Below are 56,854 nucleotides of genomic sequence, written 5' to 3'. Positions count from 1 at the left end.
ATGGAGCCCTCGGGTTCTTTCTCGTTCATTCCCGCGAGACCGTCGAAGCCGGGCCTCTCCGTGCTGCCGGCAATCGACAAGGAACTGCAGGAAGAAGGCCACTTGCCAGGCTGGTCGGCATGTCGTCATTGCGGCAACACGATTGAAAAGGAACACACAGACAATTTGCGATGCGAGAACTGCGGCTCGACTGAATGGACATGTGCAGTCAGGGAAGTGGAGGTTTGATGCAGCTCGTTCAGCGAATCCTGATCGGCGACGGACCCTGGGCGTTCTTATTGGAAGTGGTGGTCCGCGCGGCGCTTGTCTATGTGCTGCTGCTAGTGGCAATGCGCATGATGGGCAAGCGTGTTGCCGCACAGTTGAGCATTACTGAACTCGCGGTGATTCTCATGCTGGGCGCCGCGATTGGCGTTCCTATTCAGGTGTCGTCGCAAGGCATTTTGCCGGCGGCTATCGTGCTATTTACCGTCGTCGCGCTTCAGCGCATGAGTTCGAGAGCCGGCCTGCGGTGGCGCAAATTTCAGGTAGCGCAGGAAGGCGACGTGACCATGCTCGTAAAAGACGGCAGAATTCTTCTCGACGAACTCAAGACCAGCGAGGTGTCCCGCGAAATGCTCGCGTCGGAACTTCGTGCTGCAAACGTCGCGCATCTGGGACAGTTGCGCCGCGTTTATCTGGAGTCGTCCGGTTCTATTAGCCTCGTGTGGAGAAAGCACGAACGCCCCGGCTTGACGGTTCGACCAGACATGGAGTGCTCGCTTCTCGATGCGATCGGCGCCGACGGCTACTTCGCATGCTGGAGTTGCGGCGCGACCGTCGATACCGAGAACCGGCCGACCGAACCGTGCTCCGCGTGTCGTTCGATGCGATGGGAATCGGCGGTGCAATTGCCGCAGAAGCCGAAAGTCGAAGAGAAGACGGAATGAAACCTTTGAAAAGAACTACAAAGCCACTATAAAAACAGCCACCAAGCGACTCATGACTCGTCGCGAATCTCGCCAGGTCCCTTGCCGGTCCAGCGCTTTAATGCTCTGCGGAAGTTGGCCGTGTCGCTAAAGCCGACCAGCATGGCGACATCGTCGGTGCTGAGCTTGGTCGTTTTAAGGTACTCGGTGGCGAGCGAGCAGCGGACGTCATCGACAATTGCGACGAACGACGTGCCTTCCGATTCGAGTCGGCGCCTCAACGTTCGGCTCGTCATTTTGAGTGCTTCGGCCACGGTTTCCATGCTCGGAAAAACGCCGGGCTTGCGCATTAAAAGCTGATACACCTCACCCGATGCACCCGATGATGTTTTCGCTTGCCCGATCAATCTGTCGCACGTCTCCTGCAAAAGCGCAGCCGAATGCCGATGTGCCAGGTGCGGCTTAACTTCGAGTATGGCGCTGTCGTAGATCAACTGGCATTCGTCGGCGTCGAACTCGCACGGGCAACCTAGGTACTCGCGGTATATCGCGGCATGCTCGGGCGCGGGATAAGAGAAGCGCGCAAGTACCGGCGGGCAGCTTCTTCCCGCAACGTCCTGAAGATGCGTGACGTGCTGCGTGTACTGCTGTTCGAGAAGAAACTGCTGGACGTCGTGCGGCAAATTCGAAGAAAAGGCGTCGGGAAAAGTCCACACAGAAGTATCGGGGTTTTCGGTCCACTCGATCGTGATAGTCGGCGTGGCGAGCCGATGGTATTTGACGCCTAGCCGGAAGTAGTCGCGCAACGAAAGGCACGACATCAGCGCATAGCCGTACATGCCATAGGCGGCGAGATGAAGACGTGCTCCCGTTTTGAAAGGAGTACTTGGGTCGGATGAAAGACTGACGGCGTTTCTGCATACCATCGCGTATTGCCGCACCGAGGTCATGACCGACGCGTCGTAGATCTGGTCGGGCTCGACGCCGCTTCCCTTGAGGCTCTGTTCGGGGGCAATGCCTTGCTCCGCGAGTACTTCCACCAGCGCCGCGATCTTGTACGGCGCGTAGATGCGCTCGTTCAACAGCGGGAATTTCGCCGACACCGTGCCTCCCGTGGATGTCCTCGTGGGACATCAGCTTGTCCGAAATTGACCTTACATACTGAATCGTATCTCACTACTATCAATGGGACAAGAGACGGGTCCGCATTGCAGTTGTGCGACTCGCAAACCTGTTGGAGACAAGCATGCAAATCCACCATCCCCGTGATCTCGCGCCTATGGCGCTCGTGGCAATCGGCCTGACGTGCGTCATTGCGTCAGCGGCCTCATTCGCCCCGGCTTCCGAGCACTCTGCATCAGCCGCAACACGATAGGTATTGAAATGGGAAATTCGACCAGTAAAGTCATCATTACGTGCGCAGTGACAGGCTCGGCGCATGTACCGTCGATGTCGGAATATCTGCCGCTCACGCCCGATGACATCAAGACTCAAGCACTCGAGGCCGCCGAGGCCGGCGCGGCGATTCTTCATCTGCATGCACGCAATCCGCAAGACGGACGGCCAACGCCTGCGCCCGAAGTGTTCCGCCAGTTCGTGCCCGCGATTGCCGCGCAGACCGACGCGGTCATCAACATCTCCACTGGCGGCAGCACGCGCATGACGCTCGACGAGCGTTTGGCCTACGCACGCGTCGCCAGACCCGAGATGTGCTCGCTGAACATGGGCTCGATGAACTTCTCGCTGCATCCGGTCGCGGCCCGAATCTCTTCCTGGCGATTCGATTGGGAGAAGGAATACGTCGAAGGCATGGAGGACATGATCTTCCGGAACACGTTCCGCGATATCAAGAACATCCTCACCGAGTTTCATGACTACGGCACGCGTTTCGAATTCGAATGCTACGACGTCGGGCATTTGTATAACCTCGCGTACTTCATCGACATCGGACTAGTCAAGCCGCCGTTTTTTATTCAGTCCGTGTTCGGCATTCTCGGCGGCATCGGTCCTGATCCAGAGAACCTTGCATTGATGCGTTCCACCGCCGACCGTCTATTCGGACGTGAGAACTATCAATTCTCCGTTCTTGGCGCCGGCCGTCATCAAATGTCGCTCGTGACGATGGGCGCGATCATGGGCGGCAATGTTCGCGTCGGTCTCGAAGACAGCGTCTACCTGTCGCGTGGCGTGAAAGCGCGATCGAATGCCGAGCAGGTCCGCAAGATTCGCAGAATCCTCGAAGAGCTTTCTTTCGAAATCGCGACACCGGCCGATGCCCGCGCGATGCTCGGATTGAAAGGGCGCGAAAGCGTCTCGCTTTAAGCATTGAGCATTGAGCATTGAGCATTAAGCAGATGGCATTGCGCGCAAAAGGCTCGCAAGCCGAAGTACTTTTTATCCTGCAGCGCCGGTTGGCAATCGCCCGGCGCGCAACACAAGAAAAAACAGGCAGGACAATTTCCGGAGACATCATGACTGCAGCTACTATTGACCCCCGCCTCGGCGACACGCACTGGCGAGCGACTCGCAAGGCGATGGCGAGGCTCCTTCCGTTAATGTGCGCGATCTACTTCATGTCGTTTATCGACCGCACGAATGTTGCGCTGGCCAAGAGCGCACTCGCGGCCGATCTCGGCATTAGTGCGGCGGCCTACGGGCTGGGCGCCGGCATCTTCTTTATCGGTTATGCGCTTCTCGAAGTGCCCAGTAATCTGGCGGCGCACCGCGTCGGTCCGCGGGCCTGGATTGCGCGTATTGCCGTCACCTGGGGAGCGTTATCCACGGCGATGATGTTTGTGCAAGGCGAACTGTCCTTCTACGTTCTGCGGGTATTGCTTGGGGTCGCGGAAGCAGGGCTTTTTCCGGCCTTGATGTACATGGTGACGCTGTGGTTCGCGCCTAAGGACCGGGCGGTCGCCGTGGGCTGGATTTATACCGCTCCTTCCATTGCGCTCATTATCGGCAATCCGCTCGGTGCGGGGCTGATGCAACTGGGCGGAATCGGCGGTCTGCACGGATGGCAGTGGATGTTTCTGCTGGAAGGTCTGCCCACCATCGTGGTCGGCATCATCCTCTTTTTCAAGCTGCCGAACCGGCCCACCGAGGTGAAGTGGCTCACTCCAGAGGAAGCACAGGCGCTCGAGGATAACGCGGTCATCGACACGCACGGTCACGCCGAACTCACGTCAGCGCACTGGATCGCCGCACTGAAACGTCCGACCACGGTACTCATTGCACTGATTTACTTTCTGAATCAGGTAGCGTTCGTGGGCCTGTACTTTTTCACTCCGTCGATTGTCGGACAGATGCATGTTAAGTCGCCGCTTCTCGTCGGCTTACTGTCGAGTAGTGTCGGCATTGGCTTTCTGCTTGGCGTGCTCACGCTGCCGCGCATTCACCGCCGGATAAGCAATGACTGCGGCTTCCTGGGTGTGCTGACTGCGGGCGTGGTTATCACCGCGTGCGCATTTATCGCGACGAAAAATCAGGCGGCACAAATCACGCTGCTTGGCATCACCGGCTTTTTCGCAGGCGGCATTCTGCCTTCGTATTGGGCCGTGGCGATGAAGCGATTGCAAGGCGTGCAGGCTGCGGCCGGACTTGCTTTCATCAATACGATCGGCTTGTTGGGTGGCTTTGTCGGACCTTATCTTTTCGGGCTGGCCGAGACGATAACCGGCAGAAGCGACTCGGGCTTTAACGTCGTGGTCGTCGCATCGGTGCTCGGCCTGTGTCTCGTGCCGCTCCTTGCGAAAGCCATCCGGGCTGCGGATCGTCCGATCCCGGCGACGGCCAAGGGCGCGCAACTCAACACATCCAAAAGCTGAATGCCGGCATCGCTATGAAAGCGTATAAGCCCGGAAACGGCTTTATTCCCCATTCGATTTCATTTTGTTGGTGCGACACATGAATACTTTCGAGCTTCTCAAACCGAGGCCCGGTCTGCGCGTACTTATTTCCGGCGCAGCCGCGGGAATTGGAGCAGCCATTGCCGATGCATTTGTTCAAGCAGACGCACAGGTCTATATCTGCGACGTCGATGCGTCGGCGGTTGAAAAGGCCAAAGAGAGGAACCCAAAGCTCTACACCGGCGTCGCGGATGTGGCAAATCGCGAGCAGGTCGACCAGGTTATCGACGACGCGCGCGCGAGGCTCGGCGGACTCGATGTTCTTATCAACAATGCGGGCATCGCGGGTCCGACGGGCGACGTCGAATCCATTCAACCGCACGACTGGGAACGAACCATTTCAACGAATCTCAACAGCCAGTACTACTTCCTGCATAAGGCCGTACCGCTGCTGAAAGAGACATCGGATTGCCCGGCGATCATTGCAATGTCGTCGGTGGCGGGGCGGCTCGGGTACGCGTTTCGCACGCCATACGCCGCGACGAAATGGGCGATTGTCGGACTGGTGAAGTCGCTGGCAATCGAGCTTGGGCCCGAGAACATTCGCGTGAATGCCATTCTGCCCGGCGTCGTGCAAGGCGAGCGAATGGACAGGGTGATCGCGGCGCGAGCCGAGTCGACGGGCGTGTCGTTCGACGAAATGAAAGAGCAGTACCTGAAAAAGATTTCGCTGCGCCGGATGGTGACCGTCGACGACATTGCCGCGATGGCGCTATTCCTCGCATCGCCGGCGGGCTACAACATCACCGGGCAAGCCATCAGCGTGGATGGCAACGTCGAATATCTTTGACGGCATACCGACATCAAAACAACTCACTACCCAGGGACGCAGATCCAATGAGACTCAACGGCAAGGTTGCAATCGTCACAGGCGCGGGCCAGGGAATCGGCGCGGCGACGGCACTCAAATTCGCACGCGAAGGCGCGAGCGTCGCGGTATGCGACGTGAATGCCGATGCGGTGAAATCGGTGGTCGGCGCGTGCCGTGAGGCGGGCGCGCAAGCGGTGGGCTTCACCGTCAACGTGGCCGATCGTGAGGCCGTTCAGGATATGGCGGCCGGCGTGCAGAAGCGCTTTAAACGCATCGACGTGCTGGTGAATAACGCGGGCATTACGCGTGATGCACGCTTGCAAAACATGACGGTCGAGCAATTCGAAGACGTCATGGATGTCAACCTGCGCGGCGTCTTTCACGCCACTCAAGCCGTGCTCGACTGCATGATCGGCCAGCAGGCCGGCGTGATTCTCAACGCGAGTTCGGTCGTCGGAATCTACGGCAATTACGGGCAGACGAACTACGCGGCGTCCAAGTTCGGTGTTATCGGATTCACGAAGACATGGAGCCGTGAACTCGGCCCTAAAGGCATCCGCGTGAATGCTGTCGCGCCGGGCTTTATCGACACGCCGATTCTGGCGACCGTACCCGGCGAAGTACTCGAGAAGATGAGAAACCAGGTGCCGTTGCGGCGCCTGGGCAAGCCCGAAGAAATCGCCAACATCTACGCCTTTCTCGCGAGCGACGAAGCGAGTTATATCAATGGCGCTGTTATCGAAGCGTCTGGCGGCATGACGCTGTAGCGGCACAACGTGCAAGCAGCGCGCGGCATTCGCGTTGCGGAAAACGTCGGTCATAACGGAGACATCATGATTCGAGTTCACCTTCGCAATTGGAAAGTCGCGCGCGCCGTCGCGCTCCCTGCCGCGCTCGTTGCCGCGCTTTTGATTACATCGGCGATTCCCGCATCCGGCATAGCTGCGACTCTGCCCGCCGGCCACGTGGCCGCTTGCGAGCGGCTGCAAGGCTTTATCGTGCCGGCTTCGGAAATAGGCTTGCCGACCTCGGGAGCGGCCGTCACCGCCGTAAAGCCAGTCGCAGCGAGCGGAAGCGGAGCAACCGCGCTTCCGGAATACTGCGAGGTCACCGGCAAGATCTCGCCACTCGACCGATCCGCGCCCGACATTCAATTCAAGGTCGCGTTGCCCGCACAATGGAACGACAAAGTCGTCATGTTGGGCGGCGGTGGTTTTGACGGGACCATTCCGAATGTGGCCGGCAACGTGCCCAATGGCCCGGTCGACCAACCCGTACCGCTTGGCCGCGGCTATGCAACGTTCGCAAGCGACTCGGGTCATCAGGCGAACGCGCTCGCCTCGCAGGACGGACGTTTTGGCCTGAACGACGAAGCGGTTAGAAATTTCGGCGGCGACGCATTAAAGAAAACGCACGACGCAGCGCTCGCGATCATCAAGGCCCGCTATGCGCATTTGCCACGCAAGGCTTACTTCGCAGGCGGTTCGACGGGTGGACGTGAAGCCGTCACGGCGATCCAGCGCTGGCCCTCGGATTGGGACGGTGCAATCGCATGGTATCCGGCATGGGACGACGCAGCGGCGCTACTCGGCGGTCAACGCATGAACCGCGCGCTGGCGAAACCGGGCGCTTATCTTTCCGTCGGCAAACGGCAGGCACTGTACGACGCGGCGATTGAGGCATGCGACGCGCTCGACGGCGTGGCAGACGGCCTGATCAGCGATCAGCAGCAATGCAACGCGCGATTCGATCCGTCTATTGCCACGCTCAACGGTGCTCCGTTGCGCTGCGCGAAAGGCGTGGACACCGGCGACAATTGCCTGTCGGACGCACAAATCGAAGCGTTGAAAACAATCAATACGTCCACCCACTTTCGCTTCCGGCTCGCGAGCGGCGAGACTCAATATCCTGGCTACAACGTATGGGGCGCCGACCTCGGCATCGTCACGCGCAGTTCTCCGGTCGAGCCTGTGGTCACGTTCCTCGCATTCGGCACATCACAGCCGGCCAATCCGATGCCTTTGACGGCACCGTATATCAGCGTGCTGACCGATCAGTGGATCAAGTACTCGGTCACGCGCGACCCGAACTCCAATTCGCTATCGCTCGATCCGGAGCAGCCGGGCGTATGGGCGAACCGTATCAGCGAGCTCAGTTCGCAGCTTGACGCAAGCACCGACATTGCTGCGTTCAAGGAACGTGGCGGGAAGCTGCTGCTCGTTCATGGATTATCCGATGTACTGGTCAGCACGCGTGCAACGGAGCAATATTATCGGCGGCTGCAAGCGCAATTCGGCGTTCGCCAGGTCGAGTCGTTCGTGCGCTTCTATGAGATCCCGGCGATGGGTCACGCGGCAAGCAGTACGTTTAACGCCACCTGGGATTCGCTGTCGGCGCTTCAGCAATGGGTCGAAAGAGGCAAGGCTCCGGTCGCGCAGGTGACTACCGACACCGCCGGCGTTCCCGGTCGCACGCGGCCGCTATGCGATTATCCGAAATGGCCGCGTTATCAGGGCGGCGACGTGAATCAGGCTGCTTCTTTCGAGTGTGTTGTGCAGTGAGCGAACGAACCGTGCAGGGGCCGCGGTGCGTGTGCACGCGGTCGACGGATTCGGAGTCGGCACAAAACGCAGGCATCAAGGCACAAAACGCTGAGAGTTCCTGTTAGTTAAGAGCACAATTTATGGCCTATGCTGCATTGGCCACGCCCTGAAAACAGAGGCAAAGGCCCCGGCAGAGTGGCATGCCATTCCGCTTGTATAAAAGAGGGGAAAGTATGTCACGCGATATGTTCTCCATGCGCCCGCCGCGCGCCTCGGGCAACCTGCCCGCCGTCCCTGTCTCTATCTCACTGTCTGTCTTCGCGTTGTTCATCGGCATGTCGTGCGCGGCCCCGGTGCTTGCGCAAGGCACCTTGCCGCAAGGCGGAGCCTATGTGAGCGGCAGCGGTTCGATTGCCAGCGCCGGCAATACGCTGACCGTCACGCAACCGGGTTCGACGCGAGGCGTCGTCAACTGGAACAGCTTTTCGATCGGCGGCAACAACACGGTCGTCTTCAACAACGGTTCCGGTGCGACGCTAAACCGTGTGACGGGCGGCTCGCCGTCGTCGATTCTCGGCAAGCTCAACGCGACCGGCAGCGTCTATCTGATCAATCCGCAAGGCGTCGTGATCGGGCCGCAAGGCGTGGTCACGACAGGCGGCCGCTTCGTTGCTTCGACACTCGACACCGACAACGCGTCGTTCATGAGCGGCGGAGCGCTGACGTTCTCCGGGCAGTCGGATCAGCGCGTGGTCAACCTCGGCCACATCGGCTCGACGAACGGCGATGTGCTGCTCATCGCCGCGAAGGAAGTCGACAACTACGGCACGATCAGCGCGCCGCAAGGCACGGCTGAAATCGCTGTGGGCAGCAAGGTGCTGCTGCAGGACTCGTCGAGCGGGCAGCAGATGTTCGTGCAGACCGCAAGCGGCGGCGCTATCGTCAACACCGGCGCAATCGAAGCCGCGCAGGTGAACCTGCAAGCCGTGGACGGCAACATCTACGCGCTCGCCGGCCGCAGCGATGCGGTGCGCGCAACCGGCACCGCGACGCGCGACGGACATGTGTGGCTGGTGGCGGGCACCGCGGGCCAGGTGATTCTCGCGGGCAACGTCGGCGCGCAGCGCGCCGATGGAACCGGCGGCATCGTCGATACCACGACGGGACTGCTGACCTTCTGGGGCGATCTCACGAAAGTCACCGCAGGGCAATGGAACGTTACGCTGCCCGCATATACGTTCGATGACGGCGCGTCGCGCGCCTTTGCCCGCAGCCTCAGCGCGGGCAGCTCCATCAACATGACGACGACAGGCGCGGCGGGCCAGAGCGGCGATATCGACGTCGCGCAGAGCATTCAATGGACCGGCGGCGCATCGCTCGCGCTCAACGCGGCGCATAGTGTTTCGGTCGCCTCGGGCGCGACGCTCGGCAACCAGGGCGGCGGCGCGCTGACGCTGCGCGCGGACGCGGGCGGCATCGACAACGGCGGCAGCGTCGCCAATAACGGCACGATCGACTGGTCTTCGAGTACCGGCACCGTCAGCGCGCTTTACGACATGAACGGCAGCTATACGCCCGGCGTCGTGCTGAGCAATAGCGCGTGGAGCGCACCCGCGTACAGCGGCCTGCTCACGCAGGTCACCGGCTATAAGCTCGTGAATTCGGCGCAGGATCTGCAGAACATAGCCAACGACATGGCCGGCAACTACGCGCTAGGCAAGGACATCGACGCAAACGGCTATGCGTTCAAGACGTTGGGCTTTACCGACCATACGTCGTTTTCCGGGCAGTTCGACGGCATGTGGCACACGGTGTTGAACATCTCGCCCGACTCCGATGCGGTGTTCAGCGATATCGCCGCAAACGCCGTCGTGCGCGACGTGAACATCAACGCGAACTCGCATATCTACGCGCCGTCGTTCAGGTCCATCGGCATTCTGGCCGGCAGTAACCACGGCCTGATCGTCAATACGTTCACCTCCGGCAGAATCTCGGCGCCGACCAATGGTGCAGGCGCGTCGATCGGCGGACTGGTCGGCGATAACTTGGGAACCATCGCGCGTTCGGGCAGCAGTGCCGATGTCGTCGCCGATTCGGGTGGCGGCGGCCTCGTGTTCAACAACACAGGAACCATCACGCAGTCGTATGCGACCGGCAATGTGTCGGCCAACGAGTCGCGCGGCTCGTCCGGGGGACTCGTGAATATCAACAGCGGCACGGTCACGGAGTCGTTCGCAACCGGCAAGGTCTCCGCGTACAGCTTGCGCCAGGTAGGCGGCGTCTGCGCGTATTGCTCGGGGCTTGGCAGCAACGTCTACTGGAATGCGGAGACGACGGGCGTGGCGACGAGCGGCGGCAATCTGCCGCCGTCGAACGGATTGACGACCGCGCAGATGAGCGATCCCGCGAGCTTCGCCGGTTGGGACTTCAGCAGCAACGGAGCGTGGACGATGCCTGCGGGCGCAACGCATCCTGTGCTGCGCTGGCAGGTCGAACAACACTAACGAACGGTGCGCTAGAACCGATACAACACCGAAGCCATGCCGTTCAGATCGAGACGCCGCTCGGTGATCGGACTGCCGGCGGCGGACTTTTGCAGACGCCCGATCACAGCCGCGACGTTCGCCGACCAGTGCGCGTCGAATTTATAGAGCGCGTTGACGTTGAAGTGCACGTCGCGCAAGCCCGAATGCGTCGCATATTGAGGCAGGCCCGACGCGGCGCTCTCCTGCGCATTCACGCCGAAGAAGGTCTGCGTGTATGTCGCGTTCGCCCATGTCACGCCAGGCCCTGCGGACAGCAGCAATTTGCCGAGCGGCGCGGATACGAAGAGATCCGCCATCGCGGTCAGGCCTTGCCCGGTTCCGGCGATGTCCCTGTAGACCGCCGCCGAGCCCGTGAAAGCCCACCACGTATAGTCCGCAAAAAGCCGCAGCTTCGGTCCCACGTGCACATCGGGCAAGCCTTTGAGCCGCGCATCGTCGGAACTCTTTCGCGACTGGAAATCGAAACTCAGCGACGCCCCGGCATGATAGTTCTCGCCCGCGAGCGCATTGACGCCCAGCACGTCCGGACCTTGGGAGAACACACGGTCCTTCCATGAAATGTCCTGAACGGGAAACGGCAACACCTGGATCTGCGATGAGCCTGGGTACTTTGGAAACACATACAAGCCCGGCCCGACCGATATTTTCCAGTCGCTTGCTGCTTGCGGTTCGTCGGCGTGAGCCGCGCCGGCACAAGCTGCCACTGCAAAGCCGCACGCTGCCGCCTTGAGCACGAATGTGCGCTTCATGCTTTCCTCGCCACAGTCGCCAGTTGCCGCAGGCGGCGTGCGAGCGCGCGAGAAACCACGGGCGCCGGGTTATGGCTCGACACGGTGGCGGCCACGCTTTCGCGCAGGAAGAGGGCGCATTCGCGCGCCACGACTTCGCGTTCGTTGTCGGACGTGATCATGTGATAGGAGTCGTCGAGCCAGATGGTTCGCAAGAATGACGCGCCGATGGTGGTCCCGACGAATCGCGCGTTATGCGGGCTCGAGGTTTCGTCGTCGATGGCGTGAATAATCAGGCAATCGGTGCCGATGCCCTTGAGCTTCTTCTTTACCGAGCCCGCCAGGCGGCCGGCCTCGTGCAGCGCCGGCAAGCCGATGAACGCCGGTCCGACTTCGCTGATGTCGTTCTTCTGCATGGCGCGCGCGATCTTCGAGCGCAACGCCTCGTTGCGCAGCCCGTAGGGTTCCTGCTCGCGATAGCGATAACGCGAGCGCAGCGGCGTGTAATACACGTAGTCCAGCAAAAAGCGATACCAGGGAATCGCCCAGCCGTCGTAGTTGAGCGTGATCGACAGCAGCAGCAACGCGGGGGCAGCGGGCCGCTCGTGCGCAACCGCGGCCGCGAGCGTCGCGCCCATCGAAAGACCGCAGATCGAGACGTGCCGATGCCGTGCGGCGAGCCGGTCGAACTCCGCGACGGCCGCGCTGATCCATTGCTCCATCGGCTGATGTCCGGTGCCTGCGCTGTAGCCGGGCAATTCCGGCGTATGCGTGGCAAAGCCTTCGTCGGCAAGCAGTCGGGCGAGAAAGCGCAATTCGAGCGGCGAGCTCGACAGACCATGCAACAACAGGACCGCGTGATCGCTGCCGTCAATGCCTGAAAATGGCGTGGCGTTCATGTCAGTCATCCGCGCGCAAAACCAGGAATTCACCGGACGACGTGGTGAAGCGATCGCACACGCATTCGACCGGCCGCCAGTCGTCGCGGGCGCCGGAGAGAAAACGCATACGGTGATGGCCCGGCGTCAGATGGACGCGCACGTGCGCGAGATCCTCCTCGTGCACTTGCGTGTGCTTCGCGCAATAGGCGATGCCCGCGTGCAACGATGCGTCGTCCACGAGGGCATTGGGTGTTGCCGTGGCGGCCGCGGCCACGAAGCTGCCAGGCGGCAAGCTGTTGGCCGGATCGAGCGCCTTGATGAGAATCAGCGAGCGGTTGTACTGCGCGATATGACGCAGCATGCGATGCATTTCATCGGTAGCCCGGCGGGCAAGCAGCCGCTCGTTGTCGTGGCGCAGCAGCATTTCGTAGCGCGACTGCGCGACGGCCGCAAGCAGTTCGGCGCGATACTGCGCGCGCCGCAAACGTTCAACGAGGCTGATGATGAGAATCGTGAGCAGAGGATATGAGATCAGCAGATGCAGGTCCGACGCGTCGATCACGTCGATGTGGCCATACGGCGGCACGAAAAGATAATCGGCAAGGCAAAGCCCGAGCAGCATCACGCATAACGCGGGCGCGAGGCCGCAGTAGTACTCGACGAGCACCGCGGCGATGAGAAAAGCAGTGCCGGGCATAAACGGCCCGAGCAGCGGATGCAGGATCGCTCTGATGATCGCGGCGGCACCGAGTGCCGCGGCTGCGGCGATCCACCTGTTCCGGCCCCGCGGCGCCCACCGTCTTGAATTTATGACTTCCATGCACCCGACGCAAACTTAAGAACCTTTCACCTCGTTAACGGCAATAGGGGAGAAAGATTTAGCCGATAAGTCGTTCGGTGAACCAAACTTTGAGCGCGGCGGCCGAACGAGCCGCCAAAGTTTAATCCAGTGCTGAGGGTTGCGCGAGTTTTAAGACGTGGGGCGTGGTGTCGCGGCGCGATGCAATGCGCAAGCGCCAGCGCGGTGCGGACAGTCGTTCGCGGGCTGAGGTCATTGCTTCGGCGCTAAAACAAGCCGAAGTCGTCGTTGCTGTCGGGAATCGCGGCAAGGAGATCGCGAACCGCGCGCCAGCCGATCAGCCCCGCCAGCGCCAACGCGACGGCGAGCAGGCGGCTCGTATTCACGCGTCGCTTACTCGTTGCATGCCGTAGAACACAGGTCGACATATCGATCCTCCCGTCAGGCGCTGAGCGCTGCGCCGCGCGGCACGATTGACGCTAACGCCTGCGTCAGCGTCGTCGGACCGAAACGCCGTTCGCCGACGCCGTCTTGCACGTCGATGCGGCCAGCGTTATGCGCGTCGTAGAGATCGACGATCAGGCGCGCATGGCCGTCGCCGAGACCGGCTCCGGCGAGCATCGCCGCCCATTGCTCGCGCGGCACCGCGTGGGCGGTGACTGTGCGGCCGGCGAGATCGGCAATCGTGCGCGCGACGTCGATCACGCTCACCCGCTGTTCGCTTTCGATGCTCACCACGCGCGGCGAATGCCGTGGCGGCTTGCCGTCCATCAGCAGTTGAGCCGCCAGCGCGCCGACATCCTGCGCGGCCACGGTAGGAAAGCGCTTGTCCAGCGGATGATGCAGGCTCGGCAGCACGCCCTTCGCCAACGCGACCGGCAGCACGCGCGCCCAGTTGTGGATATGTTCGGCGGCGCGCAGAAACGTCAGGCGAGTGTCGAGCGTGCCGAGCCGCGTCTCCAGGTAGTGGAACAGCGTGGTGATGCCCGTCCCGCTCGCGTGCTCGGCGCCGTAATCCGAAAGCGCGAGCACATGTTGCGGCGGATTCGCGCGCAACGCGTCGACACTCGCGTCGATCATGCGGCGCATCGCGCTCGCCGGGTCGTCGTGATCGCCCGGCACCGGACACAGCATCTGCACCGCGTGCGCACCGTCGATGGCGCGCGCTACGGACGCAGGATCGCGCAGATCGGCGATCGCCACCTCACAACCCAGCTCGATGAGCGGCGCGGCCTGCGCGGCGTTGCGGACCACGGCACGCCCGTCGCAGCCCGCGCGCCGCAACGCAGCCGCGCTTGCGTTGCCCACCTTGCCGCCTGCTCCAAAAATCACGAACACGTGAGGCTCCTTGTTGGATCGTCATGGCCCGATCATAAGGACGCGTGCCGCAAAAAACGCGCATGCCTGGATGCAAATGAACAGATTCGGATGGTCGTTTGACGATGGCCGCCCATCGAGCGAAGCCGCGAAAAACCCGGCACAATGCCCGCAGATCGACTGCCATCCGCGAGACAAACGATGAACGCCGTCATACCTGTCCCGACTCAGATTCCGCCCGCGCACAGCGGCTCGCGCATCGCGCTGCGCTCGAGCAAAACGCTCGGCTGGCAAGGCTTCGGCGCGGAGCTGGTCAACGTGTCGGCGGGCTTGCACCGGATACCGGCGCTCAAGCATCATCGGGTCGGCGTGCATGTGGGCGGGCCGGTCAGAGCGCATTGTCTTTGCAACGAGAAGCCGCACTCGCGCATTCAGGCGCACGGCGACGCCGACGTGATTCCCGCGGGACTCGACGGCCAATGGAGCGACGAATCGGCCTGCATGATTTTCAGCGTCTGGATCGGCGAGGAATTCGCGCGCAAGACGGCCGAGCAACTGGCAGTCAAGGCAAGCGACGCGCAGATTCGCCCGCAATTCCAGATGCGCGATGCGCGCTTCCAGCATCTCGCGTGGGCGTTGCGCGCCGAACTGGAAGCCGACGACGCGTCCGATCCGCTATACGCCGAAAGCCTGTGCACGGCGATGGTGGTGCGGTTGATCGGCGGGGCGCCGTCGCTCGACGGCAAGGAGCGCACGCTCGCTCCGAGAACAGCGGCGCGCGTGACGGACTTCATCGAAGCGCATCTCGACCGCCGTCTCACGCTGAGCGAACTCGCGGCGCAGGCGGAGCTGAGCGTGCCGCATTTCAAGGTGCTGTTTCGCGCGACGCTCGGCGTGCCGGTGCATCAGTACGTGGTGCAGCGGCGCGTCGAACGCGCGCGAACGATGCTGCTGCAAGGCCGGCTCTCCGCGAGCCAGATCGCACTCGAGGCCGGCTTCTCGCACCAGAGCCACATGGCGCACTGGATTGGGCGGCTGCTCGGCGTGACGCCGCGCGAACTGGTGAAGTCGGCCGCGCGCTGACGTGCGCGGTGGTTCACCAGCGCAGGCGCATCAATCCGTCTGCGTCGCGCCGGTCAATTGCGCGTATACGTCGTGCGAGAGCTGCAGCAACTGCTTGCGGTCGATGCCGCCTGACACCGCATAGCCGAAATCGCCGTCAACCCAGTAGAACACGTTGACGGGTCCGTCCTGGTACAGCTTGAACGCCGTGGTGTTCGCATTCACCTGGCGGCGCGAGATGCACAGCGTCACCCGTTCGCCCTTCGGTCCGCGATACATGAACTGGGCCATCTGGCCGTCCGGGCCGGGCAGCAGGCGCCCGCCGGAGAGCGAGAAGCCTTGCTTCGCGAGCATCGGCGGATGGACGTTGGTGCCGAGACGGTTCGCGAGCCACTGCACGAAATCCTGCTCGTGATCGGCGCTCATCTCGGTAGGGCGGTCGACCTCCGGCATATACACGACGTGCGCAACCGCGGCCTGGCGGGCGAACACCTCGGCTCGGTCCGCGCTCACCGGGCGCGTACTGGAAGAACCCGTCGACGAACCCACGGAGAAGCCCGCCACCGACTGCATCGCGTCCTGCCCCATATGCGTACCGACGCCGATGCCGACGCCCATCACCAGCGCCGCCGCCATCCCCGCGAATTGCGGCCAGTTGGCGGCGATGCGCGAGCGGCGCGAATGCGGCGGCGCGGCCGGCTGCAAGCGCTTCGGCACGGGTTCGTTCAACACGCGGTCGTAGCGATCGTGGAACAGGCTGTTCAGCGAAAAATAATCGCTGATGCGCGCGGCCAGTTCGGGATTCTGTTCGAGCGCGCGCTCGACGTCGGCGCGCCGTTCGTCGGACAGCGTGCCGTCCACGTAAGCATGCAGCTCTTCTTCAGTGATCGGGGTATGTTGGTCGCTCATCGCACCACCTGTAATTTCGCACCGGGCTGGCTGCCCGCCATCAATGCCCGAAGCCGTTCGCGTCCGCGCGAAAGCCGCGACATGACCGTGCCGATGGGCACGTTCAGCGCGAGCGCGACGTCGGCGTAGCTCATTTCCTCGAGGCCGACGAGCAGCACCACTTCGCGCTGGTCGACCGGCAGACGCTGCAACGCGTAGTCCAGATCGCGCATTTCCAGCGAGCGCGTCTGCGGCGCCGGCACGGCGAACTCGGCTTCGTGGACGCTTTCGTCGTCGACCGCCACATGGACCGCGCGCGACGATGCCTTGCGCGCCTGATTGGCGAACACGTTGTGCATGATCGTAAAGAGCCATGCACGCAGGTCGGTGCCGGGCTGGAACATGCCGGTGCGGCCGAGCGCGCGTTCCAGCGTGTCCTGCACCAGATCGTCCGCGAGGTCGCGATTGTTGATCAGCGCCCGCGCGTAGCGCCGCAAGCGCGGCACGTGTTCCATCAACTCGTCACGGACATCCATTCTTGATCCCGGTCATGGGGCCTCTCGTGGGCAGGAAGCGCGGCGCTGCGTCGGAGCGTCGCTCGTGTTGTAGGGCGGTTGTAGGGCGAACACGCGTGAGCGGATTCTATTCCCGTCGATGCGGCGAGTCATCGCGCGTGTACGACTGCGTGGGCGTTCATGGCATCGTCATGACGTCGGCGGCGCGCATCAGGCCGTGCGTACGCGCGTCGCCCGCGACCACGAAGCGTTGCCGCTGCGCGGTCCACGTCAACAGACGCACATCGCCGATGCGGCGCGCGGACCACTGCGGCTGCGCAGGCGCGAGCAGGGCGAGCGTCGACAGCAGGATCACCGGCTGGTTGTCGCCGTTTAGGTAGACGAATGCGGTGGCGCGCTGCAACAGGCCGAGCGACAGCACGCGCTCATCGACAAGCCGCAGCCCGATCGCCTCGAGGTCGGGCGCGGACGGCTCCCGGCGAGTCGGCGATGCCGCCGGATAAGGAGCGGCCACCGTTTCCGCCAGCGCCATCACGGCGGCATTGTTGAGCGCCTGCTGCGTCACCTGGGTCGCCGCAAACCAGCCGCTCACCGCCGCACACGCGATGACAATAGCAATCAGCGCCCTGATTGCCCTGCGCACACGCGGCTTGCCGGCGGCGTTGCGCCAGCGGCTCGCCGCGCCGCGCCGGGCTTTGAACGCCGTGGACGCGGGTTCGTCGGCGGTCTGAAACGAACGCTGAATCTGCTCGTTCAGCGAGCCGTAAAAGGCGACGCGGCGGGCTTCCGCCGGATCGCGGCCCAGATAGTCGCGCAAAAACGCGGCGCGCGCCGGCGACAGCGTGCCGTCGGCGTAGGCTTGAACGTCGGCTTCGGAAAGCGGTGAATCGGCGGGGGCGTCGGTCGGTTTCATGATGCAAGTTCTCCGGCCGGGGTTCGGCTGTTGAGGTGCAAACACGGTTGTACGCCGGTTTATTCCGCTCGCGCGGCGTCTTTCAGAAGTTCTTTTACCGCGTGAGCAAGGCGTCGTCCAGACCCGGGCAAACCGGTTCGCGGCGCGCTTTATTCCGTCGCGCGGAAATGTTTTTTACTTGCGCCGCGCCCAGGAATAAAAGCCGGCAAAGCGTGGTTCTCCCTGATGCAAACCCGCACACAACTCACCGGAGTTCATCATGAAGAAGATCGCTTTCGCCGCATTGTCCGTCGTCGTCCTCGCCGCATCGTCGAATGTTTTCGCGGAAGGAAAAACGCGCGCCCAGGTCTACCAGGAACTGATCGAGGCACAACAGAACGGCCTCGACTACGTGACCGACGCATCGTACCCGGATGTCAGCCCCGTGTTCGCGCATCAGGTCGAGCAGCACAAGCTGGCGCTCGCCGCCGAAGCGGCGGCAAGCCGCATGGCAAGCGAAAGCGCGTCGACGGACAGCATGAATTGAACCGCGGCGCGCGCCGAGGAGCGGCGCGGCTCGTGAACAAACGCCTGGCTACGCGCGCACGCGTTCGCCGCGCGGGTCGTACGGCGTCTTCACGTGAAGCGTGGCCGGCAGCGATTCGCCGGCCACGTCGATCGCGTAGGCGCCGCTCGTCAGATACGCGGCGTCGGCTGCGCCATCGGGATTGTTCACGTAGCCCATCGCCACCGGGCAGCCGAGCGTGTGGCCGAACGCCGCCGAGCTCACGAAGCCGACTGGCTTGCCGTCGCGCAGAATCGCTTCGCCGCCCCATAGCATGCGATCCGCGGCGCCGTCCGCGCTCAGCACGACCATGCGGCGGCGCAGCGGCTCGTCGCGCAGTTTCAGCAGGGCGTCGCGGCCGCGGAACGGAATGTCCTTGTCGAGCTTGCACGCGAACGCGAGGCCGGCTTCGAACGGATTCGTGTCCGGCGTGAGTTCGCGGCCCCATGCGCGGTAGCCTTTTTCGATCCGCAGCGAGTCGATCGCGTAGTAGCCTGCATTCACGAGGCCAAACGCTTTGCCCGCTTCGCGCAACGCCTCGTACACGCCGACGGCGAATTCGACCGGCACGTACAGTTCCCAGCCCAGTTCGCCGACGTAGGTGAGGCGCGTTGCGCGCACCGTCGCATAGCCGATGTCGACCTCGCGGCTTTGGCCGAACGCGAACGCTTCGTTGCGCCAGTCCGCTTTCGATACGCTTTGCAGCAGTTCGCGCGAGCGCGGGCCCATCACGGCGAGCACCGCATATTGGCTGGTCACGTCGACGAGCACGCAATGTTTGTCGCGCGGAATCGCTCTCTCGATCATGTCGAAGTCGCGCGTGGTTTGCGCGGTGCCGGTGACGAGCAGGTACTGGTCCGCGGCGATGCGCGTGAGCGTGAAGTCCGATTCGTAATTGCCGCGTTCGTTGAGCATGCCGGTATAGACGGCGGTGCCGGGCGGTACGTCGACGTCGTTCGTGACGAGGCTTTGCAGCACGCTTTGCGCGTCGCGTCCTTTGACCAGGAATTTGGAGAACGACGTCATGTCGAAAAGCGCCACGCCTTCGCGGCAGGCGCGGTGTTCGGCGCCGCTTGCACGCAGCCAGTCCGGCTGACCGAAGGTGTAGTCGACGCGTGCTTCGCCGGGCGTCGGCGCGAAAAAGTTGGCGCGCTCCCAACCCATCTTGCTGCCGAAGCACGCGCCGTCCTCGCGCAGCAGTGCGTAGAGCGGCGAGCGGCGCAACGGCCGCGCGCTGTCGAGTTCGCGATTCGGCCACGGCATTGCGTAGTGCAGGCCGAGCGTCTCCTTCACGCGATCGTGCAGCCACGCGTCGTTGCCGTTAAAGCGCGCGAAGCGGCGAATATCGACGGGCCACAAATCCATGGTCGGCTCGCCCGCGACGATCCATTCGGCCAACGCCATGCCCGCGCCGCCCGCCGAAGCGATGCCCATAGAGTTAAAGCCCGCGCCGACGAAAAAGCGCCGTAATTCAGGCGCTTCGCCGAGCATGAAGTTGTTGTCGGGCGTGAACGATTCGGGTCCGTTGTAGAACTGGCGGACCTGTGCGGTTTCGAGCGCGGGCACGCGTTGCAGCGCGTTAGTCATCAGGATTTCGAACTGATTCCAGTCGTCGGGTAGAAGCTGGAATTCGAAGTTCTCGGGAATGCCGTTCATGCCCCACGGTTTGGCGTCGGGCTCGAAACCGCCCATCACGAGGCCGCCCACTTCCTCCTTGAAATAGATGAAGCCGTCGGGATCGCGCATGACCGGCAGATCGGGGTGCACGCCCTCGATGCGATCGGTGACGATGTAGTAGTGCTCGGCCGAGTGCAGCGGCACGGTGACGCCGCACAGTCGGCCCACGGCTTTGGCCCACTGGCCCGCGCAATTCACGACGATGTCCGCGTTAATCGAGCCTTCGTCGCCGTCCTTGTTGCGCCAGGCGACGCCGGTTGCTTCGCGAGAGCCGTGCGCGTCGCGCGTGTGGATCGCCGTGACGCGGGTGTTTTCGACGATGCGCGCGCCGCGCATGCGAGCGCCGCGGGCGAGCGCCTGCGTGAGATCGGTTGGGTTGGCCTTGCCGTCGCCCGGCAGCCAGACGGCGCCGAGCAGGTCGTCGGTGCGCATGACCGGCCATAGGTCGCCGGCTTCGCGCGCGCCGATCACCTCGCAGGCGACGCCGTACGCGCGGGCCACGGCAGCGGTGCGCTTGAGTTGCGTCATCCGCTCGGCCGTGCGGGCCACCGACAGCGAGCCGCATTGCTTCCAGCCGGTGGCAAGGCCGGTGTCCGCTTCGAGTTCGGCGTAAAGCGCGGTCGAATAGCGGATCAGCTTCGTCATGCTTTCCTGCGCGCGCAACTGGCCGACGAGGCCGGCGGCGTGCCACGTCGTTCCGCAAGAGAGCTGGCCTTGTTCGAGGAGGATGACGTCGGCCCAGCCGAGCCTGGTCAGGTGGTAGGCGACCGAGCAGCCAATAATGCCGCCGCCGATGATGACGACGCGGGTTTGTTGAGGGAAGGGTGTGGACATGTGTGGTTGTTGGTGGCGTTGGTGTGCGTAGATTGCCGTATAAGTGCACGGAATGCAACGTGGGGCGGTGAGGCTTTGTGGTGGTTCGGGTGGTGTCATGTGGTGGTCGTATTTTGGCGGTAGGTGAGCGATCGACGTGCGCTCGGATCAGTCTGAGGGCGAGTTATCTTCCGCACGGGACAGCAGCGAAGACGGCTGCGAGGTCGGTTGGGAAAATGGCTGGGAAGGGCGTTGGGAAGGGCGTTGGGACGGCGGCTGGCAAAGATGCAGCGAAGGCTGCGGCGAAGCCGCTTGCACATTCGGCTGTGAACGCTGCGGTAGGCGTCGGGCGTCGCTCCGGCGTCTCGCACGCCGTGAACTAGGGGCTCTGCAGCCGACTGTGGAAATATGTGGGAAATCCCACATCAGCCCGTCGTTTTGCTAAACTCACCGCACCCTTCATCCGCCCGACTCCATGCTCTCGACTCAACGCCAGGCCGAAATCCTGCGGCTCGTCCGCGAGCAGCGCACCTGCACGATCACGGCACTTGCCGCGCGATTCGATGTGTCCGACGAAACCATCCGCCGCAATATCAAGCCGTTGATCGAGCAGGGTCTGCTGCTGAAGGTTCACGGCGGCATCATGCTGCCCGAGCGCCTCGACGAGCCGCCGTTCGAGCGGCGCATGGCCGCGAGCCTCGCGGGCAAGCGGGCCATCGGCGCGCGCATCGCCGAACTGGTGAGCGACGGCGATTCGCTGATTCTCGACGGCGGCAGCACCTGCGTGCACATCGCGCGGGCCTTAGTGGCGCGTTCGCGGCTGACGGTCGTCACGAACTCGATCGAAGTGGCCCGGCTGCTCGCGCCGCACAACGGCAACCGCGTGTTCATCGCGGGCGGCGAAGTGCGGGCCGACGACGCCGCCGCGGTCGGCGACAGCGTGCAGGCTTTCTTGCGCCAGTTCCACGTGCGCTACGCGATCGTGTCGGTGACGGCGATCGACATGCGCGGGCATTTCATGGATGCACTGCCGGCAGACGTCGCGTTTTCGCTGGCGGCGTTCGCGCAGGCCGAGCGCCGCGTGGTCGCCGCCGATCACGCGAAGTTCGGCCATAGCGCGCTGCTGCACGCGTTCGGCGCGGATTGCGTCGACGTGCTGGTGACCGACGAGGCGCCGGCGCCGGCGCTTGGGCAATTGCTGGCGGCGGCGGGGCTGGAGGTGGTTGTGGGCGTACCGGCGCGCGAGGAAGCGTAGGGCGGTGCTGGTATCTCGAATGGGTTAGATCGCGACTCGTTTTGAGGTCAAGGGCTGTTCAACGAATTCGGCCGACGGTTTCCGTTTGCTTTTTCGTAGTCCATTCCGATCGAACTCCAACCGATGTCGCGACCGATTCTCATAGCGAACGATCTCAAGTTCGCATCGGCGCCGGCCGGCATCTCGCCAGTCACATCGCGCAGGCGCGCTTCGTCGGGCTCGACGGTGCGGATCACTGGGTCTTCGCGGGCGACCAGCAACCCGTGCTGGACAACGTCAGGCAGTTTGTCGGCAACCTTAACTTGCCGACTGCGACGTCCATTCGCTGAAGCTCAGCCCGTCACGAATGGTTTTATGTTTTGCCCATTCCACTTCGGCAGCAGTCGCGTATGTCACCCCCGGCTCCCACCACAGTGCCGCTTCCTGTTGCACAGAAGGTCGCCTTTCCATTCGAGCGACCAACGACGCAAGCCTGGGTCGGGCAGGGGAGCGCCAGGACAATCGCAACGGACGCGTTTCGATGAACTGACAAACACAGGTGAGCAGGATGTCCTGAGCCGAAATCACACCGGGGACGAAAGCGCCGTCAGCGCCGACAAGCTGGGTCTCGAACCAGTCGAGAAGATACTGGTTGCGCATCGCACATCGCGCGGCGTGAACATTTTCTTCATGCCTGACGCCGGACCACTGCAACTGCGACACCATCGTCGTCGATACGCCGAACGTCTGTAACGTCGCGAGAACGAGCTTGTCGTGCCAGCGTTCCGTCGCGCGCACATAGTCGGATGCCAGGGGCTCCATGCCTGGGGGCGCAGGCGCGCCTGGATACGTGGACATGAGGTAATCGATGATCACAGAGGAATCCCAAAGCGTCAGGTTGCCGTCAACCAGCGTAGGAACCTGAAGCGTCGGCGCGACCTTCGCACGCTCTTCGACGCTGGGTGTCGTGAAGGTCTCCTCGCGCTCAAAATCGAGTCCCTTCTCGACAAGCACGATACGGACGGCACGAGCGAAAGGCGATCCTGTCGTGAAGAACAGCTTGCGCATCGTGGTCCCCTTGATTGACGGACGGCGTTGACGGACATCCACTGCAACGTGGCGAGCGCAGCCTGATGTGTGTGGATGAACTGCGTGCAACAAACGGCGCGCTTTTTCAGTAGGACCGGACAATCTTCCTGGACGCGCTGCAACGGGCAGGCGAAGCGTCGGCAACACCTGGACGATCGGGCAAAAAATGTCGACGCACGGGCAGGACGGCAACGGCCTGCGCGAGGCAAAGTCCGTCACAGGATGGGACGTGACATTTCAACGTCGTCCGTCGTTCGCAGCCAAACCTTCCACCGGTTCCGGAATCCTGGCGCGCCACCAGACTTGCGCAGATCGGTTTAGGCACAGTGGCTTATCGGTTCGTGCAAAAGAGACAGCGTGAGATGCCGATGAAACGCCTGATAAGCCGCGCGATGTACCACCCGCTCATCGCACTATCCATGTTCTACTTTATCGACCTGATGTACAACGTCGACTACAGTCCAACCAGCGCTCTGCTCGTGCTGGCAGCGAAATCCATGTCGCGGGTGGTGAACGTGTTCAACAAGGGGTAGGGCTATACGTCGATATGGCACACCCACGCCACTCAAATATCGATCACCACATCACCATGCGGCCTCGCGCAGCAAATCAGCACATTCCCTCCCGCAGGTGAATCCAGAGGATCCGGCTCATACACGACGGACCCCGAGATCAACCCGCTCTCGCAGTTGTGACAGACGCCGCTGCGGCACGACCAACGGACGGGCACGTCACATGCCTCGGCGAGTTCGAGAATGCTCTGATAGGCCGACGCGTTCCAGTGCGCGGCGATGCCACTGCGCGCGAACGATACCAGCGGACCGGTGTTCACAGCGTCTTCAGGCAGATGTGGAACTCGCGTGGGTACGCCGGCGATGCCAGGCGTCATCGACTCCCCGCCGTTGAAGATTTCGACGTGAGTCCGTTCGGGCGGCGCGCCGAAGGCCGCGAGTGCCTCTTTCATGTCCGCCATGAAGACAGTCGGTCCGCAGAGATAGAAGTCCGCGTCTCGCGGGACGCCGACCTCGTCCAGGACCGCTCGCGACAGGCGACCGGTCGCGTCGAAATCCTCGCCCATCCGGTCGCCCAAGCCGGGCCTGCTGTAACGGACGTGACTGCGGCCGTGAGCCAGCGACAGCACCAGGCGGCGCGCTTCGGCGGCGAATGGATGGTGCTGCGCGTCGCGGGCGGCATGCATCCACAAGACCTGCCGCGTCGAGCGGGCCGTCGACAGCGCGTGGAGCATGGCGAGAAGAGGCGTCGCGCCGATTCCCGCGCTGACGAGCACAACGGGCCGCTGTCCTTCCTGCAGCGTGAAGCTTCCGCGCGGCGAGCTGACATCGAGCGCATCGCCCACACGCACATGCTCCCTCAGATAGTTTCCAGCCGCGCCATTCGGCTCGATCTTCGGGCTGATTCGATAGCGTTCCGTCGATGCAGCACCCGAGAGCGAATAGCTGCGAAAAAGCGGCGGGCCGTCGACGGTCCTTTGAAGACGCAGCACCACATACTGGCCGGGCAGAGCGGGTCGGAGCGGCTGGCCGTCCGCGCTCGTCAATGTGAGAGAGAGAACGTCCGCGGACTCCGGTTCGATGGCCGCCACTGTGAGCGGTCGAAACCCGGGCGGAGCCGGATGCGTCGCCGCTGCGGGCGCGAGGCCCGCGTTACCGCCCGCGCTGCCGCTCGCCTCGCCGCTCATGCGGCTTTGCAGTAACGCCTCGAACGAAGAGCGCCATCCCGGCGAAAGCGCCTCGATTCGCAATGCGCGCTCCAGCCGATCGCGGGGATGATCGGGCGAATAGAGGAGCGCGTTGACCTCTGCGACTGTCATCCGCTCCGTTGCCTCTCCGACCTTGACGATCTCGTCGCCCGCGCCGACTTCGCCTTCTTGCAGGACGCGCAAGTAGAAGCCGGGCCGTCCGCTGGATGTCAGCAAAGCGGGCATCCGCGGCTCGTTCATCCGAATCCCGACGCGGTAGCAGGTGACCCGTGGCTGACTGACTTCGAACAGTGCGTCGCCGATCCGATAACGGTCGCCGATGCACACCGCTGAGTCGGGCATTCCCTCGATCGTGAAGTTCTCGCCGAACTGGCCGTAGACGAGATCGGATCGTTTCAACTGCTCCTGCCAGTAACGATACGATTCGATCTGGTAGACGAAGACGGCTCGCTGCTCACCGCCGTGTCCAGCGAGATCGCCTTGGCCGTCTCCATCGAGATTCAGCCGCCTGGCCCAACAGCGACCTGGCACCGGGTTCTTCCAGATCCCGGTGTGGACAGTGCGGCCATTCCAGTCGATGTCGCGCGGAAGCCCGACATTCACCGATAGCAGTTGAGCCATGCAAGCCTCAATTACGTTCTTGAGTCGATCTTTCGGGCGAGGAAGCCGCGTATCAGCGGCACCATCTCGTCAGCCTTGTCTTCGAGCGCGAAATGACCCGTGTCGAGCAGATGCGTCTCGACGTGCGGCAAATCCTCTTTGTACGGATACGCGCCGTCCGCCGGAAAGATGACGTCGTTCTTGCCCCAGACGATCAGCATCGGCGGCTTGAACTCACGGAAATACGCCTGCACCTTCGGGTAAAGAGGCAGATTGGTCCGGTAGTCATAGAACAGGTCGAGCTGGATGTCGTTATTGCCGGGGCGATCGAGCAGCGCCTGGTCATGGACCCAGTTGTCCGGAGAAATACGCGTGCGGTCGGACACGCCATCGGTATATTGAAAGATGGTCGTCTCGAGCGTGAGCAGCGGCAGCAATGCTTTGCGGCTCGCGTCCGAGCCGTCGGCCCAATACGCCTTGATGGGATCCCAGAATGCCTTGAGGCCCTCGTCATAGGCGTTTCCGTTCTGGACGATAAAACCCGCCACGCGATCCGGATGCTTCAGAGCAAGCCGCCAGCCGACGGGCGCGCCATAGTCCATGACATACATCGTGTACCGATCCGCGCCGAGTTGGTCGAGCAGGCTGTCTACTAATTCAGCGTAGCGGTCGAACGTGTAGGCGAATTCGGCACGATCCGGCATGTCGCTCTGACCATAGCCGGGGTAGTCCGGTGCAATCACGTGATAGCGGTCGGCGAGTGCAGGAATCAGGTTCCTGAACATATGCGACGAGGTTGGAAAACCATGCAATAGCAGCACAACGGGAGCGTCGAGCGGACCGGCCTGTCGGTAGAAGATCTTCAATCCATCCACCACCGCGGTTCGATGATAGGTGACGGGAACGGCAGGACCGGTGCGGTCTGCAGCAGACGAAGTACTCGAGGCTGGACTGGCCATTGCGATGCTCCTTGTTCGGATGGCCGGTCCGCGATCACCTTCTTTGCTCGAGGATGTCGAGCCGCGGCTCAGCACTGTGTGAGAGCTACAGAAATACGCTGCAAGAAAGGCATGTGAAGCGAGGAAGTTCGGACGCCGACACCAGGATCAAGTCATTGCGGCGACGACGTCGTCAGTGGATACCACCGCGTGCGCGAGAAACGCATAGTTGATCATGGCCGCTTTATAGCCATCACCCCAGACGGGATGACGAGGCCCCGCGGTTGCATCGGCTACGACCGACACTTCAAAGCCCTGCTCGAGCAGGTCCCGCAAATGAGCCTCCACGCACATGTTTGCGAGCATGCCGCCGAGCACGACTTTGCTCATGTGACGTTTGCGCAATTGCAGTACGAGGTCATTAGTTTGCGGACCGAAGACCTTGTGCGGACTCACGACGATGGTCTGGCCGTCATCAATGTAAGGCTTGAACTCAGCCAGCCAATCCGCGCCCGAGCCTTCGAATCCCTGGAGGTTCAGAGCGCCTTCTCGCGCGAACGTACCGGTTGCGAACTCGTCGGCTTCGAGTGGACCGTTGAACTTCCACGCGCGATCGGTCGGAAAGAAGTAATGCGGAGATATGAATACATTGATCTTCGCGGCTTTTGCGGCCTTGAAGATTCTCAGCATGTTTTCGACGGTTCTGTTTTCCGTGACGCTCGCACCCACCGCACCCCAATTCTTTCCCGTCGGGCTCAGCACGTCGTTCTGGGGGTCGATGAAGACCACGGCCGTATCGATTGGATCACAGTTCATGCCGGGTCCTCAGTAGAGAAACGGATGGCCGTCGAGCCTCCGCTTACATGAAGTGTTAGGAAGCGTAGGTTAGTCGCTACCGTTTAGCAATGCGGAATTTTGGTGCGACTGTGGCCCCTTTCGCGAGAGAGAACGATCGCGTCATGCGAACGTGATGCGCGGCATGTCTATCCTCTCTGGCGATGAACGCGATCGTGCTTTTGCTGTGATGTCGACTCCGCACCATCGAGGTGCCATTCATATGCAAAAGCTGAATCGCGTTCGAGCCACTTGTGCGCGCGTCGAATAACGCGCAGCGTATCCATGCGCCGCCAGATGCATTACTGCTGCGCATGCTTTGCTGCGTCTTCAATCACCGCGGCCACTTCCTTCGGGCGCGACTCGTACACCGAATGGCTTGCACCCGCCAACACGGTGGTATGGCTATGCGCGCGCTGGTAATAGAAGCGTTCGAGATCCGGATTGATGATCTTGTCGTCGGCCGCGACGATACCCCAGCTCGGCTTCATGGTCCACGCGGCCACTTTCATCGGCGCGGAGAAAACTTTCGCCGCCGTCAGAATCTGCGAGCGCGACTCGAACTCGGCTTCCTTCAGCGGCAGATCCGCCGCGAAATCCTTCGCGAAGTCGGCGGGATTCAGATAGGTGTAGCCGTCGTCCGTTTTCTTGATCGCGCCTGCCTGCTTCGACGTATAGCTGGGCATCTGCTTGCCGAGGTCGCTTTCGTCTTCGCCGACTGCCGGTGCATGCGCCGCCACGTACACCAGGCCGGCCACTTTCGGATCGACGCCCGCCTCGGTGATAACCGAGCCGCCGTAGCTATGTGCGACCAGAATGGTGGGGCCATCCTGCAGATCGATGACGCGTTTCGCGGCGGCCACGTCGTCGTCGAGCGACGTCAGCGGCTCCTGCACCATCGTGACGTGATAACCGTCTTTGGTGAGGATGTCGTAGACCGGCTTCCACCCCGAGCCGTCGACCCACGCGCCATGAACCAGAACGATGTTCTTGATCGGCGCCGTAGCGGGTTGCGTGGTTTGCGCCATTGCGTCAGCGGATCCCAAAAGACTGGCGGCCAAGGTCAAGGTCGATACTGCGAAAGGAAAAATCTTCACTTTGAAACTCCAACGAAAAAGGTTTGATTTGAAGAGCGGGCGACGCTAAACGACATCGCGTGTCAATGCACGACGGAGTCGTTGACCAGGGCTCACTTAACTGCCGGAGTAGATGTTGCAGTAGCTAACCGGGCCGACGCAGCCGGAGCTCATCGCTGTCTGAAGCCGTGTGCCCGCAGCGGAAGTGCCACGCTGCGCGACACCGCCGACAGCTTGCGTAGTCAGTTGCCCGTCGTTCTGTGCGGCGATCCTGGCTTCTGCCGCCTGGACATCAGCCGGGTAGTTGACGTCATCACCTCGGCTCGGGTTATAGCCCGCCTGCTCGACGCGAACAAGATCCGCCCGAACTTCTGCGCGCGTCAGCGGGGCGCTCGACTGAGCAAAACTGAGAACGGGAGCGCCAAGCGTGGCAGCGGCGAGTGCAAGAGCAACGAACAGTTTCGACATGATAGGAACTCCTAAATAAAATTAAAATTTGCTGGACCATGAGTTAGCCAGCGGGACAGTGATAACGACAAGCCGGATCGGTTCTCGGTTGACTTCGATTAACGGTCGATTATCGGTTCGGCTTTGGTCTACATGGGGGCAAACACGGGCGCCGCGTGCTTATTCCAAAAGATTTTCACAATCGATCCGATTGCCGTGTCGCATTGCGGGAAGCGGGTACGGGGTTTGCTCGCCTCCGGTGACGAACGATGGCGCCTAACGCAAGACAACCTCCATAGGTTGCGCGCTGGCCCAAACCGCTTTAAGAGGCGGATTTTTTACCGGAGGAACGAAGATGAACAAGGATCAGCGTGAAGGAATCAAGGAAGAGCTCAAAGGCTTCGTGAACAAGGGCGTTGGCTCGATCACCGGAAACGAGGGCCGCAAGGCGAAGGGCGAGGCGCAGATTACGACCGGCGATAACCGTAAAGAGCTCGGCGACCAGACGGACAACATCGAGAAAGGCAAGGTCGATCCGGGCAATCCGTCCAACCTTTAATGCTCGAGAAGTGCGGCCGGTCTTACCTCGGCTCACCGATCGGAAGGAGCAGTCGGATGCAGGAAGTGCACACTCATCGCGGTTTCACGGTGACCGTTCTCGCGGAAGACGATCCCGCAGGCGGCTCGACGGTGACCACGCGAATACAACGTGACGACGGCGGTCAACCGGACAACGGCGAGTGGACTGCGCCGCGCCAGAGCCGCTCGCGTTTTCGCGGCGCGGCCGCAATCGGCGCGGCGCTCGACGACGCGCGCCGCCAGATAGACAGCGCCTTGGGCAGCGACGACCCACTCGGCGAATAAGCGCCGCCGTCCAAATTGGTGCAGCGTCGCGCGTTGCCGCTTGCATCGCGAGCCAATAACAATCCCCACCCACAACCCATCCCCACGAGCGCCACCTCGCACAGCCAAATCCCGCCAACGCGTAAAATGGCCGGTTATCACTGGCAAGCAACGCTTAGAAAAATCGTGGCGGTAGACAACGCACCGTCCGCCGAATCGATTCCATCGCGCCGCTTGCCTTCGCCGGCTTGAAGAGGATGCACGCTGATGTCGTCAGTTTTCTTTGATCGCGAACGGATTGCAGAGTGGCTCGGTGATAACACCGTCGCCAAGGCGCGCGCGGTCGGCCCTGTCACCAACATGCAATGGCACGGAGCCACACTGACGGGCGACGTGCAGGGCAGCCAGCCCGAGCCCTACCGAACCCGCGTGCGCTTTCGCACGGACGGCGGCACGCCGTGGGCGCAGAGCGATTGCAGTTGTCCGGTCGGCCGCAATTGCAAGCATGTGGCCGCGCTGCTGCTTGCCGAGCTCGAGTATCACGACGAGATGGACCACATCACTCGCGTCGACGACGATGAGCGCAGCGACAGCGCGCCGCTCGTGACGCAACGTGCGTCGGTGGAACGCTTCGGTCCGCCGCAGGGCGTGCGCCCCGAGCTCGTGAGCTGGCTCGAACGCTTGCGTGCGCGCGCTGAAGCCGCCGATGCCGCCGCTCAGAAAACGGCTGCCGCCCGCACCGAAACGCTGGCCTACCGGCTCAACTGGTCCGACTTCCACATGCGCCACGAGGTGGTGCTGTATCGCGCGCGCTGCGATGCGGATGGCCGCATCGTCGAGGTCGGCGAGACGTGGGGCAATGTAGAGTCGGCGCTGCTCAAGCAGCCCCGGTTCGTGTCGGACGAAGATCTGTCGATTCTGCGCGGCCTGTGGCTTGGCCGTTCGCGCGAAGACTTCGGGCAATTTATTCTGCGCGGCACGAGCGGCGCGGAAATGCTGCAAAAGCTGATCGCGACCGGGCGCCTCTTCTTCGACTTCAAGCTCGCGCCCGGCGATGACGCGCCGACGCCGCTCGCGCGCGCCGCCGACCGGCCGGGGCGCATCGAATGGGAACCGCTTGCCGACCAGCGTCTGCGTCCCGTGCTGCGCACCGAGCCGCGCGCGAGCATGGTGCTGCCGACCGAGCCCGTCTGGTACGTGGATGGCGACGCGCGGGAGGCGGGCATCGTGCGCTCGTCGCTGCCGTTCCAGCAATTGCCCGACTACCTCGCGATGCCGCCGATCTCGCTGGCCGAAGCGCCGCTCGTCGCGTCCGTGCTGCGCGAAGTCGCGCCCGAGTTGCCGTTGCCGCCTACCCACGACACATCGGCGATTCGCGTGATCGATGTCGAACCCGTGCCCGTGCTTACGCTGAACAGCCACGCGTTGCCGTCCGCTGCAAAGACCAGCAAGCCTGGCAAGGCGGGCAACGTCGCCAAAAGCCAGGCCGTCGAACTGGCCGGCGTGAGCTTCGACTACGACGGCGTCAGCATCAACGTGGACAGCAGCGTCACGCTCGTGCCCATGCCGGGCGGCGACGTCATCCATATTCGCCGCCGCTACGACGCCGAGAAAAAGCGCCTGCTCGAACTGCGCAAGACCGGGTTGCAGAAGGTGCCCACGAGCCGCGTGTTCGCGTCGCGTCTGTTACCCGACACGATGCTCGGCTTGCCCGATGCCGAAGCGTGGTCCGCGTTCGTCAACGACGCCGTGCCCGAACTCGTCAGCAAGGGCTGGCGTGTGACGATGGCGCCCGAGTTCCGCTACAACGTGATCGAGATCGATGCAATCGACGGCACCGCGCATCAGGCCGGCGACGGCTGGTTCGATCTGGAAATGGGCATCCGCATCGGCGAGCGCAACGTGCGGCTCGAACCGCTGCTCGCCGATCTGTTCCGGCGCGACCGGCGCTGGCTTGGCGGCGCGCTCGAAACCATCGCCGACGATGAGCCGATCGAGCTCAAGACCGAAGAGAATAAGCGCTTGCGGCTGCGCGCCGACCGGCTCAAACCGGTGGTGCGTGTGCTGGTCGATCTGTTCGATTCGCTCGGCGGGACGCTCGCCGATGGTGCGCCGCTGCGCGTGCCGTCCGTCGACGCAGGCCGTTTGCAGGCGTTGAGCGACACAGGCCGCTGGCAATTCCGTGGCGACGATTCGATCCGCCAGCTCGCCGAGCGTCTGCAAGCCGGTCCGCGTTTGCGCGAGGTGCCGGTGCCCGCGGCGTTGCGCGCGCAATTGCGCGCTTATCAGCAGCAGGGCCTGAACTGGATGCAGTATCTGCGCGAGCAAGGTCTTGCCGGTGTGCTCGCCGACGACATGGGCCTCGGCAAAACCGTGCAGACGCTCGCGCACATTCTCGCGGAGAAAGAGGCCGGACGGCTCGACAAGCCCGCGCTGATCGTCGTGCCGACCACACTCGTGCACAACTGGCGCGAGGAAGCGCGACGCTTTGCACCCGAGCTGAAAGTGCTGGTGCTCAACGGCCCGCAACGCAAGGAGCGCTTCGAGCAGATCGGCGAACACGAACTGATTCTGACGACGTACGCGTTGTTGTGGCGCGATCAGAAGGTGCTCGCCGAGCATCAATATCACCTGCTGATTCTCGACGAAGCGCAGTACGTGAAGAACGCCACGACGAAAGCCGCGCAGGCGATCCGTGGGTTGAGCGCGCGCCATCGTCTGTGTCTGACCGGCACGCCGCTCGAGAATCACCTCGGCGAATTGTGGTCGCAGTTCGATTTTCTGCTGCCCGGATTTCTCGGCAGCCAGAAGGACTTCACGCGCCGCTGGCGCAATCCGATCGAAAAGAATAACGACGGCGTGCGCCGCTCGTTGCTCGCGCGCCGCATCCGGCCATTCATGCTGCGGCGTCGCAAGGACGAGGTCGCGAAAGAACTGCCGGCCAAGACGACGATTGTATGTTCCGTCGATCTCGAAGGCGCGCAGCGCGATCTCTACGAAACCGTGCGCACGGCGATGCAGGAAAAGGTGCGCGCCGCGGTGAGCGCGCAGGGCCTCGCGCGCAGCCACATCATCGTGCTCGATGCGCTGCTGAAGTTGCGGCAGGTGTGTTGCGATCCGCGTCTCGTGCGCACGCTGCGGACTGCTCAGAACGTCGGCGAAGTTAGCGAAGGTTCGAGCGCTCATACGGCACGGGCTTCCGATAAAACAGAGAAGGGTGTGCGTTCCGCCAAGCTCGATCTGTTGCTCTCGATGCTGCCCGAACTGATCGACGAAGGCCGCCGCGTTCTGCTGTTCTCGCAGTTCACCGGCATGTTGTCGCTGATCGCGCAAGCGCTCGACGAAGCCGCGATTCCCTACGTGATCCTGACGGGCGACACGACCGACCGCGTCACGCCCGTGCAGCGTTTTCAGCAAGGCGAAGTGCCGTTGTTCCTGATCAGCCTGAAGGCGGGCGGCGTGGGTCTGAACCTGACCGCCGCCGACACGGTGATTCACTACGACCCCTGGTGGAATCCGGCCGCCGAGAATCAGGCCACCGACCGCGCGCATCGGCTCGGTCAGGACAAGCCTGTGTTCGTCTACAAGCTGATCGCGGCAGGCAGCATCGAAGAAAAGATCGTGGAATTGCAGGAGCAGAAGGCGGGCCTCGCCGACAGCATTCTCTCGGAAGACGCCGCAGGCGCCGCCAAATTCTCCGACGACGACCTCGACGCGCTCTTTGCGCCGATGCCCGAGCTGGAAGGCTCGAAGTGACGCGCGCGGTCGCAACGACCGTGCGTGTCGATCACAACCACGCGTCTTTCAAAAACGCCGTGCCGCTCTAAAGCCCGCCTTTTGATCGTATTCAAATCTCGTCACATCTGACTCGCTACTGTTCAAAGGCGTCACAAATCGTCAAGGATTGCTGAGTTTGACCTGATGCCGTCAACGGTTTCTTTTCGCACTCGTTGAACACGCGACCATTAATCGGTCAGTCAACGCATACGTTAAGGAAAACACCGTCATGAACAAGCAACTTCTCGCCGCCGCCGTCGCTGGTCTGTTCTCGATCGCCGCTTTCGCGCAAGCCTCCGCGCCCGCAGCTGCTTCCGCGCCGCAAGCGGCTCCGATGCATGCAGCTTCGGCCGCAACGCACGAAGGCGAGCCGGTAGCCCCGCATCATCACGCGAAGAAGCAGCACAAGCACGCGCACAAGCACGCGCATAAGCATGCACACAAGCACGCGGCATCGACGGCACAGGGCGACGACAACAGCGCGCCCGTAGCCGACGAAGCAGCGCCTGCCAAGCCGTAATTTTTCCGTCGGTTAGCGAGTCTGCGAAGAAGCGGGCCGGTGCGAGCGCATCGGCCCGCATCGCCGCATTCGCCCGCATTCGCTTCACATCGGCATGAAGAGCGCCATCCGGCCGCGACGCCGATTTGCATGATTGCATGGTTGCATTAGCGCACACACAAAAACGCGAGCGCTGAAACGCCGCTCGGCAAGATCACGATCTCTTCTCATCCGTTAATGAAAATCTGTTTGCCCCGATGCGCAGCGCCGCGCGTTCTGAAGCTGCTCGCATGGTCATTGACCGGCGCGCTGAGCGGCTGCTCGCTGCTTTCGCCGAGCACGCCGTTGCTCGAAGCGCCGGTCAGTTCGTCCTACGATCCGATCTCGGCCTGGACGGCCGGCAATGCGTCGGCCGCGTTGAATCCGCCGACCGTGCCCGCGGGGTTTTATCGCGTGAATCCGGGCGATACGCTGACGGCCATTGCGCACGACTTCGGCCGCGACGCGTCGGCGATCGCGCAATGGAATCGTCTTTCCGCGGATGGCTCGCTGCGTGCCGGGCAGATATTGCGCGTCGCTCCGCCCGCGGCAACGCAGAACGTTGCGGCCGCAACGGATCAGCGCGCGGCCACGGCAGCGGACAAGCACACGGATGCCGCATTGACCACCGCCGCCGACGCCAAAGCGCGGCTTGCCTGGCCCGTCAGCGGCGCGGTCACCGAGCCGTTCGTGGCCGGCAAGACCAAGGGCGTGACGATCGCCACGCGCGCCGGCGAACAGGTCAAAGCCGCGGCGAGCGGCCGCGTCGTCTATGCGGGCGGCGGCATCGCCGGTTATGGCCAGCTCATCATCGTCAAGCACGACTCGCATTTGTTGACCGCTTACGGCAACAACCGCGCGCTGCTCGTCAAGGAAGGCGCACCCGTCAAGAAAGGGCAGGCCATTGCGGAAGTTTCCGCGGACGCCGCCGGCGATGCGTCCGTGCATTTCGAAGTGCGCAAGGACGGCAAACCCGTCGATCCGCTCGCCTACCTTCCCAAGCGCCATTAAGCCGGCGTTTGTTTCCCCGAACCCACCAGACCGCACACGACGCGCGACGCTGTTCACGCAGCGCGGCGCGCGCGACAACGCTCATGATCTCTGATTTCCGCAGTTGTTCGACAGGCCGCCTTTCATCGGCGCTTGCATTGTTAGGTGCCGCGCTCGTGCTGGCTGGCTGCGCGCAACCCGACGCGGGCGTAAGCCCGTCGGGCTTCGACGCCCCGGCCATTCACACGCTGCGAGGCGCGGGCGGATCGCGCTCGAAACATAGCGACGGCGTCGGTGCGGACGCTGCCGGCGTGCCGCTCGCGTCGGCCCCGCAGCCGCACGCGCACCGGCAGCCGCACGCAGACGCGGACGCGGACGCGGACGCCGATGCAGACACCGACACTCAGTCCAGCGCCGACGATTCGCCCATCGTGCCGGCCTGCGCCTGCGGCAAGGGCTTTCAGCAGACGGGCTTCGCTTCGTGGTACGGCAAGCTCTTCGACGGACGCCGAACCGCGAGCGGCGAACGCGACAACATGCATGCATTGACGGCGGCGCATCGCACGTTGCCGCTCGGCGCTTGCGTGCGTGTGACGGCGCACGGCCGGCCGCGCTCGGTGGTGGTGCGCATCAACGACCGCGGGCCGTTCGCGCGCGGTCGCATCATCGATCTTTCGTATGCCGCCGCGGAAGCGCTCGGTGTTCGCGCGGCGGGCCATGCACAGGTCACGCTCGAACACATCGCGCCGGTGCGCGGCGCCGACGGCACGCGTCGCTGCATGGATCAGCCGGTCTGATGTGACGCGTCGCTCATGCCTGCCAGTTGGTTTCAGCGGGCTTACGTATGGGTGACGGCCGCCGGTCTTCCGCGGTGTTATACGCAACAGCGGACTGTAACAAATCATCGCTTGTGTAAAACGCGCTGTTTTGCGGCTCTTTGGTCGTAAGTTTTTTGATGCCGCATGCAGCATTGCTTGCGGGCTCACAGCTATTACGGCGTGCGTAATAACTACCGCCTGCGTCGTTACAAAAGTACTTCTTTCATCTTGAGGAAGACTTTCTTAGCAGCTATTTTTTGAGCACTCGTGTGGTAGCCCCCGCGAGCGTGTGGTGTTTTTTGAGCGGCATCGTCTCATGCGGGACGATGCCGTTTTTTTTCGCGCGACGCCTTGCGCCGGCGTTCGCTTCACGTCCGATCCGATCACGCGGCGATCGACCGTATAAAGAAGAACAGCGCTTATCGGATGGCTCGACGACATCCACAATGTGGCCACGGTTGCAGGCAAGCCCGCACCGTTCACTTACGCGCAACGAGCATTGGCAAGGAGCATTGCTATGGATATCCGGACGAGGGCAACAACGATTCATGTCAGAGAGCGGGGCAGCGGCGAACCGGCACTCGTGTTTCTGCACTACTGGGGCGGATCGTCGCGCACGTGGGACGCGGTTGTGGGCGAACTGTCGAGCGCGCATAGGAGCATTGCCGTCGACCATCGGGGATGGGGCAATTCCGCGGCGCCGGAGCAAGGCTATACGATCGCGGATCTGGCCAACGATGCGCACGATGTCATCGAAGCACTGAAGCTCTCGCGCTATGTGCTCGTCGGGCACTCGATGGGCGGCAAGGTCGCGCAACTGCTCGCGTCGCGCAGGCCCGAAGGACTGCAGGGCGTCGTGCTCGTCGCGCCGTCGCCGCCTTCGCCGATGGTGCTTCCCGACGAGCAGCGCGCCGCGATGGCGGCGGCGTACGACTCGCGTGAATCGATCGAATGGGTGCTGGATAACGTGCTGAGCGCGAATCCACTCACGCCGGCGCTGCGCGAGCAGGTGATCGCCGACAGCCTGCGTGGTGCGCCGCAAGCGAGAGCGGCCTGGCCGAACGCCGCGATGCTCGAGGACATCACGCACGAGGTCAGCTCGATCAACGTGCCCGTGCTCGTGGTGGCCGGCGAACTCGATCAGATCGATCGCGTGGACACGTTGCGCGCGGAGTTGCTGCCGCGAATTGCCGGCTCGCGTCTGCATGTGCTGGCGGGCACCGGACATCTGTCGCCACTCGAAGCGCCGTCAGCGCTTGCGGCAATCATCCGGCAGTTCGTTGGGGAACTGGGCGCTTCGTAGCGAGCGAGCGGCGCTGGCCCGGGCGTGCCGGCGGTGCTTGCCTGAAGCGATCCCACGGCGGCTCGTCGCCGAAAGCAGCCGCGAGGTAGTCGAGGAAGTGGCGCACCTTCAGCGGCAGATGGCGCGCGCTCGGATAGACCGCCTGGATCGCGAGCTCGGACGCCTGATACTCGGGCAGCAGTTCGACGAGCTTTCCGCATGCAATCTGCTCGCCGAATACGAACGTCGGTCCGTAGACGACGCCCGCACCGGCGAGCGCGGCTGCAAGCAGCATCTGCGTATTGTTGGCGGCGAGCCGGCAGGGCCCGTCGATTACGTGCGCGCGTCGTTCGCTGTCGAAGAGCGTCCAGTCGCCGACGGACACCGCTTCGCTGAACGTGAGCCGCGGCGCTTGCCGCAAGTCGTCGGGGCTGCGCGGCATGCCGTTGCGTGCGATGTAGTCCGGCGACGCGCAGATCACCATGCGGCAGGGCGCGAGGCGCCGCGCGATGAGCGCGGAGTCACGCAGGCGACCGATCCGCACGGCGACGTCGACACCGCTTTCCAGCAGATCGACGTAACGGTCCGACAGCGCAACTTCAACGTTGACGTGTGGGAATTGCTCCATGTATCGCGCGAGCACTTCGCCCAGGTGCATCGCTCCGAACGTGACCGGCGCGGCGACTCTGAGCACACCGCGCGCGGTGCCGTGCGCGTCGCTGGCTTCGCGGTTGGCTTCGTCATAAGCGTCGAGAATGCGCTTGCATCGCTCGTAATATGCGTGGCCGACATCCGTCAGGCTCAAGCGGCGCGTGCTGCGCTGAAGCAGCCGCGCGTTCAATTGCGCTTCGATCGCGCTGACGTACTTGCCGGCCATCGCAGCCGATAGGCCAAAGCGGCGCGCTGCCGCCGCGAAACTGCCTTCGTCGACGGCGGCGACGAACACGGCCATGCCAGTCAAGCGGTCCATGCGTTCCTCGATTCGATTGCGCAGCGATCCGCGCTGGCTATCCCGCATGAGCGGAAAATCGCGATTATCGACGCAAACGAACCACCGTTGCCAGGCTCACGCCGCCTCGGTCTCGCGACGGGGCGCCGCGCGATGCGCTGCTTGCGGCCGTTCGATCCGCCGATACGCCGCCTCGGCGAGGATCAACGCGAGCGCAATCAGCGCGGCGGCCACGACGCTCAGATAACGCCCGCCCGTCGACTGCAACACGATGCCGCCGAGCACGCCCGAACACGCGAGCCCGATATACGTGGCCGTGTTGTTCAACGCGAGCAGCAACGGCGCGACCTGCGGCGAGACTTGCACGAGCCGGTGCTGCTGCGGAACGATGAGCCCCCATCCGCAGAGACCCCAGACGATCAGCGCAATGACAGCGCTGACGACGTGCGCCGAAGTCCACGGCAGCGCGCAGAAGTTGATCGCGGCAATGCACAGCATCGCATTGATGATGTGGCGGCTCGCGAACTTGTCCACTAGACGTCCGGCCAGCAGATTCCCCACCGTCGCCGCCACGCCCCACACCAGGAACAGGCCGGCGAGCATGCGCTCGTCGCCGTGCGTCACGCGATTCAGCACGACGCCCGCGTAGGTGTAGACCATCAGGAAGCCGCCGAACGCGAACAGCGATGTGAGCAGCGTGAGCGCGACGCGCGTGTCGCGGACCGGCGTGAGCCGGTCGCGCAATTTGATCGGCTGCGGCTGCGCGACGGAGGGCAGCATCGTCCACACGCCGATCATCGCGACGAGACCCAGCAGCGTGACGAACCACAGCGTCGTTCGCCAGGTGCCGAATCCGCCGATAAACGTGCCGATGGGCGAACCGAGCGCGGTCGCTCCCGTCAGGCCCGCCGTCACCGTGGCGAGCGCGCGGCCGCGCTTTTCGGGCGACGCGAGCGCGGAGGCGACGCCCAACGCAGTAGGCGAAAAAAGCGCGGCGCCGAAGCCCGCGAGCGCGCGGGCGAACAGCACCCAGTGCAGGTCGGTGGCCATCGCGCTGATCGCGTTGCCGACGACGAAAACGCTCAGCGCGCCAACCAGCAGCGGCTTGCGCGGCCATGCGCCGGCGACGGCCGCCATCACCGGCGCGGCGATCGCGTAGGTCAGCGCATAAAACGTCACCATCAGGCCGGCCGCGCCCACCGAAGTATGCAGCGAGGCCGCCACGCCGGGGAGAATGCCGGCGACCACGAAGTTGTCGGTGCCCATCGCGAACATGCCGAGCGCGAGTATCAGTAATCGACGGTCCATGTGAAGGTTCTCTACTTTTTAGCCAGCCTGTTGCGTTCCGATGCACGACCGCGCGGCCCTGGCGCGGCGATCCGGTCCTGCCTGCGCCGGACGGCCGGCGCGATGCATAGGCCAAGCATAGCCTTCGTTGACCGCGTCTCAAATGTCGTATATACCATCAATTCAGGACATGGCTGGAGCCGCGCATGCACACGATCGGTTTTGTGGTTTTTCCGAACTTCTATCTGATGGGGTTTGCGGCCGTCACGGCGTTCGAACTGGCCAACGGCGTGCTTGAAGAGCCGGCGTACGACATAACGCTCTTGTCGGAGAAGGGCGGGCTCGTGCCGTCGTCGGCGGGGATTCGGGTAGAGACGCAGCCTTTCGGCGACGCCACGTTCGATACGGTGATGTTCGGCTCCGGCGTCGACATCGACCTCCGTTCGCCCGCGCTGACCGCGTTCGTCAGACGCTCGCTCGAAACATCGCGGCGGATCGCGGCGCCCTGCACAGGCGCGTTCGTGCTTGCCGAAGCGGGCGCGCTCGACGGCCGGCGCGCCACCACGCATTGGCGGTTCGCGAACGATCTGCAGCGCCGCTTTCCGAAGATCGCCGTCGAGGAAGATCAGATTTTTATCGTCGACGGGCCGATCTGGACGTCCGCGGGCATGACGGCCACCATCGACATGGCGCTCGCGATGATCGAGAAGGACCACGGCCAGGACGTGTCGCGCACGGTCGCGCGCAAGCTCGTGGTGTACCACCGGCGCGCGGGCGGGCAGTCGCAGTTCTCGACCTTGCTCGATCTCGACCCGAAGTCCGACAAGATCCAGAAGGCGATCGATCACGCGAACGCGAATCTGCGCAACGCTTTGACCGTCGAAGAACTCGCCGAGGTGGCGGGACTCAGCCCGCGCCAGTTCAGCCGCGCGTTCAGCGCCGAGACGGGGCAGTCGCCTGCGAAAGCGGTCGAGCATTTGCGCGTCGAAGCGGCGCGGCTGATGCTGGAAAAGGGCCGCCTGTCGCTGGATGTGATCGCGGACGAAGTGGGCTTTACGGACCGCGAGCGGATGAGGCGCGCGTTCCTGCGCACGATCGGGCAGCCGCCTCAGGCGGTGCGTCGTTTGAGCCGGGAGGCGCGCGGAGTGGTGGAGTTGCACGCGGGCTAATTGCGTGCAACAGCGGCCATAAGCGGTGGCGCCCGCAACGCCTGGTGGATTTGACAAAGCTTAAACGATTTATTTTGAGACAGTTCCTATACTGACTCACGAATGTCAAATCGCTGTTTCCGCGCTGTTTTCTGTTCCCGGCCGCGGTTTGAAAAGCAAGGCGGCGGGGCCAGCACCGCGCGAGAGAGACCAACTAATCCAATAGCGAGCCCAGTGGGCGAAGCGCTAATCGGCAGCACCTGAGAGGCAAAAACGAAAAACGTCGGAGCGGCGCGCAAGCCCGCACGGAGCGGCATTCGGCGGCATTTTGCGGCATGCAGGCGGCTCCCAAAACGGTACCTAAGCGGTGCCAAAGCGTTGCTCGAAAGGGCGATGCAATGCAAAGGCCGCCGCTGCGGCGACGTTTAATGATGCGAGCATAAACGCGCGTTTTTTTCGATTATGATTATCGCCGGTTTGATAATCGCCGCTCCTAAATCAAAGAAAATGCGCACAAATTTTGAGACGGGGCGGCAACAGCTTTACGGGGCGCGAGGCGAAGGACCATTAGTTGAAAGAAAGTGGAAGAAACTTCGAAATGAGTGGAAAGCCGGATCGTCGGTGCCAGCGAGCACCGGCATCCCGGCCGATCCGCCGGTTTGCGGCACCATTTGACGGTGCTCGTGCGCTGGCCCCAGTTATAGATGACGAACAAACGTAAGTCGCGTTGCGGGGTTTTATGAGAATTGCTGTCCTGGATGACGATTCGGCGCAGGCCGATCTAGTTTGCCAAACGCTGTCGGCGGCGGGCCATGTCTGTCATGCCTATGGCCAGGGTCGCGAACTGGTGCGGCAGTTGCGGCGCCAGACCTTCGATCTGCTGGTGCTCGACTGGAACGTGCCCGACATGTCCGGCGAAGATGTCCTGCGCTGGGTGCGGGAAAGTCTGTCGGAGCGCTTGCCCGTTCTGTTCATGACGAGCCGCGGCCATGAAAGCGACATCACGTCGATTCTGAATACGGGCGCCGACGACTACGTCGTCAAGCCGGTCTCCGGCGCGGTGCTGCTTGCGCGCGTCGGTTCGCTGCTGCGGCGCGCCTATCATCTGAAGCCGCCGTCGGCGAAAGAAGTGTTCGGCGAGTTCGAATTCGACCTGCACGCGAAGCATGTGGTGGTGCGCGGCACGAAGGTCGCGGTCACGCAGAAGGAGTTCGAGCTCGCGCTGCTGCTGTTCCAGCATCTGAGCCGGCCGCTGTCGCGTGCGCATATTCTCGACGTCATCTGGAAGCAGGCGACCGACATCCCGTCGCGCACGATGGACACGCACGTCTCGATGCTGCGCAGCAAGCTCGGCCTGCGCCCCGAACACGGCTACCGTCTGACGCCGATTTACGGCTATGGCTACCGGCTCGAACGGCTCGAATCCGCGAGCGACGCGCCGGCCGCGGCCGACCGTCGGGAAGCGGGGCAGGCGTGACCTTTGCCGTCGATCTTGCCGTCGATCTTGCCGCGGCGGAGCGCGGCAGTGCAGCGTCGGCGAGCCGCCGCGCGGGCGCGTGGCTCGCGGCAGCCGGCATGCTCGCGATTGCCTGTTTCGCACCGCCTGACGCGCACGCGCAGTCTTCGCGCGCGCCCAGGCAGCGCGCGAAAGCCGCGCCGCCCGCCTATGTCTCCTACGTGACGCGCGAAGGCGACACGCTCTATGAAATCGCCAGCCGCTATCTGATCGACGGCGGCGACTGGGCGGTGTTAAGCCGCCTGAACCACGTGCCCGCGCCGCGTCGCATGCACGCCGGCGTCGCGCTGCGCCTGCCCGCCGACAAACTGAAACAGGACCCGGAAACCGCGCGCGTGATTGCGACGAGTGGCCCCGCCGAACATGCGTTCGGCAAGGGGCCGTATGTGCCGCTTGCGGCGGGCGAGATGCTCGGCGAAGGCGACCGCATCCGCACCGGAACCAACGGCTTCGTCACGCTGGAACTGTCCGACGGCTCGCACGTGACGTTGACCGACGACGCCATGCTCGACATCGGCAAGCTGCGGCGAACCGCACTGACGGGCGCGGGCGACCGGCAACTCGAACTGCGTCGCGGGCGTGTCGAAAGCGAAGTCACGCACGCGACGAAGAAAGACGACCGCTTTCAGATCCGCTCGCCGTCGGTGGTCGCGGGCGTGCGCGGCACCCACTTCCGCGTCGCTTACGACGGCGACGCGCAAACCACCGCCGTCGAAGTGCTGGATGGCGCGGTCGGCGTCGATCCCGATTCGGCTCTCTCACGTGCACCTGCGCCCGGCGTGCCGTTGCAGGCGTCGGCGCAACTGCTCGCGGCGCGCTTTGGCAGCGTCACGCGAGCCGGCGGCGCGCCAGGCGAAGCAGTCGAACTGCTCGCCGCGCCCGCGCTTGCCCAACCGGCCCGCGTGCAGGACGGCAAGACGATGGCCTTCGATCTGATACCGGCCGGCGCCGGTGGCTCCGCTGAAACGGCGCGCAAGGCCGCCGCCTATCGCGTGCAGATTTCGCGCGACGCCGACCAGCTCGACCTGATTCGCGACCTGCGCGTGAGCACGCCGCACGCGGACTTTGGCGATCTCGCCGACGGCACCTATTTCGTGCGCATCGCCGCCATCGACGCAAACGGGCTCGAAGGTTTGCCGCAGGTGTATGGCTTCGAGCGGCGTCAGTTCGGACTGTCGGCGTCCGCCGCGCCGCGCGCCGGCAGCCACGAGTACGAGTTCCGCTGGTTCGTGAGCCGCGCGCCGGCGTCGGGCGAAACGCGCTTTCGCTTCGTCATGGCGACGACAGCGGATCTGCGTCATCCGATCGTCGATCGCGCCGATCTGACGGACGGTCAACTGGTGGTGAGCGATCTGCCGCCGGGCGTCTATTACTGGACGATCGTCGCCGAGCAGTTCGACAACGGCCGCTTCTACGAGACGACGAGCGCGGTCCGCTCGTTCACGCTCGCGCGCTGACGTTGGCGGATTGGTGATCGCTTCGGTGGCCGATTCGCTGGTAGATTCACGCAGCCGCATGCGATACGCTCGCGGACTCGCACGCCCAACAGACCCTACGCGCACGCCTTGCTGAACACACCTACGCGCCTGAGCCTCGACCCGCGCGCCCGTCTTGGACGGCGCGCGGGTCGGCGTTTTCTGATCGAATGGGCGGCGATTGGCAGTCTCGGCCTCATCGTGATCCTGCTCTGTTCGCTCGGACGCATGAGCGCGAGCGTCGATCACCTGGTGTACGACCACTTGTTGAGCTGGCGCGCGCAGCCGGTGCTGCCCGATATCGTCGTCCTCGAAATCGACAATGAAAGCGTCGCGCAACTCGGTCGCTGGCCGTGGCCGCGCAGCGTTCATGCAAAGCTGCTCGAGCAGATCGCGAGAGCGAAGCCGGCCGCCGTCGTCTACGACGTGCTCTTCACAGAACCCAATGCCGACGACGCCGCGCTTGCCCGCGCGATCGCGCTGAGCCCGACTTATCTGCCGGTGCTGCTCGAAGATGCGGGGCGCGACGCGCCGCGCGTGGTCGTCGAACCGGTCGCGCCGCTCGCGCGCGCCGCGGCCGGCCTCGGGCATATCAACCTCGAGGTGGACAGCGACGGCATCGTGCGCAGCGTCGCCCAGTTCGAAGGCGACGCCGACGCGCGCTGGCCGCAATTGATGGTGACGGTCGCAAGGGCGGCGCAGCGGGGCGCGTTTGTGCTGAATCCGCAGCCGATGAACCAGGCGAGCGCAGCGCGCGGCGACGCAAGCAACGACGCAAACCCCGACGCAAACCAAGACGCAAACCAAGACGCAAACCAAGACGCAAACCAAGACGCATCCACCGACGGCCGCTTCCTCATCCCATTCAGCCGCAACGCACAGCGCTACGCGAAGCTGAGCTTCGCGAGCGTGCTTGCCGGCGACGTCCCCGTGGATAAATTGCGTGGCCGCATCGTCGTAATCGGCGTGACCGCATCGGGCCTTTACGACCGGTTCGCGACGCCGGTGTCCGGCGAGTTGGGGCCGCTGCCCGGCGTCTACATTCATGCGAACGTGCTCGATACGCTGCTGACCGGTCGCCAGGTCCTGCCGGCCGCGCGATGGTTGCTGTTCGCGGTGTCGCTGGTGTCGCTTGCCGCGCTGCTGGCCGGTTTCCTCGTGCTGTCGCCGCGCCGCTCGTTGCTGCTCACGGGCGCGCTCTGCGTGATCGCGCTGACGGGCAGCGCCGTGCTGCTCTACGGCGCGCGGCTGTGGCTGTCGCCGGTGCCGGCGATCATCGGCGTGGTGGTGGTCTATCCGATCTGGAACTGGCGGCGCCTCGAAATGACGATGGCCTATCTGCGCAAGGAACTGCAGCGTCTCGCCGACGAACCGCACTTGCTGCCGCAGACTCCGCAGACGCCGCAACGCCGCCGCGAATTCGGCGGCGACGTGCTGGAGCAGCACATGGCGCTGATGGCGCAAGCCGCGCAACGCGTGCAGGACATGAAGCGCTTCGTGTGGGACAGCCTGAACAGCGTGCCGGAGCCGATCCTCGTCAGCGACGTCCGCGGCATCGTACTGATCGCCAATCATGCCGCGAAGGCGCATTTCGCGCGGCTCGGCGCGCCCATGCCGGAAGGACGTGCGATGCAGGCCGTGCTCGGCGGCCTGACGCTCGTCAAAGCGATCGACAGCGGCGCGGCGTCGGACGCCGACCAAACGCTCTTCGCGCGCGCACACTGGCCCGCGCTGCTCGATCCCGCGCGCAGCGAATTCGCCGCGCTGATGGCGCAGGGCGTCGAGGTGCGCGACGCCGACGAACGCGATCATCTGCTGCGCTATGCAAACTGCACCAACGCGCAAGGCGAGACAACCGGCTGGATCGCGGGTCTCGTCGACGTGTCCGCGCTGCACGCAGCCGAGCGTCAACGCGAAGACGCGCTGCGGCTGCTGTCGCACGACATGCGTTCGCCGCAGGCGTCGATTCTCGCGCTCGTCGAAATGGAGCGCGCACGCGAGACGCCGGCGCTCGCGCGCGGCGTGCTCGAGCGCATCGAACGTTATGCGCAACGCGCGCTGACACTCGCCGACGACTTCGTGCAACTCGCGCGCGCCGAATCGCAAACCTACATGCTGGAGCCGGTGAATCTCGCCGAGCTGATGATCGACGCGAGCGACGAAGTCTGGCCGCAGGCGCACGCGAAGCGCATCGCGCTCGATACCGGAACGGACAGCGCAACAGGCCGCAACGACGACAACGATGCCGACGGCCACTGGATCTGCGCGGACCGTTCGCTGATGACGCGCGCGCTCGTCAACATCCTCAACAACGCGGTCAAATATAGTCCACCGGATACGCGCATCGCCTGCGAGCTGTCGTATGTGAAGTCTGCCGGCGTGTCGTGCACGATCCGCGATGAGGGCTATGGCATTCCGGAGGAACAGCAGGCCGGTTTGTTCGAGCGCTTCAGGCGATTCCATGAAACCGAGCGGCCCGATGTGGGCGGCGCGGGGCTCGGCATGGCCTTCGTGAAGACAGTCGTCACCCGCCACGGCGGCGATGTCGAGGTCGTGAGCGCGCCTGGCCGCGGCACGGCGGTAACGATCCGCCTGCCAGCACTGGACGACGAACAATCGGACGTACCCGCATGGCCTCTTCATGGCGTGTGAGCGCGCAACCTATCGAAGCGAGGAGAGAACGGTGAAAGCGGTGAAAGCGGTGAAAGGGCTGAATGCGATCCTTATCGGCGCGCTGCTCGCGGCGGCGACTCTCGCCGGCTGCACCGGCATGCACGCCGACGTGCATACCGCCACGCCTGCAACTGCACTGCCAGGCGAGCGGACCTATAGCTTCGCGCGCATGCCGACGCAGGGCGCGCAGGGTGCGCAGAGCGACCACGCGCAGATCGAAACCCAACTGCGAGACGAACTGGCGAGGCAGGGCTTTGCCGATACCGCTGACCGTCCCGCGCACTACGTGCTGTCAGTCGGATACGAAACGCGTCCCGCCGAAATTGGCGTGGATCGCAGCGACTGCACCGCCGGCGATTGCGGTCCGCAGAGCGGCGCACCGTTCTCGCTATTCGGGGCACGCGCGTATCGGCATACGCTGACGCTGCGTTTTTTCGAGCGCGCGAGCGGACGCGAGGTCTACAAAGTGAGCGCGGCCAGCACGGATCGCGACGCCGATCCGATGCGCGCGACGCCGTCGCTGATCAAGAGCGCGCTGGCTCAATTTCCCTTCGACGCACCGTCCGACTGGCGCGTCAAATTGCGCATGGATAAAGCGCGCGGCGTGCCGGATGTCGTGTCCGTCGAGCCGCTTAAAAAGTAACGCCGCTGCTGCGTTTTAGAGGTTCTCAGGCCAGCGGTTTTCGAACACACAATCGGCGAGCGGCATGCGATCCGCCCAACGCTCGGTCTGCAGCATCGGCTCGCTATAGAACCGGTCGACGTGCCCAAGACACAGTATCGCGACCGGCCGCGCGCCTTCGGGCATATGCAGAAGCCGGCGCACCGTATCGACGTCGAAGAGCGACACCCAGCCCATGCCGAGGCCTTCCGCGCGCGCGGCGAGCCACATGTTCTGGATCGCGCACGCGACTGACGCGAGGTCCATCTCCGGCAACGTGCGCCGGCCGAAAATGTGCCGCTCGCGGCCGTCCATCAGCGCCATCACGAGCAGCTCGCCGCATTCCAGCATGCCTTCCACTTTCAGCTTCATGAACTCTTCGCGGCGTTTGCCGAGCGCGTCGGCGGTGGCAAGCCGTTCGCTTTCGACGGTTGCATGCAGCGCGGCGCGCAACGCGGGATCGGTGATGCGCGCGATCCGCCACGGCTGCATGAAGCCCACGCTCGGCGCGTGATGCGCGGCGTCGAGGAGACGCTGCAACACAGCGGCATCGACGGGATCGCGCACGAAATGGCGCATGTCGCGGCGCTCGTGGATCGCGCGATAGACCGCATCGCGGTCGGCGTCGTTAAAAGGCTTGGCCATTGAAGAGAGCGGCCGCGAAAGCCGGGTTGGAGGGCCAGTAAGCGTGCATATAAGTTGCGACGATGGAGCCGGCGCGATATAGCGCCTCGCCGGGCGCATCGCCTTGAGGCCGCGTGGCTGAGCGCAGCGGCACTAACGCCGTGCTCACCTTCGAGTAGTGAAAGGTGTGGCCGGTCATCACGCCATGCACGCTGTCGATCTGCTGCATGCCGAGTGCGGTGAAGCGCGTTTGCATCGTCGCGTGGCCGGGCAGCAGGCCGAGCATCGGCGTGCTGACGCCTTGCGTGTCGGTGAGTTGATCGAGCAGATACAACATGCCGCCGCATTCGGCGACGAGCGGTTTGCCGTTTGCCACATGCGCGCGGACCGCTGCGGCGCTGCGCGTGTTGCCGCCGAGCGCCGCCGCGTGCAGTTCGGGGTAGCCGCCGGGCAGATACACAGCGTCCGTGCCCGCGGACAACGGCTCGTCGGCGAGCGGCGAGAAGTATTGCACGCGCGCGCCGAGTGCTTGCAGCAGCGTGACGTTGGCCGGATAGATGAACGAGAACGCCGCGTCGCGCGCAATCGCGATCTGCTTGCCTTGCAGAAGCGGCGGCAGCGCGCGCGGCGTGGGCGCGCCGAATTCGACGGCGGGCGGCAGGTCGGCTAACGCCGTATCGGCGAGCGCATCGGCGGCGCGTTCGAGGCGCGCGTCGAGGTCGTCGATTTCGGCGGCCTGGTGCAAGCCAAGGTGACGGTCGGGCAATTCGATTTCATCGCTTGCTGCGAGGTGGCCGCACCAGCGCAGCGTCGGCGGCAACGCTTCTTGCAGCATCTGCGCGTGACGCGCGGAGCCGACGCGGTTCGCGAGCACGCCATGAAACGGCACGTGCGGCCTGAAATTCGCGAGCCCGAACGCGACCGCGCCGAAGGTCTGCGCCATCGCCTTCGCAGAAATGACGGCGAGCACGGGCACCCCGAAAGCGCTCGCGAGATCCGCGCTGCTCGGTGTGCCGTCGAAGAGACCCATCACGCCTTCGATCAGGATCAGATCGGCTTCGGCCGCAGCCTCGGCAAGCAGATTGCGGCACGCGTCCTGACCGACCATCCACAGATCGAGCGACAACACCGGCGCGCCGCTCGCGTGCGCCAGAATCATCGGATCGAGAAAGTCGGGCCCGGTCTTGAAGACACGCACGCGCCGCCCGAGCCGCCGATGGTAGCGCGCAAGACCCGCGGTGATCGTGGTCTTGCCCTGGCCCGACGCGGGCGCGCTGATGAAGAGCGCGGGGCAGGCGGACACGTTCAGAACTCCACGCCGCGCTGCGCTTTCACGCCTTGCTCGCGATATGGATGCTTGACGATGCGCATTTCTGTGACGAGGTCGGCGGCTTCGAGCAGCGCGTCGGGCGCATGACGGCCCGTCACGACCACATGAAGCATCTCTGGACGCGCGGCGATGACGGACAGCACTTCGTCGAGCGGCAGGTACTCGTACTTGAGCACGGTGTTCAGCTCGTCGAGGATCACCATCTGATAGTCGCCGCTTTCGATCATCCGGCGCGCTTCGTCCCAGCCCTTGCGCGCGGTCGCGATGTCGGCGTCGCGGTTCTGCGTGTTCCAGGTGTAGCCGTCGCCCATCGTGACGAAATCGCAGTTGGCAATCGCGCCGAGAAAGTCGCGCTCCGACGTATGCAGCGCGCCCTTGATGAACTGCACGACGCCAAGACGCATGCCGTGGCCGAGCACGCGCACGGCCATGCCGAATGCAGCGGTCGTCTTGCCTTTGCCGGTGCCGGTGTTGACGATCAGCAGACCCTTTTCGACGGTCGCGTTGGCCTGTTTCTTTTCGTGGCCTTCGCGCCGGCGTTCGGTCATGCGTTGATGCGATTCGGGATCGGTCTTCATGGAAGGTCCTGGTCAGTGAAGGTGGCGCTGCGCGGCAGCGCGTGTTCGGTCGATGCAATCGCCACAGTGACGCCCGCGTGAACGGTTTTGCGAGCGACGAGATAGGGCGTGTGAGCAGCAGCGTGGATCGACGCGCCGAGCAACGCACAAGGTTCGCAGACGCCGTCGACGCCGAGATGCTCGCGCGCCGCCGCCGACGGCTCGGCGACATGCAGCGCGGCAATCTGCTCGCGAGTGAACAGCTTCAGCGGTAACCCGTGGCGCGAGCAGAACGCGAGCAAGCCGGGTTCTTGCGCTTTGGTTTCGATCGAGGCGACGGCCGCGATGTCTTCGAATGAATGCGAGCCGAGCGCTGCGCGCACAGCGTTTTCGATTTCTTCCGCCGACGTCTGCAAGCGGCAACCGATGCCCACGCTAAGCGTTTTCATCGGACATCCTTCGCCAGCGACGCCACGCCGCCGATCACCACGATCGCGGGCGAGCCGAGTCCCGCGCGCGCGACGGCATCGGCGAAATCACCGAGTGTCGCGAGCGCATGCCGCTGCTCGGGGCGCGTTGCGGATTCGATCGCGGCACACGGAGTCTGTGCCGACATGCCCGCTGCCAGCAACGCGCCGACGATGTCGTTCAGCCGCCGCATGCCCATATAGATCACGAGCGTCATGCGCGTGGCGGCGAGCGCGGCCCAATCCGGCTCGCTCGTGCCCGCGCCGTGGCCGGTCACGAACACCACGCCTTGCGCATGATCGCGGTGCGTGACCGGAATGCCGATGGCCGCCGGCGCCGCAATGCCGGCCGTGATGCCGCTGACGATTTCGACGTCGACGCCCGCCGCATGCAGCGCCTGTTGCTCTTCGCCGCCTCTGCCGAACACGAAGGGATCGCCGCCTTTGAGTCGCGCGACGCTGCGCCCTTCGTTCAGATGCGCGAGCATTTGTTCGACGATGCCGTGTTGCGGCGTCGACGGATGACCGCCGCGCTTGCCGACATACACGATGCACGCATCGGCGCGCGCAAATTGCAGCACGTCGGGGTTCACCAGATCGTCGACGAGTATCACGTCGGCTTGCGCGAGCGCGCGGGTTGCCTTCAGCGTCATCAGTTCGACGTCGCCGGGGCCTGCGCCGATCAGCCATGCGCGTTTCATCGCGGCATGCGCCGCGCCGACGCGCATGCAATCATGCAGCGTCGGTGTACACGCAATGTGATGGAGATTGAAGTCATTTGAAACTGTGCATTCGCGCACGACAGTAAACGCGGATTGCAGACCGCTTCCCTAAGTCGTGCTTGAGCGCCTTCACATCCGTCCCTCGCGGATTCCGGCGGCCGGCGGCGTGACGTCGAGAACGCACGGCCGCCTCCGCGTCTGGCCGGTATCCGGGCTGGCGGCCTCACGCGCTTTGCCTTCCCGCCCACATTCATTCGAATGTGCTGGACAGTGGCACTGAAAACGCATGTGCGGCGCAAAAAATAATCGCGCCGCCGGTCGCTTACCGTTGCGGGGACAGCACAGGTTGAGCGCAAGCGCGCTGCCTGTTTCCCGTTTAACTGCACACGCGAGCGCATGTGCGGGCACCAGACGCGCGCATACGATAGCACACGGCAAGCCCGTCCGATAAGCGCGCCGGGCTTGCGTTTTCTTGACGGCGCAAGGCGCGCGGCCTACACTCGCACGCACTTCTGGTGCTCGTGTGCGCGCTCGTGCGCATGCAGTTAAACGGGAAACAGGGCGCCCGCCTCGCATGGATCGGGTCAACCTGTGCTGCCCCCGCAACGGTAAGCGAAAAGCGACGTCATGGCGGTTTGCATGGCGCCGCGGAGCCGGCTTCGATGTCCACGCGCAAGGCCGCGTCGGCATATCACCACTGGGCGAGAAATCACTCGTCCGGGAAGGGGAAGCGGCGCTTTCGCCAGCCCGGATACCGGCCGGAACACGAAGGGCGAACGCCGCGGGGAAGCGGCGCTGCGCTCATGACCTCATACCCGTATTCTGCGTTTCCCTGGTGTAGCGGCAAGGCCGTCGTGCGTTCCCGCGTTTTGCGATGCGACGTCATGCGCAAAGCGCGTGATTCGGCCGGCCAGCAGATGCAACTCTCACGGATGGACTCACCATGCAAGTTCAGATGCGCAAGATTCCCGTCACCATCGTCACGGGCTTTCTCGGCAGCGGCAAGACGACGTTGCTGCGGCACATTCTTCGGAATGCGGGCGGCAAGCGCATTGCGGTGATCGTCAACGAGTTCGGCGAGCTCGGCATAGACGGCGAAATCCTCAAAGGTTGCGGCATTGGTTGCGATGAAAACGGCGTCGAGACCGAAGGCCAATTGTATGAACTGGCGAACGGTTGCCTGTGCTGCACGGTCCAGGAAGAGTTCTTTCCGGTGATGGAAAAGCTCGTCGAGCGCCGCGAGCAGATCGACCATGTGCTGATCGAAACGTCGGGGCTCGCGTTGCCGAAGCCGCTCGTGCAGGCGTTCAACTGGCCGCAGATCAAGAACAGTTTCACGGTGGATGCGGTGATTACCGTCGTCGATGGACCCGCTGCGGCAAGCGGCCAATTCGCTGAAAATCCGCTTGCCGTCGACGCGCAACGCAAGGCCGATCCGAATCTCGACCACGAGTCGCCGCTGCACGAATTGTTCGAGGATCAATTGTCGGCTGCGGATCTGGTGATTCTGAACAAGACCGATCTGCTCGACGAAGCAGGCCAGAACGCGGTCGAAGCCGTGATTCGCGCCGAAATTCCGCCGCAGGTGAAGATCGTGCGCGCCCATAGGGGCGAGCTCGATCTGCACGCGTTGTTCGGGCTCGAAGCGGCGTCGGAGGAAACCATTCACTTGCGCCACGACCATCACGGTTCGGCCGACGACGCCGATCATCATCACGATGAGTTCGATTCGGTGGTCGTGAATGCAAAGGCGCAGTCGCGTGAAGCGGTGATCGCCGCGCTGCAAGGACTCGTGGGGAACAACACGATTTATCGCGTGAAGGGTTTCGCGGCGTTGCCGGGCGCGCCGATGCGGCTCGTCGTTCAAGGCGTGGGCCGGCGCTTCGATAGTTATTTCGATCGACGCTGGCAGCCAGGTGAACTGGAAGAACTAGGCGAAGGCGCCGAAAGCCGCTTCGTGCTGATCGGTGAAGACCTCGACCAGGCTGCGCTGCAACGCGCGTTCGACGCCGCGCTCGGCGTCGCAGCCGCTGTCGCCGCGCAACAGACGTAAGCCGGTATAGACACATGCATCTGCTGCGCACCACGCCGGGCGGTTTCGTCGACGATACGCAAGGCGTGATCCGCATCGATCAGCGGCCCGCGGACATCGTCATTCTGAGTTCCGCGGATACGACGCTGTCGTTGCTCGCGAGCGTGTTTCCCCGTCTCGGCGACGGCTTTCCGAGCGTGCGCCTCGCGAATGTCACGTATCTGCGGCAGCCTGCCTCCGTGGACTTTTACGTCGAAGACGTGTTGCAACATGCGCGCGTGGTCGTGGTCGATCATCTTGGCGGCGAGGCGTATTGGCCGTACGGCATCGAGCAGGTGGTCGCGCTTGCGGAGCGCAAACAGCAGACGCTCGCGATGTTTTCCGGCGATCTCCAGGAAGATCCGAACCTGCTCGCACGCAGTACCGCCGATGCAGCGTTATGCCATCAACTGTGGCGCTATCTGCGCGAAGGCGGGCCGCAGAACGCCGAGGCGTTCCTGCGCTGCATCGCGCATCGCGCGCTTGGGTGGGGCCGCGAACCGGCGCCGCCGCGCGCGTTGCCAGCCGCGTCGCTCTACCATCCCGCATGCGATACGCCGACTATCGCCGACTGGCAGGCGCGCTGGCAGCATGCCGCGCCTGTTGCCGCGATTCTGTTCTACAAGGCGCATCTTCAGGCGGCCAATACCGCGGTGTTCGACGCGCTGATCGACGCGCTCGAATCAGAAGGCATGAACCCGCTGCCGATTGCGATCACGTCGCTGAAAGATGCGATGAGCCGCGAAGTCGTGCAGTCGTTGTGCGCGCAACATGACGCCGCACTCGTGCTCAACACCACTGCGTTCGCCGCGTCTGCGATCGACGATCCGGAGCCGCTCGCGCTCGCAGGCGATGCGCCGGTGCTGCAAGTAATCCTGAGCGGCGGCAATCGCGACGACTGGGTGAAGGACAACCAGGGCCTCAATTCGCGCGACATCGCGATGCATATCGCGCTGCCGGAAGTGGACGGCCGCATCATCACGCGCGCGATCAGTTTCAAGGGACTCGCCTATCGTTGTCCGCATACGGAAGTCGACGTGGTCCGCTATCAGCCGGATCTCGAGCGCGTGCGTTTTCTCGCTGAACTGAGCCGCCGCTGGTGCCGGCTGCGTTCGCTCGATAACGCCGAAAAGAAGCTCGCGCTGATTCTCGCCAACTATCCGATGAGCGAGGGACGCATCGGCAATGGCGTCGGGCTCGACACGCCGGCGTCGGTGGTCGGCATTCTGTCGATGCTGCGCGACGAAGGTTATCGCGTGGCCGACGTGCCAGAAAACGGCGACGCGCTGCTGAAGAAGCTGACCGAAGGCGTGACGAACGATCCCGTCGTGCGCGATCTGCGGCCCGCTTTGCAAAGCTTTGCGCTTGGCGACTACCTCGCGTATTTCAACGCGCTGCCTGCTCAGACGCGCGATGCGCTGAATGCGCGCTGGGGCTCGCCGGACCAGGACCCGACCGTGCGGCGCGGCCGTTTCATGATTTCGGGCTGGCGCTGCGGTCATGTGTTCGTCGGCATTCAGCCGTCGCGTTCACGTGACCAGGGCGATTACGCGAGCTATCACGACGCCGAGCTGGTGCCGCCGCATGCGTACCTGGCGTTCTATTTCTGGCTGCGTCATCAGTTCGGCATCGACGCAATCGTGCATGTCGGCAAGCATGGCAACCTGGAATGGCTGCCGGGCAAGAGCGTCGCGTTGAGCGATACCTGTTGGCCCGATCTGATTCTCGGGCCGATGCCGCATCTGTATCCGTTCATCGTCAACGATCCGGGCGAGGGCAGCCAGGCGAAACGCCGTGCGCAGGCGGTGATCGTCGATCACCTGATGCCGCCGCTCACGCGCGCGGAAAGCTATGGGCCGCTGCAGGATCTCGAGCGCCAGGTCGACGAATACTATGAAGCATTGATGGTCGATCCGCGCCGCTCGAAGCTGTTGCGGCGCACGATTCTCGCGACCATCGTAGAACACAGGTTGCATGAAGAGCTGAGCCTGTCGGCGCCGAAGGGCGAGGACGATGAAGATGTGCTGCTGACCCGCGTCGATGCGTGGCTCTGCGAATTGAAAGAGGCGCAGATTCGCGATGGGTTGCACACGTTCGGTCAATCGCCGCACGGCGTGCAACGGCGCGATACGTTGCTCGCGCTGGGGCGCTTTCCCGTCGGTGATGGGCAAGGCCGCAACGCAGGTTTGATCGATGCGTTGGCGCGCGATCTGAACATCGATCGGTTCTTCGATCCGTTGTCTGTCGATTGGTCGGCGGCATGGACGGGTCCGCGTTCCGATGTTCTGCAACGCGTGAGCGACGCGCCGTGGCGGCATTGCGGCGATACGCGCGAGCGTCTGGAACTGCTCGCAGCCGACATGCTTCGAGCAATGTGCGAGGAGCAAGGCGACGCTTCAAACGCTTTCGCCGAAGTCAGCCTGCCGCAAGCATCACGCGTACTCGAACGTTTGCGCGACGACGTGCTGCCGCGGCTCGACGCATGCGGCCCCCAGGAGATGCTGCATCTGAAGCGCGGTCTCGAAGGGCGTTTCGTGCCGCCGGGGCCGAGCGGTTCGCCATCGCGTGGCCGGCCCGATGTGCTTCCCACAGGGCGCAACTTCTATTCGGTCGACACGCGCGCGGTTCCCACGCAAGCCGCCTGGTCGCTCGGGCTCAAGTCGGCTCAGCAATTGATCGAGCGGCATCTGCAGGAACACGGCGATTATCCGCGCGCGATCGGTCTTTCCGTATGGGGCACCGCGACCATGCGTACCGGCGGCGACGACATCGCGCAGGCGCTAGCGCTGCTCGGCGTGCGGCCGAAGTGGGCGCCGGGCAGCCATCGCGTGACCGACTTCGAGATCATGCCGATCGAAGCGTTCGACCGTCCGCGTATCGACGTCACGTTGCGCGTGTCCGGTTTTTTCCGCGACGCTTTCGCCAACGTGATGCACCTGTTCGATGCGGCAGTGCAGGCCGTCGCCGAACTCGACGAACCCGCGGAGCTCAATCCGATTCGCGCGCGTGTTCTGCGTGAACGCGATGCGTTGATCGCGCGCGGCATGGACGCCGCCGAAGCGCGCAAGCGCGCCGGCTGGCGCGTGTTCAGCGCGCGGCCCGGCGCATATGGTGCGGGCTTGCAGGACATGATCGACTCGCAACAGTGGCAGACCGACGCGGACCTCGCGAACGCGTATCAGGCGTGGGGCGGTTATGCGTACACGCAGAAGAGTGCGGGCGAAGAGGCGCGTCAGGCGTTCGGCGCACGCCTCGCCGCAATGGATGTCGTCTTGCAGAATCAGGACAACCGCGAACACGATCTGCTGGATTCCAACGACTACTATCAGTTTCAGGGCGGCATGGTGGCGGCCGTGCGGCATCTCGCGGGCAATCAGCCGAGCGTCTATCACGCCGATCACAGCAATCCGGCCGCGCCGCGCGTTCGCACGCTTCATGAGGAAATCGCGCGCGTGATCCGCTCGCGCGTGGTCAACCCTAAATGGATCGACGGTGTGAAGCGCCACGGTTATAAGGGCGCTTCCGAAATCGCGGCCACAGTCGATTGTCTCTACGGCTATGACGCGACCGCGCGCGTGGTCGCGGATCATCAATATGCGCTCGTCGCCGATGCTTATCTGAACGATCGCGACACGCGCGAGTTCTTGCAACAGCACAATCCGCATGCGCTGCATTCGATTTGCGAGCGTCTGCTCGAAGCGATGCAGCGCGGTTTGTGGCAGGCGCCTGGCGACTATCGCGCGCAGGTCGAACAGCATCTGCTCGCGAGCGAACAGCAGATCGAAGGAATGCAATCATGAATGCAGCCACGAATGCAGCCACGCACGATGCACGCGACGGCGCGCCGCAGAAAAGGCCCGCGTTTCCGTTTGCCGCGTTGATCGGACAGCCTGCGTTGCAGCAGGCATTGCTGCTCGCGGCGATCGATCCGGGCATCGGCGGCGTGCTGGTCAGCGGGCCGCGCGGCACGGCGAAATCGACGGCCGCGCGTGCGCTCGCCGAGTTGTTGCCGGAAGGGCAACTCGTGAACCTGCCGCTTGGCGCAAGCGAGGATCGTCTGATCGGCACGCTCGATATTGAAACGGTGCTGCGCGACGGCTCCGTGCGCTTCTCGCCTGGGCTGCTCGCGAAAGCGCATCGCGGCGTGCTGTATGTGGACGAAGTGAACCTGCTGCCCGATGCGCTCGTCGATGCGTTGCTCGATGCGGCGGCGAGCGGCGTGAACACTGTCGAACGCGATGGCGTATCGCATCGTCATGAGGCGAGCTTCGTGCTGATCGGCACGATGAATCCTGAAGAGGGCGAATTGCGGCCGCAATTGATCGACCGTTTTGG

General features: G+C 63.7%; 50 protein-coding genes and 2 riboswitches (2 of these 52 only partly in view). Of the genes, 27 read left to right on the top strand and 23 right to left on the bottom strand.

What is annotated here, in order from left to right; genetic code table 11:
* Positions 1–228: the end of a DUF421 domain-containing protein gene (locus CUJ91_RS24520; RefSeq protein ID WP_006050337.1), read on the top strand. Its footprint begins 513 nt before the window's first position; only the last 228 of its 741 coding nucleotides appear in the window; its start codon lies beyond the left edge, outside the window; its stop codon occupies positions 226–228.
* The gene (locus CUJ91_RS24515) at positions 228–929 is read left to right on the top strand and encodes a DUF421 domain-containing protein (RefSeq protein WP_161966596.1); all 702 of its coding nucleotides are present in this window, start codon (positions 228–230) and stop codon (positions 927–929) included. Before CUJ91_RS24520 ends, CUJ91_RS24515 begins: the two co-directional genes overlap by 1 nt.
* Positions 930–979: 50 nt before the next feature.
* Here CUJ91_RS24515 and CUJ91_RS24510 read toward each other — a convergent pair whose 3' ends face one another.
* A complete protein-coding gene (locus tag CUJ91_RS24510) occupies positions 980–2,011 on the bottom strand; it encodes an AraC family transcriptional regulator (RefSeq protein WP_029969005.1) in 1,032 nt (343 codons plus the stop codon).
* A 280-nt stretch (positions 2,012–2,291) separates the two neighbouring features.
* Between CUJ91_RS24510 and kce the strand changes: the two genes are divergently transcribed.
* From kce to CUJ91_RS24480, 6 genes are all read left to right on the top strand, one after another.
* Positions 2,292–3,230, top strand: coding sequence for a 3,5-dioxohexanoate:acetyl-CoA acetone transferase (kce, locus tag CUJ91_RS24505; RefSeq protein ID WP_114157383.1), 939 nt, complete (start codon positions 2,292–2,294; stop codon positions 3,228–3,230).
* A gap of 149 nt (positions 3,231–3,379) precedes the next feature.
* Entirely contained in the window at positions 3,380–4,735 is a 1,356-nt protein-coding gene (locus tag CUJ91_RS24500) for an MFS transporter (RefSeq protein ID WP_114157382.1), read from the top strand.
* Between the two features lie 79 nt (positions 4,736–4,814).
* On the top strand, positions 4,815–5,606 hold the full coding sequence (locus CUJ91_RS24495) for an SDR family oxidoreductase (RefSeq protein ID WP_114157381.1): 792 nt from the start codon (positions 4,815–4,817) through the stop codon (positions 5,604–5,606).
* Positions 5,607–5,653: 47 nt separating this feature from the next.
* Positions 5,654–6,394, top strand: a complete 741-nt coding sequence (locus CUJ91_RS24490) for a beta-ketoacyl-ACP reductase (protein ID WP_114157380.1) — start codon at positions 5,654–5,656, stop codon at positions 6,392–6,394.
* 66 nt (positions 6,395–6,460) lie between these two features.
* Positions 6,461–8,188: a tannase/feruloyl esterase family alpha/beta hydrolase gene (locus tag CUJ91_RS24485; RefSeq protein ID WP_114158049.1), complete on the top strand. Its 1,728-nt coding sequence runs from the start codon at positions 6,461–6,463 to the stop codon at positions 8,186–8,188.
* A gap of 215 nt (positions 8,189–8,403) precedes the next feature.
* Entirely contained in the window at positions 8,404–10,674 is a 2,271-nt protein-coding gene (locus CUJ91_RS24480) for a two-partner secretion domain-containing protein (RefSeq protein ID WP_114157379.1), read from the top strand.
* A gap of 11 nt (positions 10,675–10,685) precedes the next feature.
* Here CUJ91_RS24480 and CUJ91_RS24475 read toward each other — a convergent pair whose 3' ends face one another.
* From CUJ91_RS24475 to CUJ91_RS24460, 4 genes are all read right to left on the bottom strand, one after another.
* Positions 10,686–11,465, bottom strand: coding sequence for a MipA/OmpV family protein (locus CUJ91_RS24475; RefSeq protein ID WP_114157378.1), 780 nt, complete (start codon positions 11,463–11,465; stop codon positions 10,686–10,688).
* Positions 11,462–12,343 (bottom strand): alpha/beta hydrolase, encoded by an 882-nt coding sequence (locus CUJ91_RS24470; RefSeq protein ID WP_114157377.1) that lies wholly within the window; start codon positions 12,341–12,343, stop codon positions 11,462–11,464. Before CUJ91_RS24470 ends, CUJ91_RS24475 begins: the two co-directional genes overlap by 4 nt.
* Before the next feature lies 1 nt (position 12,344).
* On the bottom strand, positions 12,345–13,145 hold the full coding sequence (locus tag CUJ91_RS24465) for a DUF4118 domain-containing protein (RefSeq protein WP_107707855.1): 801 nt from the start codon (positions 13,143–13,145) through the stop codon (positions 12,345–12,347).
* Positions 13,146–13,565: 420 nt separating this feature from the next.
* Positions 13,566–14,462 (bottom strand): NmrA family NAD(P)-binding protein, encoded by an 897-nt coding sequence (locus CUJ91_RS24460; protein ID WP_114157376.1) that lies wholly within the window; start codon positions 14,460–14,462, stop codon positions 13,566–13,568.
* A gap of 180 nt (positions 14,463–14,642) precedes the next feature.
* Here CUJ91_RS24460 and CUJ91_RS24455 point away from each other — a divergent pair, with 180 nt between their 5' ends.
* Positions 14,643–15,524 carry an AraC family transcriptional regulator gene (locus CUJ91_RS24455; protein WP_114157375.1) on the top strand — a complete coding sequence of 294 codons (882 nt, stop codon included), beginning with the start codon at positions 14,643–14,645 and terminating at the stop codon, positions 15,522–15,524.
* A 30-nt stretch (positions 15,525–15,554) separates the two neighbouring features.
* Here CUJ91_RS24455 and CUJ91_RS24450 read toward each other — a convergent pair whose 3' ends face one another.
* The 3 genes from CUJ91_RS24450 to CUJ91_RS24440 form a co-directional block, all read right to left on the bottom strand.
* Entirely contained in the window at positions 15,555–16,412 is an 858-nt protein-coding gene (locus CUJ91_RS24450) for an anti-sigma factor family protein (protein WP_114157374.1), read from the bottom strand.
* Positions 16,409–16,927 carry a sigma-70 family RNA polymerase sigma factor gene (locus tag CUJ91_RS24445; protein WP_006050321.1) on the bottom strand — a complete coding sequence of 173 codons (519 nt, stop codon included), beginning with the start codon at positions 16,925–16,927 and terminating at the stop codon, positions 16,409–16,411. Before CUJ91_RS24445 ends, CUJ91_RS24450 begins: the two co-directional genes overlap by 4 nt.
* A gap of 157 nt (positions 16,928–17,084) precedes the next feature.
* Complete coding sequence (locus CUJ91_RS24440) at positions 17,085–17,819, bottom strand: anti-sigma factor family protein (RefSeq protein WP_114157373.1); 735 nt, start codon at positions 17,817–17,819, stop codon at positions 17,085–17,087.
* 259 nt (positions 17,820–18,078) lie between these two features.
* Here CUJ91_RS24440 and CUJ91_RS24435 point away from each other — a divergent pair, with 259 nt between their 5' ends.
* On the top strand, positions 18,079–18,345 hold the full coding sequence (locus CUJ91_RS24435) for a DUF4148 domain-containing protein (protein ID WP_006050319.1): 267 nt from the start codon (positions 18,079–18,081) through the stop codon (positions 18,343–18,345).
* Positions 18,346–18,393: 48 nt separating this feature from the next.
* Here CUJ91_RS24435 and CUJ91_RS24430 read toward each other — a convergent pair whose 3' ends face one another.
* Complete coding sequence (locus CUJ91_RS24430; protein ID WP_114157372.1) at positions 18,394–20,874, bottom strand: GcvT family protein; 2,481 nt, start codon at positions 20,872–20,874, stop codon at positions 18,394–18,396.
* A 454-nt stretch (positions 20,875–21,328) separates the two neighbouring features.
* Between CUJ91_RS24430 and CUJ91_RS24425 the strand changes: the two genes are divergently transcribed.
* Positions 21,329–22,108 carry a DeoR/GlpR family DNA-binding transcription regulator gene (locus CUJ91_RS24425; RefSeq protein WP_114157371.1) on the top strand — a complete coding sequence of 260 codons (780 nt, stop codon included), beginning with the start codon at positions 21,329–21,331 and terminating at the stop codon, positions 22,106–22,108.
* Between the two features lie 47 nt (positions 22,109–22,155).
* On the opposite strand, the gene CUJ91_RS34205 is transcribed toward CUJ91_RS24425, so the two are convergent.
* Both CUJ91_RS34205 and CUJ91_RS24415 read right to left on the bottom strand, forming a co-directional pair.
* Positions 22,156–22,344, bottom strand: a complete 189-nt coding sequence (locus CUJ91_RS34205; RefSeq protein WP_053860574.1) for a hypothetical protein — start codon at positions 22,342–22,344, stop codon at positions 22,156–22,158.
* Positions 22,345–22,405: 61 nt separating this feature from the next.
* On the bottom strand, positions 22,406–23,155 hold the full coding sequence (locus CUJ91_RS24415; RefSeq protein WP_114157370.1) for a glutathione S-transferase family protein: 750 nt from the start codon (positions 23,153–23,155) through the stop codon (positions 22,406–22,408).
* A 389-nt stretch (positions 23,156–23,544) separates the two neighbouring features.
* Here CUJ91_RS24415 and CUJ91_RS34505 point away from each other — a divergent pair, with 389 nt between their 5' ends.
* A complete protein-coding gene (locus CUJ91_RS34505) occupies positions 23,545–23,709 on the top strand; it encodes a hypothetical protein (RefSeq protein WP_167450670.1) in 165 nt (54 codons plus the stop codon).
* A 32-nt stretch (positions 23,710–23,741) separates the two neighbouring features.
* On the opposite strand, the gene CUJ91_RS24410 is transcribed toward CUJ91_RS34505, so the two are convergent.
* The 5 genes from CUJ91_RS24410 to CUJ91_RS24390 form a co-directional block, all read right to left on the bottom strand.
* Complete coding sequence (locus CUJ91_RS24410) at positions 23,742–25,517, bottom strand: MOSC and FAD-binding oxidoreductase domain-containing protein (protein ID WP_114157369.1); 1,776 nt, start codon at positions 25,515–25,517, stop codon at positions 23,742–23,744.
* 11 nt (positions 25,518–25,528) lie between these two features.
* Positions 25,529–26,455 carry an alpha/beta fold hydrolase gene (locus tag CUJ91_RS24405; RefSeq protein WP_114157368.1) on the bottom strand — a complete coding sequence of 309 codons (927 nt, stop codon included), beginning with the start codon at positions 26,453–26,455 and terminating at the stop codon, positions 25,529–25,531.
* A 147-nt stretch (positions 26,456–26,602) separates the two neighbouring features.
* Complete coding sequence (locus tag CUJ91_RS24400; protein WP_114157367.1) at positions 26,603–27,250, bottom strand: isochorismatase family protein; 648 nt, start codon at positions 27,248–27,250, stop codon at positions 26,603–26,605.
* Between the two features lie 320 nt (positions 27,251–27,570).
* Positions 27,571–28,296, bottom strand: a complete 726-nt coding sequence (locus tag CUJ91_RS24395) for an alpha/beta fold hydrolase (RefSeq protein WP_232292293.1) — start codon at positions 28,294–28,296, stop codon at positions 27,571–27,573.
* Positions 28,297–28,461: 165 nt separating this feature from the next.
* Positions 28,462–28,812, bottom strand: coding sequence for a DUF4148 domain-containing protein (locus CUJ91_RS24390; protein WP_053860580.1), 351 nt, complete (start codon positions 28,810–28,812; stop codon positions 28,462–28,464).
* A 334-nt stretch (positions 28,813–29,146) separates the two neighbouring features.
* Between CUJ91_RS24390 and CUJ91_RS24385 the strand changes: the two genes are divergently transcribed.
* From CUJ91_RS24385 to CUJ91_RS24355, 7 genes are all read left to right on the top strand, one after another.
* Positions 29,147–29,350 carry a CsbD family protein gene (locus CUJ91_RS24385; RefSeq protein WP_006050307.1) on the top strand — a complete coding sequence of 68 codons (204 nt, stop codon included), beginning with the start codon at positions 29,147–29,149 and terminating at the stop codon, positions 29,348–29,350.
* 56 nt (positions 29,351–29,406) lie between these two features.
* Positions 29,407–29,655: a hypothetical protein gene (locus tag CUJ91_RS24380; protein WP_107707843.1), complete on the top strand. Its 249-nt coding sequence runs from the start codon at positions 29,407–29,409 to the stop codon at positions 29,653–29,655.
* A gap of 246 nt (positions 29,656–29,901) precedes the next feature.
* Positions 29,902–33,390 carry a DEAD/DEAH box helicase gene (locus CUJ91_RS24375; protein WP_114157366.1) on the top strand — a complete coding sequence of 1,163 codons (3,489 nt, stop codon included), beginning with the start codon at positions 29,902–29,904 and terminating at the stop codon, positions 33,388–33,390.
* Positions 33,391–33,640: 250 nt separating this feature from the next.
* Positions 33,641–33,931: a hypothetical protein gene (locus tag CUJ91_RS24370; RefSeq protein ID WP_029969043.1), complete on the top strand. Its 291-nt coding sequence runs from the start codon at positions 33,641–33,643 to the stop codon at positions 33,929–33,931.
* A 216-nt stretch (positions 33,932–34,147) separates the two neighbouring features.
* Positions 34,148–34,960: a peptidoglycan DD-metalloendopeptidase family protein gene (locus CUJ91_RS24365; RefSeq protein WP_114157365.1), complete on the top strand. Its 813-nt coding sequence runs from the start codon at positions 34,148–34,150 to the stop codon at positions 34,958–34,960.
* An 83-nt stretch (positions 34,961–35,043) separates the two neighbouring features.
* Complete coding sequence (locus CUJ91_RS24360; protein ID WP_114157364.1) at positions 35,044–35,736, top strand: septal ring lytic transglycosylase RlpA family protein; 693 nt, start codon at positions 35,044–35,046, stop codon at positions 35,734–35,736.
* 538 nt (positions 35,737–36,274) lie between these two features.
* The gene (locus CUJ91_RS24355; protein WP_114157363.1) at positions 36,275–37,060 is read left to right on the top strand and encodes an alpha/beta fold hydrolase; all 786 of its coding nucleotides are present in this window, start codon (positions 36,275–36,277) and stop codon (positions 37,058–37,060) included.
* Here the strand turns inward: CUJ91_RS24355 and CUJ91_RS24350 are convergent.
* Positions 37,023–38,009: a LysR family transcriptional regulator gene (locus CUJ91_RS24350; RefSeq protein ID WP_114157362.1), complete on the bottom strand. Its 987-nt coding sequence runs from the start codon at positions 38,007–38,009 to the stop codon at positions 37,023–37,025. The genes CUJ91_RS24355 and CUJ91_RS24350 overlap by 38 nt on opposite strands.
* Before the next feature lie 96 nt (positions 38,010–38,105).
* Positions 38,106–39,296, bottom strand: coding sequence for an MFS transporter (locus tag CUJ91_RS24345; RefSeq protein WP_114157361.1), 1,191 nt, complete (start codon positions 39,294–39,296; stop codon positions 38,106–38,108).
* Positions 39,297–39,481: 185 nt separating this feature from the next.
* Here CUJ91_RS24345 and CUJ91_RS24340 point away from each other — a divergent pair, with 185 nt between their 5' ends.
* The 5 genes from CUJ91_RS24340 (at position 39,482) to CUJ91_RS24320 (ending at position 46,730) form a co-directional block, all read left to right on the top strand.
* On the top strand, positions 39,482–40,444 hold the full coding sequence (locus tag CUJ91_RS24340) for a GlxA family transcriptional regulator (RefSeq protein WP_107707835.1): 963 nt from the start codon (positions 39,482–39,484) through the stop codon (positions 40,442–40,444).
* Positions 40,445–41,162: 718 nt separating this feature from the next.
* Positions 41,163–41,900, top strand: coding sequence for a response regulator transcription factor (locus CUJ91_RS24335; RefSeq protein ID WP_006050296.1), 738 nt, complete (start codon positions 41,163–41,165; stop codon positions 41,898–41,900).
* Positions 41,897–43,396, top strand: coding sequence for a FecR domain-containing protein (locus CUJ91_RS24330; RefSeq protein WP_114157360.1), 1,500 nt, complete (start codon positions 41,897–41,899; stop codon positions 43,394–43,396). The genes CUJ91_RS24335 and CUJ91_RS24330 overlap by 4 nt, the downstream gene beginning before the upstream one ends.
* Before the next feature lie 108 nt (positions 43,397–43,504).
* Positions 43,505–46,066: a CHASE2 domain-containing protein gene (locus CUJ91_RS24325; RefSeq protein ID WP_114157359.1), complete on the top strand. Its 2,562-nt coding sequence runs from the start codon at positions 43,505–43,507 to the stop codon at positions 46,064–46,066.
* On the top strand, positions 46,056–46,730 hold the full coding sequence (locus CUJ91_RS24320; protein WP_114157358.1) for a DUF4136 domain-containing protein: 675 nt from the start codon (positions 46,056–46,058) through the stop codon (positions 46,728–46,730). The genes CUJ91_RS24325 and CUJ91_RS24320 overlap by 11 nt, the downstream gene beginning before the upstream one ends.
* Before the next feature lie 15 nt (positions 46,731–46,745).
* On the opposite strand, the gene bluB is transcribed toward CUJ91_RS24320, so the two are convergent.
* The 5 genes from bluB to cobA are packed head-to-tail and all read right to left on the bottom strand — an operon-like array spanning position 46,746 to position 50,427.
* Positions 46,746–47,393 (bottom strand): 5,6-dimethylbenzimidazole synthase, encoded by a 648-nt coding sequence (gene bluB, locus CUJ91_RS24315; RefSeq protein WP_053860590.1) that lies wholly within the window; start codon positions 47,391–47,393, stop codon positions 46,746–46,748.
* Positions 47,377–48,675 carry a cobyrinic acid a,c-diamide synthase CobB gene (locus CUJ91_RS24310; RefSeq protein WP_114157357.1) on the bottom strand — a complete coding sequence of 433 codons (1,299 nt, stop codon included), beginning with the start codon at positions 48,673–48,675 and terminating at the stop codon, positions 47,377–47,379. Before CUJ91_RS24310 ends, bluB begins: the two co-directional genes overlap by 17 nt.
* A 2-nt stretch (positions 48,676–48,677) precedes the next feature.
* Complete coding sequence (gene cobO, locus CUJ91_RS24305; protein ID WP_114157356.1) at positions 48,678–49,280, bottom strand: cob(I)yrinic acid a,c-diamide adenosyltransferase; 603 nt, start codon at positions 49,278–49,280, stop codon at positions 48,678–48,680.
* A complete protein-coding gene (locus tag CUJ91_RS24300; protein ID WP_114157355.1) occupies positions 49,277–49,708 on the bottom strand; it encodes a cobalamin biosynthesis protein in 432 nt (143 codons plus the stop codon). The genes cobO and CUJ91_RS24300 overlap by 4 nt, the downstream gene beginning before the upstream one ends.
* Positions 49,705–50,427, bottom strand: a complete 723-nt coding sequence (gene cobA, locus CUJ91_RS24295; RefSeq protein ID WP_044021378.1) for a uroporphyrinogen-III C-methyltransferase — start codon at positions 50,425–50,427, stop codon at positions 49,705–49,707. The genes CUJ91_RS24300 and cobA overlap by 4 nt, the downstream gene beginning before the upstream one ends.
* Before the next feature lie 204 nt (positions 50,428–50,631).
* Positions 50,632–50,875, bottom strand: a riboswitch (cobalamin riboswitch).
* Positions 50,876–50,944: 69 nt separating this feature from the next.
* Positions 50,945–51,225: riboswitch (cobalamin riboswitch) on the top strand.
* Between the two features lie 166 nt (positions 51,226–51,391).
* Here cobA and cobW point away from each other — a divergent pair.
* The 3 genes in view from cobW to CUJ91_RS24280 are tightly spaced (at most 14 nt apart) and all read left to right on the top strand, a layout consistent with a single transcriptional unit that may run on beyond the window.
* Positions 51,392–52,501: a cobalamin biosynthesis protein CobW gene (cobW, locus tag CUJ91_RS24290; protein WP_114157354.1), complete on the top strand. Its 1,110-nt coding sequence runs from the start codon at positions 51,392–51,394 to the stop codon at positions 52,499–52,501.
* A 14-nt stretch (positions 52,502–52,515) separates the two neighbouring features.
* Entirely contained in the window at positions 52,516–56,319 is a 3,804-nt protein-coding gene (gene cobN / locus CUJ91_RS24285) for a cobaltochelatase subunit CobN (RefSeq protein ID WP_114157353.1), read from the top strand.
* Positions 56,316–56,854, top strand: the start of a protein-coding gene (locus CUJ91_RS24280) for a magnesium chelatase ATPase subunit I (protein WP_114157352.1). Its footprint extends 574 nt past the window's final position; 539 of the gene's 1,113 nt are visible here — the first part of the coding sequence; its start codon is at positions 56,316–56,318; the stop codon falls past the right edge of the window. Before cobN ends, CUJ91_RS24280 begins: the two co-directional genes overlap by 4 nt.

The organism is Paraburkholderia graminis, from assembly GCF_003330785.1.
GTDB lineage: Bacteria > Pseudomonadota > Gammaproteobacteria > Burkholderiales > Burkholderiaceae > Paraburkholderia > Paraburkholderia graminis.
Note: the sequence above shows the minus strand (reverse complement) of the source record. Positions and strands in the feature narration are given on the sequence as shown.

What these genes read in the sequence shown, in the direction of transcription:
- CUJ91_RS24515 (WP_161966596.1), top strand. Translation starts at nt 228, where the DNA reads ATGCAGCTCGTTCAGCGAATCCTGATCGGCGACGGACCCTGGGCGTTC.
- kce (WP_114157383.1), top strand. Translation starts at nt 2,292, where the DNA reads ATGGGAAATTCGACCAGTAAAGTCATCATTACGTGCGCAGTGACAGGC.
- CUJ91_RS24500 (WP_114157382.1), top strand. Translation starts at nt 3,380, where the DNA reads ATGACTGCAGCTACTATTGACCCCCGCCTCGGCGACACGCACTGGCGA.
- CUJ91_RS24495 (WP_114157381.1), top strand. Translation starts at nt 4,815, where the DNA reads ATGAATACTTTCGAGCTTCTCAAACCGAGGCCCGGTCTGCGCGTACTT.
- CUJ91_RS24490 (WP_114157380.1), top strand. Translation starts at nt 5,654, where the DNA reads ATGAGACTCAACGGCAAGGTTGCAATCGTCACAGGCGCGGGCCAGGGA.
- CUJ91_RS24485 (WP_114158049.1), top strand. Translation starts at nt 6,461, where the DNA reads ATGATTCGAGTTCACCTTCGCAATTGGAAAGTCGCGCGCGCCGTCGCG.
- CUJ91_RS24480 (WP_114157379.1), top strand. Translation starts at nt 8,404, where the DNA reads ATGTCACGCGATATGTTCTCCATGCGCCCGCCGCGCGCCTCGGGCAAC.
- CUJ91_RS24475 (WP_114157378.1), bottom strand. Translation starts at nt 11,465, where the DNA reads ATGAAGCGCACATTCGTGCTCAAGGCGGCAGCGTGCGGCTTTGCAGTG.
- CUJ91_RS24470 (WP_114157377.1), bottom strand. Translation starts at nt 12,343, where the DNA reads ATGAACGCCACGCCATTTTCAGGCATTGACGGCAGCGATCACGCGGTC.
- CUJ91_RS24465 (WP_107707855.1), bottom strand. Translation starts at nt 13,145, where the DNA reads ATGGAAGTCATAAATTCAAGACGGTGGGCGCCGCGGGGCCGGAACAGG.
- CUJ91_RS24455 (WP_114157375.1), top strand. Translation starts at nt 14,643, where the DNA reads ATGAACGCCGTCATACCTGTCCCGACTCAGATTCCGCCCGCGCACAGC.
- CUJ91_RS24450 (WP_114157374.1), bottom strand. Translation starts at nt 16,412, where the DNA reads ATGAGCGACCAACATACCCCGATCACTGAAGAAGAGCTGCATGCTTAC.
- CUJ91_RS24445 (WP_006050321.1), bottom strand. Translation starts at nt 16,927, where the DNA reads ATGGATGTCCGTGACGAGTTGATGGAACACGTGCCGCGCTTGCGGCGC.
- CUJ91_RS24440 (WP_114157373.1), bottom strand. Translation starts at nt 17,819, where the DNA reads ATGAAACCGACCGACGCCCCCGCCGATTCACCGCTTTCCGAAGCCGAC.
- CUJ91_RS24435 (WP_006050319.1), top strand. Translation starts at nt 18,079, where the DNA reads ATGAAGAAGATCGCTTTCGCCGCATTGTCCGTCGTCGTCCTCGCCGCA.
- CUJ91_RS24430 (WP_114157372.1), bottom strand. Translation starts at nt 20,874, where the DNA reads ATGTCCACACCCTTCCCTCAACAAACCCGCGTCGTCATCATCGGCGGC.
- CUJ91_RS24425 (WP_114157371.1), top strand. Translation starts at nt 21,329, where the DNA reads ATGCTCTCGACTCAACGCCAGGCCGAAATCCTGCGGCTCGTCCGCGAG.
- CUJ91_RS24415 (WP_114157370.1), bottom strand. Translation starts at nt 23,155, where the DNA reads ATGCGCAAGCTGTTCTTCACGACAGGATCGCCTTTCGCTCGTGCCGTC.
- CUJ91_RS34505 (WP_167450670.1), top strand. Translation starts at nt 23,545, where the DNA reads ATGAAACGCCTGATAAGCCGCGCGATGTACCACCCGCTCATCGCACTA.
- CUJ91_RS24410 (WP_114157369.1), bottom strand. Translation starts at nt 25,517, where the DNA reads ATGGCTCAACTGCTATCGGTGAATGTCGGGCTTCCGCGCGACATCGAC.
- CUJ91_RS24405 (WP_114157368.1), bottom strand. Translation starts at nt 26,455, where the DNA reads ATGGCCAGTCCAGCCTCGAGTACTTCGTCTGCTGCAGACCGCACCGGT.
- CUJ91_RS24400 (WP_114157367.1), bottom strand. Translation starts at nt 27,250, where the DNA reads ATGAACTGTGATCCAATCGATACGGCCGTGGTCTTCATCGACCCCCAG.
- CUJ91_RS24395 (WP_232292293.1), bottom strand. Translation starts at nt 28,296, where the DNA reads ATGGCGCAAACCACGCAACCCGCTACGGCGCCGATCAAGAACATCGTT.
- CUJ91_RS24390 (WP_053860580.1), bottom strand. Translation starts at nt 28,812, where the DNA reads ATGTCGAAACTGTTCGTTGCTCTTGCACTCGCCGCTGCCACGCTTGGC.
- CUJ91_RS24385 (WP_006050307.1), top strand. Translation starts at nt 29,147, where the DNA reads ATGAACAAGGATCAGCGTGAAGGAATCAAGGAAGAGCTCAAAGGCTTC.
- CUJ91_RS24380 (WP_107707843.1), top strand. Translation starts at nt 29,407, where the DNA reads ATGCAGGAAGTGCACACTCATCGCGGTTTCACGGTGACCGTTCTCGCG.
- CUJ91_RS24375 (WP_114157366.1), top strand. Translation starts at nt 29,902, where the DNA reads ATGTCGTCAGTTTTCTTTGATCGCGAACGGATTGCAGAGTGGCTCGGT.
- CUJ91_RS24370 (WP_029969043.1), top strand. Translation starts at nt 33,641, where the DNA reads ATGAACAAGCAACTTCTCGCCGCCGCCGTCGCTGGTCTGTTCTCGATC.
- CUJ91_RS24365 (WP_114157365.1), top strand. Translation starts at nt 34,148, where the DNA reads ATGAAAATCTGTTTGCCCCGATGCGCAGCGCCGCGCGTTCTGAAGCTG.
- CUJ91_RS24360 (WP_114157364.1), top strand. Translation starts at nt 35,044, where the DNA reads ATGATCTCTGATTTCCGCAGTTGTTCGACAGGCCGCCTTTCATCGGCG.
- CUJ91_RS24355 (WP_114157363.1), top strand. Translation starts at nt 36,275, where the DNA reads ATGGATATCCGGACGAGGGCAACAACGATTCATGTCAGAGAGCGGGGC.
- CUJ91_RS24350 (WP_114157362.1), bottom strand. Translation starts at nt 38,009, where the DNA reads ATGGACCGCTTGACTGGCATGGCCGTGTTCGTCGCCGCCGTCGACGAA.
- CUJ91_RS24345 (WP_114157361.1), bottom strand. Translation starts at nt 39,296, where the DNA reads ATGGACCGTCGATTACTGATACTCGCGCTCGGCATGTTCGCGATGGGC.
- CUJ91_RS24340 (WP_107707835.1), top strand. Translation starts at nt 39,482, where the DNA reads ATGCACACGATCGGTTTTGTGGTTTTTCCGAACTTCTATCTGATGGGG.
- CUJ91_RS24335 (WP_006050296.1), top strand. Translation starts at nt 41,163, where the DNA reads ATGAGAATTGCTGTCCTGGATGACGATTCGGCGCAGGCCGATCTAGTT.
- CUJ91_RS24320 (WP_114157358.1), top strand. Translation starts at nt 46,056, where the DNA reads ATGGCGTGTGAGCGCGCAACCTATCGAAGCGAGGAGAGAACGGTGAAA.
- bluB (WP_053860590.1), bottom strand. Translation starts at nt 47,393, where the DNA reads ATGGCCAAGCCTTTTAACGACGCCGACCGCGATGCGGTCTATCGCGCG.
- cobO (WP_114157356.1), bottom strand. Translation starts at nt 49,280, where the DNA reads ATGAAGACCGATCCCGAATCGCATCAACGCATGACCGAACGCCGGCGC.
- CUJ91_RS24300 (WP_114157355.1), bottom strand. Translation starts at nt 49,708, where the DNA reads ATGAAAACGCTTAGCGTGGGCATCGGTTGCCGCTTGCAGACGTCGGCG.
- cobA (WP_044021378.1), bottom strand. Translation starts at nt 50,427, where the DNA reads ATGAAACGCGCATGGCTGATCGGCGCAGGCCCCGGCGACGTCGAACTG.
- cobW (WP_114157354.1), top strand. Translation starts at nt 51,392, where the DNA reads ATGCAAGTTCAGATGCGCAAGATTCCCGTCACCATCGTCACGGGCTTT.
- cobN (WP_114157353.1), top strand. Translation starts at nt 52,516, where the DNA reads ATGCATCTGCTGCGCACCACGCCGGGCGGTTTCGTCGACGATACGCAA.